Source organism: Pseudomonas sp. KCJK9058, from assembly GCF_046230975.1.
GTDB lineage: Bacteria > Pseudomonadota > Gammaproteobacteria > Pseudomonadales > Pseudomonadaceae > Aquipseudomonas > Aquipseudomonas alloputida.
In genome coordinates this window covers 1-54,589 of the sequence record NZ_JBJJLR010000029.1, presented here as the reverse complement: position 1 = coordinate 54,589, position 54,589 = coordinate 1, and the positions used below count along the sequence as shown (strand labels likewise).

Genomic DNA, 54,589 nt, shown 5'->3' with positions numbered 1-54,589 from the left:
CCGCTGGGTGAGCGTGTATTGGGTCGTGTCATCGCCCGTGACGTGTTCAAGCCAGGCACCGAGGACGTTATCGTTCCGGCCGGTACCTTGGTCGACGAGCAGTGGGTTGAGTTCATCGAGCTGAACAGCATCGACGAAGTGATCGTGCGTTCGCCGATCAACTGCGAAACCCGCTACGGCATCTGCGCCAAGTGCTACGGTCGTGACCTGGCTCGCGGTCACCAGGTGAACATCGGTGAAGCTGTCGGCGTTATCGCTGCCCAGTCGATCGGTGAGCCGGGTACCCAGCTGACCATGCGTACGTTCCACATCGGTGGTGCCGCAAGCCGTACTTCGGCTGCCGACAGCGTCCAGGTGAAGAATGGTGGTATGGTGCGTCTGCACAACCTGAAGCAGGTTGAGCGTGCCGACGGTAACCTGGTTGCCGTATCGCGTTCGGGTGAGTTGGCGATTGCCGACGAGTTCGGTCGTGAGCGTGAGCGCTACAAGCTGCCTTACGGTGCGGTGATTTCGGTCAAGGAAGGTGAAAAGGTCGAAGCTGGCGCCATCGTCGCCAAGTGGGACCCGCACACTCACCCGATCGTTACCGAGCTGAAAGGTACCGTGACCTTCGTGGGCATGGAAGAAAACATCACCATCAAGCGTCAGACCGATGAACTGACTGGCTTGACCAACATTGAAGTACTGGACGTCAAGGATCGCCCTGCTGCAGGCAAGGAAATCCGTCCAGCAATCAAGATGGTCGATGCCTCAGGCAAGGATCTGTACCTGCCAGGTACCGACGTACCTGCCCAGTACTTCCTGCCAGCCAACGCCCTTGTCGGTGTGGCTGACGGTGCGCAGATCGGTGTTGGTGACGTTATCGCGCGTATCCCGCAAGAAACGTCGAAGACCCGTGACATTACCGGTGGTCTGCCGCGTGTTGCCGACCTGTTCGAAGCGCGTCGTCCGAAAGAAGCCTCGATTCTGGCTGAAGTCAGCGGCACCATCGCATTCGGTAAAGAGACCAAGGGCAAGCGTCGCCTGGTGATCACTCCGACCGACGGTAGCGATCCGTACGAAGAGCTGATTCCGAAGTGGCGCCACCTGAACGTCTTCGAAGGTGAACAGGTAAACCGCGGCGAAGTTATCTCCGACGGCCCGAGCGATCCGCATGACATCCTGCGTCTGCTGGGTGTAAGCGCGCTGGCGAAGTACATCGTCAACGAGATCCAGGATGTTTACCGTCTGCAAGGCGTGAAGATCAACGACAAGCACATCGAGACCATCCTGCGTCAGATGCTGCGCAAGGTCGAGATCTCCGAGTCGGGCGATTCCAGCTTCATCAAGGGCGACCAGATGGAACTGACTCAGGTGCTGGTAGAGAACGAGCGTCTCGCTGGCGAGGACAAGTTCATCTCCAAGTTCACCCGTGTGCTGCTGGGTATCACCAAGGCCTCGCTGTCCACCGAGTCGTTCATTTCCGCGGCTTCCTTCCAGGAAACCACCCGCGTACTGACCGAAGCGGCTGTAACCGGCAAGCGCGACTACCTGCGCGGCCTGAAAGAGAACGTGGTCGTGGGTCGTCTGATCCCGGCTGGTACTGGTCTGGCCTACCACAGCGAGCGTAAGCGTCGCCGTGATGCCGACAAACCGCTGCGTGTAAGCGCCAGTGAAGTGGAAGCTGCACTGACCGAAGCGCTGAATTCCAGCGGTAACTAAGTACAGGGCAAGGCCCCGGCAAGCCTCGGGCGAGCATCGGCGACATGAAATGTTGCCGATGATCGGGCGGGGAGGGCCGGGGCCTCGTCTTGACTGGGTGCAAGATCCTCTTTAGACTTTTGTACCCTTAAATTTGGTGAGGCTCCGTCTCGCCAATTTTTGGCTTTCTTGCAAGACAATAGAGTCGCAAGACAATCAGTGGAGCTAGTAGATGGCAACTATCAACCAGCTGGTACGTCAGCCGCGTAAGCGTTCGGTCGAGAAGTCCGACGTTCCTGCGCTGCAGAACTGCCCGCAGCGTCGTGGCGTGTGCACCCGTGTGTACACCACCACGCCGAAAAAACCTAACTCGGCACTGCGTAAAGTATGCCGTGTGCGTCTGACCAACGGTTTCGAGGTTTCCTCGTACATCGGTGGTGAAGGCCACAACCTGCAAGAGCACAGCGTCGTCCTGATTCGTGGCGGCCGTGTAAAAGACTTGCCAGGTGTTCGTTACCACACCGTTCGCGGCTCTCTGGATACTTCGGGCGTTAAAGGCCGTAACCAGGGTCGTTCGAAGTACGGTACCAAGCGTCCGAAGTAATCGGTCGTTTGCAGACATCCATTTTTTTGAGTCGATAAGAGTAAGGTCGGGCGTGGGTCGAATGACCTGGTCCCGGGCTAACCTGAAGACCGTTTGAGGGCTTATCATGCCAAGACGTCGTGTAGCAGCAAAACGTGAGATCCTTGACGATCCGAAGTACGGATCCCAGATCCTCGCGAAGTTCATGAACCACGTGATGGAAAGCGGCAAGAAGGCCGTAGCCGAGCGCATCGTTTACGGTGCCCTGGATACCGTCAAAGCACGCAAGAACAGCGACCCCCTGGAAATCTTCGAGAAAGCTCTCGACGCCATCGCTCCGCTGGTCGAAGTAAAGTCCCGTCGTGTCGGCGGTGCCACTTACCAGGTTCCGGTTGAAGTTCGTCCATCCCGTCGTAACGCTCTGGCAATGCGCTGGCTCGTAGACTACGCCCGCAAGCGCGGCGAGAAGTCGATGGCTCTGCGTCTGGCCGGCGAGCTGCTGGATGCTGCCGAAGGCAAGGGTGCTGCAGTCAAGAAGCGTGAAGACGTTCACCGTATGGCTGAAGCCAACAAAGCGTTCTCGCACTACCGCTTCTAATTCAAGCATCAATCTTTTTGCGAGGGCTTTATGGCTCGTACTACAGCAATTAACCGCTACCGTAACATTGGTATCTGTGCCCACGTTGACGCGGGCAAGACCACCACTACCGAGCGGATCCTGTTCTACACAGGTCTGAGCCACAAAATGGGCGAGGTGCATGACGGCGCCGCGACCACCGACTGGATGGTGCAGGAGCAGGAGCGGGGTATCACCATTACCTCCGCTGCCGTTACCACCTTCTGGAAAGGTTCCCGTGGTCAGTATGACAACTACCGCGTAAACGTCATCGATACCCCTGGCCACGTTGACTTCACCATTGAAGTAGAGCGTTCGCTGCGTGTACTCGACGGCGCTGTCGTTGTGTTCTGTGGCACCTCCGGCGTTGAGCCGCAGTCCGAAACCGTATGGCGTCAGGCCAACAAGTACGGCGTTCCGCGTGTTGTTTACGTGAACAAGATGGACCGTGCTGGTGCAAACTTCCTGCGCGTCGTAGGTCAGATCAAGAACCGTCTGGGTCACACTCCGGTTCCTGTCCAGCTGGCCATCGGTTCGGAAGATAACTTCCAGGGTCAGGTTGACCTGATCAAGATGAAGGCTATCTACTGGAACGACGACGACAAGGGCACTACCTACCGCGAGGAAGAAATTCCTGCGGATATGGTCGAGCTGGCTAACGAATGGCGCAACAACATGGTTGAAGCCGCCGCCGAAGCCACCGAAGAGCTGATGAACAAGTACCTTGAAGAAGGTGAGCTGTCCGTCGAAGAGATCAAGGCAGGCCTGCGCGCGCGCACCCTGGCCAGCGAGATCGTTCCGGCTGTCTGCGGTTCGTCGTTCAAGAACAAGGGTGTTCCCCTGGTTCTCGACGCCGTTATCGACTTCCTGCCAGCTCCGACCGAGATCCCTGCGATCAAGGGTATCCACCCTGACCTGATCGATGTGCCTAAGGACGAAGTCAAGCCAGAGCAATTCGACGAGCGTCATGCTGACGACGACGAGCCGTTCTCGGCCCTGGCCTTCAAGATTGCCACCGACCCGTTCGTTGGTACTCTGACCTTCGTTCGCGTTTACTCGGGCTTCCTGACCTCCGGTGACTCCGTCATCAACTCGGTCAAGGGCAAGAAAGAGCGCGTTGGTCGTATGGTCCAGATGCACGCTAACCAGCGTGAAGAGATCAAAGAAGTACGTGCAGGCGACATCGCTGCTCTGATCGGCATGAAGGACGTCACCACTGGTGATACCCTGTGCAACGCCGACAAGCCGATCATCCTTGAGCGTATGGACTTCCCTGAGCCTGTGATTTCGCTCTCTGTAGAGCCGAAAACCAAGCAGGACCAGGAGAAGATGGGTATCGCACTGGGCAAGCTGGCTCAGGAAGACCCATCGTTCCGCGTCAAGACCGATGAAGAAACCGGTCAGACCATCATCTCCGGTATGGGTGAGCTGCACCTGGATATCCTCGTTGACCGCATGAAGCGCGAATTCAACGTCGAAGCCAACATCGGCAAGCCGCAGGTTTCGTACCGCGAGAAGATCACCAAATCCAACGTCGAGATCGAAGGCAAGTTCGTTCGTCAGTCGGGTGGTCGTGGTCAGTTCGGTCACTGCTGGGTTCGCTTCTCCGAGCCGGACGTGGACGACAAGGGCAACATCACTGAAGGTCTGGTGTTCTCCAACGAAGTCGTTGGTGGTGTTATTCCTAAGGAATACATCCCTGCGATCCAGAAGGGTATCGAAGAGCAGATGAAAAACGGCGTTGTTGCCGGTTATCCTCTGATCGGCCTGAAGGCCGCGGTATTCGACGGTTCGTACCACGACGTCGACTCCAACGAAATGGCGTTCAAAATCGCTGCTTCGATGGCGACCAAGCAACTGGCCCAGAAGGGCGGTGGCGTGGTTCTCGAGCCGATCATGAAAGTCGAAGTTGTAACCCCGGAAGACTACCTGGGTGACGTGATGGGTGACCTGAACCGTCGTCGTGGTCTGGTCCAGGGTATGGATGAGTCGGTCTCTGGCCGTGTCGTCCGTGCTGAAGTACCGCTCGGAGAGATGTTCGGTTACGCAACCGACGTTCGTTCCATGTCTCAGGGTCGCGCAAGCTACTCCATGGAATTCTCCAAATACGCCGAAGCTCCGTCGAACATCGTCGAAGCACTCGTTAAAAAACAAGGCTAATCCCCTTTAGGCAAGAGGTTCACTGTCGTGGCTAAAGAAAAATTTGATCGTTCCCTTCCCCACGTTAACGTCGGCACCATCGGCCACGTTGACCACGGTAAGACCACTCTGACCGCAGCTCTGACTCGCGTTTGCTCCGAAGTTTTCGGTTCGGCAATCGTTGAGTTCGACAAGATCGACTCGGCTCCGGAAGAAAAAGCGCGCGGTATCACCATCAACACCGCTCACGTTGAGTACAACTCGACCATTCGTCACTACGCTCACGTTGACTGCCCAGGTCACGCTGACTACGTGAAGAACATGATCACCGGTGCTGCCCAGATGGACGGCGCGATCCTGGTTTGCTCGGCCGCCGATGGTCCGATGCCACAAACCCGTGAGCACATCCTGCTGTCCCGTCAGGTAGGCGTTCCGTACATCGTGGTCTTCCTGAACAAGGCTGACCTGGTAGACGACGCTGAGCTGCTGGAGCTGGTCGAGATGGAAGTTCGCGACCTGCTGTCCACCTATGACTTCCCAGGCGACGACACCCCGATCATCATCGGTTCGGCTCGTATGGCGCTGGAAGGCAAAGACGACAACGAAATGGGCACTACCGCTGTTAAGAAGCTGGTAGAAACTCTGGACAGCTACATTCCTGAGCCAGTTCGTGCTATCGACCAGCCGTTCCTGATGCCGATCGAAGACGTGTTCTCGATTTCGGGTCGTGGTACCGTTGTTACCGGTCGTATCGAGCGTGGTATCGTCCGCGTTCAGGATCCGCTGGAAATCGTTGGTCTGCGTGACACCACCACCACCACCTGCACCGGTGTTGAGATGTTCCGCAAGCTGCTGGACGAAGGTCGTGCTGGCGAGAACTGCGGCGTTCTGCTGCGTGGCACCAAGCGTGACGACGTTGAGCGTGGTCAGGTTCTGGTCAAGCCAGGTTCGGTCAAGCCGCACACCAAGTTCACCGCAGAAGTCTACGTCCTGTCGAAGGAAGAAGGCGGCCGTCACACTCCGTTCTTCAAAGGCTACCGTCCACAGTTCTACTTCCGTACCACTGACGTGACCGGTAACTGCGAACTGCCGGAAGGCGTTGAAATGGTAATGCCAGGTGACAACATTCAGATGACTGTTACCCTGATCAAGACCATCGCAATGGAAGACGGTCTGCGCTTCGCTATCCGTGAAGGCGGTCGTACCGTCGGCGCCGGCGTTGTGGCCAAAATCATCGAGTAATCACTCGGCCGATTGAAAAAACCCCCGCTCAGCGGGGGTTTTTTTTATTGGGTTGACACTAATTGGGGGCGTCTATAGAATCACGCCTCCTTTTAGCGGGCGTAGTGCGTCCGTTGGGAACAGCCTGGAGTCTGAAATCCAATGCAAAATCAGCAAATCCGTATCAGGTTGAAGGCTTTCGACCATCGCCTGATCGACCAATCCACCCAGGAAATCGTGGAAACCGCGAAACGTACTGGTGCACAAGTGCGTGGTCCAATTCCACTGCCTACCCGCAAAGAGCGTTTCACCGTTCTGGTTTCCCCGCACGTCAACAAAGACGCGCGTGACCAGTACGAGATTCGCACTCATAAGCGTGTTCTGGACATCGTCCAGCCAACGGATAAAACCGTTGACGCGCTGATGAAGCTTGATCTGGCGGCAGGTGTGGAAGTACAGATCAGCCTCGGCTAAGACTTCGGTCTAGTCGTGTAACGCTCTGAAATGGGCGGCCATAGCGGGTGAAAGCCCCGTACACTCATGAGGTTTACAACATGACTATTGGTGTAATCGGTCGCAAGTGCGGTATGACCCGCATTTTCACCGAAGAAGGTGTCTCCATTCCGGTCACGGTCATTGAGATCGAGCCGAATCGCGTCACCCAGTTCAAAACTGAAGAAACCGATGGCTACCGTGCAGTGCAAGTCACTGTCGGCGAGCGTCGTGCTTCGCGTGTGACTGCCGCTCAGGCAGGCCACTTCGCCAAGGCCAACGTTGCCGCTGGTCGCGGTGTTTGGGAGTTCCGTCTTGAAGAAGGCGATTTCCAGGCTGGCGATCTGATCAAAGCTGAACTCTTCACTGCAGGCCAGCTGGTTGACGTTACTGGTCAGTCCAAAGGTAAAGGCTTCGCCGGTACCATCAAGCGCTGGAACTTCCGTGGTCAGGACAACACCCACGGTAACTCCGTGTCGCACCGTGTTCCTGGTTCCATCGGCCAGTGCCAGACTCCTGGTCGTGTGTTCAAGGGCAAGAAAATGTCCGGTCACATGGGCGCCGAGCGCGTGACTGTTCAGTCCCTGGAAGTAGTTCGCGTAGACGCTGAACGCAACCTGCTGCTGATCAAGGGTGCCGTACCTGGCGCTACTGGCGGCGACGTGGTTGTACGTCCAGCTGTCAAGGCTCGCGGTTAAGGGGAAACTGACATGCAACTTAATGTAAATGACGCTCAGGCGATCGAAGTTTCCGAACTGACTTTCGGTGGCGAATTCAACGAGACGCTGGTTCACCAAGCAGTCGTGGCCTACATGGCCGGCGGCCGTCAGGGTACCAAGCAGCAGAAGACCCGTTCCGACGTGGCTGGTGGCGGTAAGCGCCCATGGCGTCAGAAGGGTACTGGCCGTGCTCGTGCTGGTACCACTCGTGGTCCGATCTGGCGTGGCGGTGGTGTAACCTTCGCAGCTCGCCCTCAAGATCACTCGCAAAAGCTCAACAAGAAGATGTATCGCGCAGCTCTGCGCTCCATCCTCGCTGAGCTGGTGCGTAGCGACCGTCTGGTCGTGGTTCAGGACTTCGCTGTTGAAGCACCGAAAACCAAAGATCTGCTGAACAAGCTGAACGGCATGGGTCTGAGCGACGTATTGATCGTTTCCGACGCTGTTGATCAGAACCTGTACCTGGCTGCTCGTAACCTGCCGCACGTCGATGTACGTGACGTACAAGGTTCCGACCCGGTCAGTCTGATCGCATACGAGAAAGTGTTGATCACTGTCTCGGCCGTGAAGAAATTCGAGGAGCTGCTGGGATGAACCAGGAACGCGTATTCAAAGTCCTCCTTGGCCCGCACGTTTCCGAGAAGGCTACCGTTCTGGCTGAGAAAAAAGGCCAGTTCGTATTCAAGGTTGCTACTGATGCAACCAAGCTGGAAATCAAGAAAGCTGTCGAAGGCCTGTTCAACGTAAAAGTTGAAAACGTGTCGACTGTTAACGTTCTGGGTAAAACCAAGCGTACCGCACGTGGTCTGGGCAAGCGTAATGACTGGAAGAAGGCGATCGTCTCCCTTCAGCCAGGCCAAGATCTCGATTTCAGCAGCAGTGCTGAGTAAGGAAGGGGTGCATCATGGCAATCGTTAAATGCAAACCGACTTCCCCTGGCCGCCGTTTCGTGGTCAAGGTGGTCAACAAGGAGCTGCACAAAGGCGCTCCTCACGCACCGCTGATCGAGAAAAAATCGAAGTCTGGTGGTCGTAACAACAATGGCCGCATTACCACTCGTCACGTTGGTGGTGGTCACAAGCAGCATTACCGTCTGGTCGACTTCCGTCGCAACGACAAAGATGGCATTCCAGCCACTGTCGAGCGTATCGAATACGATCCAAACCGTACTGCTCACATCGCCCTGCTGTGCTACGCAGACGGTGAGCGTCGCTACATCATCGCGCCTAAAGGCGTGAGCGCTGGCGACCAGCTGATCGCAGGTGCCCTGGCCCCAATCAAGGCCGGTAACTCCCTGCAGCTGCGCAACATTCCAGTAGGTAGCACCATTCACGGCATCGAACTGAAGCCGGGTAAAGGTGCTCAGATCGCTCGTTCCGCTGGTGCTTCGGCTCAGCTGATCGCTCGCGAAGGTGTCTACGTGACCCTGCGTCTGCGCTCTGGTGAAATGCGTAAAGTCCTGGCTGAGTGCCGTGCGACCCTGGGCGAAGTCTCGAACTCCGAGCACAGCCTGCGTTCGCTGGGTAAAGCTGGTGCCAAACGCTGGCGCGGCGTTCGCCCAACCGTTCGTGGTGTTGCCATGAACCCGGTTGACCACCCACACGGTGGTGGTGAAGGTCGTACCTCCGGTGGTCGTCATCCGGTATCGCCATGGGGCTTCCCAACCAAGGGTGCTAAAACCCGTGGTAATAAGCGTACCGACAACATGATCGTCCGTCGTCGCAAGTAACTAGAGGGATACGACAGTGCCACGTTCTCTGAAAAAAGGTCCTTTTATCGATCTTCACCTGTTGAAGAAGGTCGAAGTGGCGGTGGAGAAGAATGATCGCAAGCCAGTTAAAACCTGGTCGCGCCGTTCGATGATCCTGCCACAAATGGTCGGTCTGACCATCGCGGTTCACAACGGTCGCCAGCATGTTCCAGTTCTCGTGAACGAAGACATGGTCGGCCACAAACTGGGCGAGTTCGCCGGTACCCGCACCTATCGCGGGCACGTGGCTGACAAGAAAGCCAAGCGTTAAGGGGTAAGGAAATGGAAGTAGCCGCTAAGTTGTCGGGCGCTCGCATCTCCGCCCAGAAAGCCCGCTTGGTCGCCGACCAGATCCGCGGGAAGAAGGTGGGCGAAGCGCTCAACCTGTTGGCCTTCAGCAGCAAAAAAGCCGCTGAAATCATGAAGAAAGTCCTCGAGTCGGCCGTAGCCAACGCCGAACACAACGAAGGCGCAGACGTTGATGACCTGAAGGTCTCCACCGTCTTCGTCAACGAAGGGCGTTCGCTGAAGCGCATCATGCCACGTGCCAAAGGCCGTGCTGATCGCATCGTCAAGCGGTCTTGCCATATCACTGTCAAGGTTGCGGACAAGTAACGGAGTCGATCAGATGGGTCAGAAAGTACATCCCACTGGCATTCGCCTGGGAATCGTCAAGGAGCACACCTCCGTCTGGTACGCAGACGGTGCTACTTACGCAGATTACCTGTTGAAGGATCTGAAAACGCGTGAGTACCTCCAAGACAAACTAAAAAGCGCGTCCGTAAGCCGTATCGATATTCATCGTCCGGCTCAAACTGCACGCATCACCATCCACACCGCTCGTCCCGGTATCGTTATCGGTAAGAAAGGTGAAGATGTCGAGAAGCTGCGTCAGGACCTGACCAAGCAGATGGGTGTGCCTGTGCACATCAACATCGAAGAGATCCGCAAGCCGGAACTCGACGCTATGCTGGTTGCGCAGAGCGTAGCTCAGCAGCTGGAACGCCGTGTAATGTTCCGTCGCGCCATGAAGCGCGCGGTACAGAACGCCATGCGTATTGGTGCCAAGGGCATCAAGATCCAGGTGAGCGGTCGTCTCGGCGGTGCTGAGATTGCTCGTACCGAGTGGTATCGCGAAGGTCGTGTGCCTCTGCACACCCTGCGTGCCGATATCGACTACAACACCTACGAAGCTCACACCACTTACGGTGTGATCGGTGTGAAGGTTTGGATCTTCAAAGGCGAAGTTATTGGTGGTCGCCAAGAAGAACTGAAACCACAAGCACCAGCGCCTCGTAAAAAAGCTGCTAAGTAAGGGGTACGCCAAATGTTGCAACCAAAGCGTACAAAATTCCGCAAGCAGATGACTGGCCACAACCGTGGTCTGGCACTGCGCGGTAGCAAAGTCAGCTTCGGCGAATTCGCCCTGAAAGCTGTTGCTCGCGGTCGCCTCACCGCTCGCCAGATCGAGTCCGCACGTCGTGCGCTGACCCGTCACGTTAAGCGTGGCGGTAAGATCTGGATCCGTGTGTTCCCGGACAAGCCGATCTCCAAAAAACCTCTTGAGGTTCGTATGGGTAAAGGTAAGGGCTCCGTGGAGTACTGGGTTGCCCAGATTCAGCCAGGCAAAGTCCTGTACGAGATCGAGGGTGTTTCTGAAGAGCTGGCGCGCGAAGCTTTCGCCCTGGCTGCTGCAAAGCTGCCTCTCGCCACCTCCTTTGTTAAGCGGACGGTGATGTGATGAAAGCGAATGAACTTCGTGAAAAATCGGCACAGCAACTGAACGAGCAACTGCTCGGCTTGCTGCGCGACCAGTTCAATCTGCGTATGCAGAAAGCAACTGGCCAGTTGGGGCAGTCGCACCTGCTCTCGCAAGTTAAGCGTGACATCGCTCGCGTGAAAACTGTGCTCAACCAGCAGGCAGGTAAGTGATCATGGCTGAAGCTGAAAAAACCGTCCGTACGCTGACTGGCCGTGTCGTCAGCGACAAAATGGACAAGACCATCACCGTTCTGATCGAGCGTCGCGTAAAGCACCCGATCTACGGTAAATACGTTAAGCGTTCGACTAAGCTGCACGCGCACGACGAAGCCAACCAGTGCAAGATCGGCGACAAGGTTTCCATCCGTGAAACCCGTCCGCTGGCCAAGACCAAGTCCTGGGCACTGGTTGAAGTCCTCGAACGCGCTGTTGAAGTCTAAGGGCTAGGGGTCGGAGAAATTTTATGATTCAGACTCAATCCATGCTCGATGTGGCCGATAACAGCGGCGCTCGTCGCGTCATGTGCATCAAGGTGCTCGGCGGTTCGCACCGCCGTTACGCCGGTATCGGTGACATCATCAAAGTAACCGTCAAGGAAGCAATTCCGCGCGGTAAGGTCAAAAAAGGCCAGGTGATGACCGCTGTCGTCGTACGTACCCGTCATGGTGTTCGTCGCGCTGACGGTTCCATCATTCGTTTCGACGGCAACGCTGCTGTTCTGCTGAACAACAAGCAAGAGCCGATCGGCACTCGCATCTTCGGGCCAGTGACCCGTGAACTTCGTACTGAGAAGTTCATGAAGATCGTCTCGCTCGCCCCTGAAGTGCTGTAAGGAGATCCGACATGCAAAAGATTCGTCGTGACGACGAGATCATCGTGATCGCCGGCAAAGACAAAGGTAAGCGCGGTAAGGTGCTGAAGGTTCTGGCTGATGACCGTCTGGTTATCGGTGGCGTGAACCTGGTCAAGCGTCATACCAAGCCTAACCCGATGGCGGGCGTACAGGGCGGTATCGTCGAGAAAGAAGCGCCTCTGCACGCTTCCAACGTTGCCATCTTCAACGGTGAAACCAACAAGGCTGACCGCGTTGGTTTCAAAGTAGAAGACGGTAAAAAAATTCGTGTCTTCAAGTCGACCCAAAAAGCGGTTGATGCTTGAACACTGCTAGGTAGAAGACCATGGCACGACTGAAAGAGATTTACCGGAACGAAATCGCTCCTAAGCTTAAGGAAGAACTTAAGCTGTCGAACGTGATGGAAGTTCCGCGCGTTACCAAGATCACCCTGAACATGGGTCTGGGCGAAGCGATCGGCGACAAGAAAGTCATCGAGCACGCTGTTGCCGACCTGGAAAAGATCACCGGTCAAAAGCCGGTCGTGACTTTCGCTCGCAAATCCATCGCTGGCTTCAAAGTCCGCGAAGGCTGGCCGATCGGCGTCAAGGTGACCCTGCGTAGCGACAAGATGTACGAATTCCTGGACCGCCTGCTGGCGATCTCCCTGCCTCGGGTTCGCGACTTCCGCGGCCTGAATGCCAAGTCCTTCGATGGTCGTGGCAACTACAGCATGGGCGTGAAAGAGCAGATCATCTTCCCGGAAATCGACTACGACAAGATCGATGCTCTGCGCGGTTTGGACATCACCCTGACCACCACTGCTCGTTCGGACGACGAAGGCCGCGCTCTGCTGCGTGCTTTCAAGTTCCCGTTCCGCAACTGATTGGAGTAGGAAAATGGCCAAGAAGAGCATGAAAAACCGCGAGCTGAAGCGTCAGCTCACGGTAGCAAAGTTCGCCAAGAAGCGTGCTGAGCTGAAAGCGACCATCGTCAACCTGAACGCCTCTCCAGAAGAGCGTTTCGCTGCCGTTGTCGCTCTGCAGAAGCAGCCACGCGACGCTAGCGCCTCGCGCCTGCGCAACCGTTGCCGCCTGACCGGTCGTCCTCACGGTGTATACCGTAAGTTCGGCCTGGGCCGTAACATGCTGCGTCAAGCTGCAATGCGCGGTGACGTACCAGGCCTGGTCAAGGCCTCCTGGTAATCGCTGCAGGCAAGGCACGGGTGGAAGGGGAGCAATCTTCCGACCGCCGGTGACCTTGCCAACAAACAAGCCCCTATATGGGGCTTGTTTCGTTTCTGCCTTGTGTCTAGAATGACCGGCTCACCTGAGCCTGGGTTTTTGCCCAAACCGTTCGGGTGGTTGTCATAGCCGCAAGGCTAATAATTCTTGTATCAGGAGCATCTAGCCCATGAGTATGCAGGACCCGTTAGCGGACATGCTAACTCGCATCCGTAATGCCCAGATGGCTGAAAAGTCCGTCGTAAGCATGCCTTCCTCTACCCTGAAGGTCGCGGTTGCCAAAGTTCTGAAGGACGAAGGTTACATCGCTGGCTACCAGGTAACTGGTGAGGCCAAGCCTTCCCTGTCGATCGAACTGAAGTACTTCGAAGGCCGTCCGGTCATCGAGGAACTGAAGCGCTCCAGCCGTCCAGGCCTGCGCCAGTACAAGGCCGTCACCGATCTGCCGAAAGTACGTGGCGGTCTGGGCGTGTCTATCGTCTCCACCAACAAAGGTGTGATGACTGATCGCGCTGCGCGCGCTGCCGGTGTCGGCGGCGAAGTTCTGTGCACAGTGTTCTAAGGGGGGATAGACATGTCTCGCGTCGCTAAGAACCCCGTTAAGCTGCCATCCGGTGTCGAAGTCAAATTCGCCGGTCAGCAGCTTTCGGTGAAGGGTGCCAAAGGTACTCTCGAACTGAACGTTCACTCGTCTGTTGAAGTTACCGAAGAGTCTGGTGAGCTGCGTTTCGTCGCTCGCAATGGTGACCAGCAAGCTCGTGCCATGGCCGGTACCACCCGCGCTCTGGTCAACAACATGGTCCAAGGCGTAAGCCAAGGCTTCGAGCGCAAGCTCCAGCTGGTCGGTGTTGGTTACAAGGCACAGGCTAAAGGCACCGTCCTGAACCTGGCCCTGGGCTTCTCTCACCCAGTGGACTACGAACTGCCAGCCGGTATCACCGCTGAAACACCTAGCCAGACCGACATCCTGATCAAGGGTATCGACAAGCAGCTGGTAGGTCAGGTGGCCGCTGAAATCCGCGACTTCCGTCCGCCAGAGCCTTACAAAGGTAAAGGTGTGCGTTACGCGGACGAAGTAGTCCGTCGTAAAGAAGCCAAGAAGAAGTAGGGCCTAGTAAATGACCGACAAAAAAGTTATTCGACTGCGTCGCGCTCGCAAAGCACGTCTCAAGATGCACGAACTCGAAGTCGTGCGCCTGTGCGTGTTCCGCTCCTCGCAGCACATCTACGCCCAGGTCATTTCGGCCGACGGCAGCAAGGTTCTGGCAAGCGCCTCGACCTTGGACAAAGACCTGCGTGATGGCGCCACTGGCAACATCGACGCGGCCACTAAGGTTGGCAAGCTGGTAGCTGAGCGTGCGAAAGCCGCCGGTGTATCTCAAGTTGCCTTTGACCGTTCCGGCTTCAAGTACCATGGCCGCGTCAAAGCGCTGGCTGATGCTGCTCGTGAAGGCGGGCTGGAGTTCTAAGTTATGGCAAATAACGATCAAAAGCGCGACGAAGGCTACATCGAGAAGCTGGTTCAAGTTAACCGCGTTGCCAAAACCGTAAAAGGCGGCCGTATCTTCACCTTCACCGCGCTGACCGTGGTTGGTGATGGTAAAGGTCGTGTTGGCTTCGGCCGTGGCAAGTCGCGCGAAGTACCAGCCGCGATCCAGAAAGCCATGGAAGCTGCTCGCCGCAACATGATCCAGGTTGACCTGAAGGGCACCACCCTGCAGTACGCCACCAAGGCTGCCCACGGCGCCTCGAAGGTTTACATGCAGCCTGCCTCGGAAGGTACCGGTATCATCGCCGGTGGCGCAATGCGTGCTGTCCTGGAAGTTGCTGGTGTTCAGAACGTTCTGGCCAAGTGCTACGGTTCGACCAACCCAGTGAACGTGGTTTACGCCACCTTCAAGGGTCTGAAAGCCATGCAATCTCCTGAATCCATTGCCGCCAAGCGTGGCAAGAGCGTCGAGGAGATCTTCTGATCATGGCAACCGTAAAAGTAACGCTGATCAAGAGCGTCTCGGGCCGTCTGCCTAACCACAAGCTGTGTGTTAAAGGCCTGGGTCTGCGTCGCATCGGTCACACTGTAGAAGTCCAGGATACTCCCGAGAACCGCGGGATGATCAACAAGGCTTACTACATGCTGAAGGTCGAGGGCTAATCGATGAAACTCAATGATCTGAGTCCAGCGCCGGGTTCCCGTCGCGAGAAGCATCGTCCAGGTCGTGGTATCGGTAGCGGTCTGGGTAAGACCGGCGGCCGTGGCCACAAAGGTCAGACTTCCCGTTCGGGTGGTTCGATCGCTCCTGGCTTCGAAGGCGGTCAACAGCCGCTGCACCGTCGCCTGCCGAAGTTCGGCTTCGTTTCCCTGAAAGCCATGGACCGCGCTGAAGTGCGTCTGTCCGAGCTGGCCAAAGTGGAAGGCGACGTGATCTCCGTGCAATCCCTGAAGGATGCCAACGTGATCAACCAGCACATTCAGCGTGTGAAAATCATGCTGTCTGGCGAAGTTACTCGCGCAGTCACCATCAAGGGTATCGCAGCCACCAAGGGTGCGCGTGCGGCTATCGAAGCAGCTGGCGGCAAATTCGAGGAATAAATGGCTAAGCAAGGTGCTCTCTCTTCGCTCGGTAAGGGCGGGATGTCGGAACTCTGGGCTCGTCTGCGCTTTCTGTTCATGGCGATCATCGTCTATCGGATAGGTGCGCATATCCCGGTTCCCGGCATCAATCCGGACCGTCTGGCGGATCTGTTTCGGCAGAATGAGGGGACCATTCTTAGCTTGTTCAACATGTTTTCCGGTGGCGCGCTCGAGCGCATGAGCATCTTTGCACTGGGGATCATGCCGTACATCTCGGCATCGATCATCATGCAGTTGATGACGGCGGTCAGCCCGCAACTGGAGCAGTTGAAGAAGGAAGGTGAAGCTGGCCGTCGCAAGATCAGCCAGTACACCCGCTACGGCACCGTTATCCTGGCACTGGTCCAAGCCATTGGCATGTCCATTGGCCTGGCCAACCAGGGCGTGGCGTTTTCTGCAGGCCTGGGCTTCCACGTCGTCGCTGTTTCCACTTTCGTGGCAGGCGCGATGTTCATGATGTGGCTGGGCGAGCAGATCACCGAGCGCGGTGTGGGCAACGGTATCTCGATGTTGATCTTCGCAGGTATCGTTGCCGGTCTTCCGAGAGCAATCGGGCAGTCTTTCGAGTCTGCACGCACAGGCGATATCAACATTTTCGCCTTGGTCGCCATCGGTTTGCTGGCAGTAGCGATTATCGGTTTTGTGGTGTTCATTGAGCGTGGTCAGCGTCGTATCGCCGTTCATTACGCCAAGCGTCAGCAGGGCCGCAAGGTCTTCGCTGCGCAGACTAGCCACTTGCCGCTGAAGGTGAACATGGCGGGGGTTATCCCGGCCATTTTCGCGAGCAGCATTTTGCTGTTCCCGGCTTCGCTGGGTGCCTGGTTTGGTCAGTCCGAAGGTATGGGCTGGCTGCAGGACATCTCGCAGTCGATCGCTCCTGGTCAGCCGTTGAACATTCTGCTGTTTAGTGCAGGGATCATTTTCTTCTGCTTCTTCTACACAGCGTTGATGTTCAACCCGAAAGACGTAGCGGAAAACCTGAAGAAGTCCGGTGCCTTTATTCCGGGTATCCGTCCTGGTGAGCAGTCGGCGCGCTACATTGATGGCGTTCTGACCCGTTTGACCATGTTCGGTGCTCTTTACATGATGGCCGTCTGCCTTCTGCCCCAGTTCCTGGTGGTGGCAGCAAATGTGCCGTTCTACCTTGGCGGGACCTCGTTGCTGATTGTGGTAGTGGTTGTGATGGACTTCATGTCCCAAGTACAATCGCACCTCGTTTCGCACCAGTACGAATCCCTGATGAAGAAAGCCAACCTGAAAGGCTACGGTGGCAGCGGTTTGCTGCGCTGATACGCCCCTAAGGTTCGAGGAGTCGGTAATGAAAGTTCGTGCATCGGTGAAAAAGCTGTGCCGTAACTGCAAGATCATCCGTCGCGAAGGCGTCGTACGAGTGATCTGCAGCGCGGAACCGCGTCACAAACAGCGCCAAGGCTGAGTGTGATCTGCGCTTCAAACCCAGCAGCTAGTGTGCTGCTGGGTTGATTATTCGTTTCTACAGCGATATTATCTCGCGCCCTATTTCTTGGCTTCCGGGGCGTAGGTAGCTGTCAATTGGAGTCCCACTGAATGGCCCGTATTGCAGGCGTCAACATTCCAGATAACAAGCATACTGTTATCTCGCTGACCTACATCTATGGTGTCGGTCGCACAACTGCACAGAAGATTTGTGCAGACGCTGGTGTAAACCCAGCCGCTAAGATCAAGGATCTGAGCGACGAGCAAATCGAAACCCTGCGTGGCGAAGTCGCGAAGTTCACCACCGAAGGTGACCTGCGTCGTGACATCAACATGAAGATCAAGCGCTTGATGGACCTGGGTTGCTACCGCGGCCTGCGTCATCGTAAAGGTCTGCCGGTTCGCGGTCAGCGCACCAAGACCAACGCACGCACCCGTAAGGGCCCGCGTAAGCCGATCCGCAAGTAATCGCCCAGGAATATAGACATGGCAAAACCTGCTGCTCGTCCTCGTAAGAAAGTCAAAAAGACAGTGGTTGATGGCATCGCCCACATCCATGCTTCTTTCAACAACACCATCGTGACCATCACCGACCGTCAGGGCAATGCTTTGTCCTGGGCGACCTCCGGTGGTTCGGGTTTCCGTGGTTCGCGCAAATCCACCCCGTTCGCAGCTCAGATCGCTGCTGAGCGTGCTGGTCAAGCTGCGCTGGAATACGGTCTGAAGAACCTCGACGTTAACGTCAAGGGTCCAGGTCCAGGTCGTGAGTCCGCCGTTCGTGCATTGAACAGCTGCGGCTACAAGATCGCCAGCATCACCGACGTGACGCCAATCCCGCACAACGGGTGCCGTCCGCCGAAGAAGCGTCGCGTGTAATCAGGAGACAGAAGAATGGCACGTTACATTGGTCCAAAATGCAAACTGTCTCGTCGTGAAGGCACCGATCTGTTCCTGAAGAGCGGCGTTCGCGCTCTGGAATCGAAGTGCAATATCGAAGCAGCCCCAGGTATCCACGGCCAGCGCCGTGGCCGTCAGTCCGACTACGGCACCCAGCTGCGTGAGAAACAAAAAGTCCGTCGTATCTACGGTGTTCTGGAGCGTCAGTTCCGCGGTTACTACCAAGCTGCTGCCTCGAAAAAAGGCGCAACCGGTGAGAACCTGCTGCAACTGCTCGAGTGCCGTCTGGATAACGTCGTTTACCGTATGGGCTTCGGCTCGACTCGTTCCGAGTCCCGTCAGCTGGTTTCGCACAAAGCGATCAGCGTCAACGGTAAGACTGTAAACATTCCATCCTACCAAGTTCGTCCGGGTGACGTGGTCGCAGTCCGCGAGAAATCGCTGGGCCAGTTGCGCATTGTTCAAGCCCTTGAACTGTGCGCCCAGCGTGGCCGCGTTGAGTGGGTTGACGTGGATGCTGCTAAAAAGTCGGGCGTTTTCAAGAACGTTCCTGCTCGCAGCGACCTGTCTGCCGACATCAACGAAAACCTGATTGTCGAGCTCTACTCCAAGTAAGGGCTAGAAAATAGGTGCATCCATGCAGATTTCGGTAAATGAGTTCCTGACTCCCCGCCACATTGATGTGCAGGTAGTCAGTCCGACCCGCGCCAAAATTACGCTCGAGCCTCTCGAGCGTGGTTTCGGCCATACCCTGGGCAACGCGCTGCGCCGCATCCTGTTGTCCTCCATGCCTGGCTGTGCAGTAGTCGAGGCCGAGATCGATGGCGTACTCCATGAGTACTCCGCGATCGAAGGTGTTCAGGAAGACGTAATTGAAATCCTGTTGAACCTGAAAGGTCTCGCTATCAAACTGCATGGTCGTGACGAAGTTACGCTGACCTTGTCGAAAAAGGGTTCGGGGGTGGTTACCGCTGCCGATATTCAGCTGGATCACGATGTCGAGATCGTCAACCCCGATCACGTAATCGCGAACCTGGCGTCGAACGGCGCTCTGAACATGAAGCTCACTGTAGCTCGTGGTCGTGGTTACGAGCCGGCCGACTCCCGTCAAACCGACGAAGACGAAAGCCGTAGCATTGGCCGTCTGCAGTTGGACGCCTCCTTCAGCCCGGTGCGTCGTATCGCCTATGTGGTCGAGAACGCCCGTGTTGAACAGCGTACCAACCTGGACAAACTGGTCATTGATCTGGAAACCAACGGCACCCTGGATCCTGAAGAGGCTATCCGCCGCGCTGCGACCATTCTGCAACAGCAGCTGGCCGCGTTCGTCGACCTCAAAGGTGACAGCGAGCCTGTCGTAGTCGAGCAGGAAGACGAGATCGATCCGATCCTGCTGCGTCCGGTTGACGACCTGGAACTGACTGTACGTTCGGCCAACTGCCTCAAGGCGGAGAACATCTACTACATCGGCGACCTGATTCAGCGTACCGAAGTAGAGCTGTTGAAGACTCCTAACCTGGGTAAGAAGTCCCTGACTGAAATCAAGGACGTTCTGGCCTCTCGTGGTCTGTCTCTCGGCATGCGCCTCGACAACTGGCCGCCTGCAAGTCTTAAGAAAGACGACAAGGCGACCGCCTGATCGTCGTAATCACCGAACGTAGTGTTTGGTAAGGAATGAATCATGCGTCATCGTAAAAGTGGACGTCACCTGAGCCGTACCAGCTCTCACCGCAAGGCTATGTTCCAGAACATGGCAGTGTCGCTGATCGAGCACGAGCTGATCAAAACCACCCTGCCGAAAGCCAAGGAACTGCGCCGCGTTGCCGAGCCGCTGATCACCCTGGCCAAGGAAGACAGCGTTGCTAACCGTCGTCTGGCCTTCGACCGTACCCGTTCGAAGTCCGCTGTTGGCAAACTGTTCAACGACCTGGGCAAGCGTTACGCCACCCGTCAGGGCGGCTACCTGCGCATCCTGAAGTGCGGTTTCCGCGCTGGCGACAACGCGCCTATGGCGTACGTCGAGCTGGTTGATCGTCCGGTCGGCGGTGCTGTAGAAGCTGCTGAGTAAGACGTTCTGTCTGCTACAAAAAACCGGGCCTAGTGCCCGGTTTTTTGTTTTTACATCTATTGTTTATTTCTATTGATGTAAGTCATGTAATGAATTTGTTCCTGTAATCTTGCTCGTCAATACTCTCTCTACAGCCGATTAGCCGGCCCTTGAAGACCGAAAAGGAGAGCCCATGAGCAAGATTCTCACCACCGCCAGCGGTGCACCTGTAGCCGACAACCAGAACTCCCGCTCCGCCGGCCCGCGCGGTCCGCTGTTGCTCGACGACTTCCACCTGATCGAGAAGCTCGCCCATTTCAATCGCGAGAACATTCCTGAGCGTCGCGTCCATGCCAAAGGCTCGGGCGCCTACGGTACCTTTACCGTTACTCACGATATCACCGGCTATACCAGCGCCAAGCTGTTCGAAGAGGTCGGTAAACAAACCGAGACTTTCTTACGCTTCTCCACCGTTGGTGGCGAGCGCGGCTCTGCAGATACCGAGCGTGACCCGCGTGGCTTCGCGGTGAAGTTCTACACCGAGGAAGGCAACTGGGACATCGTCGGTAACAACACGCCAGTGTTCTTCATTCGCGACCCATTGAAGTTCCCGGACTTTATCCACACCCAGAAGCGCCACCCGCAGTCCAACCTGAAGAACGCTCAGATGATGTGGGACTTCTGGTCGCATTCCCCAGAAGCGCTGCACCAGGTCACCATCCTCTTTTCCGATCGTGGCATTCCGGACGGCTATCGCCACATGCATGGCTTTGGCAGCCACACCTACAGCCTGATCAATGCAAAGGGTGAGCGCACTTGGGTCAAGTGGCACTTCAAGACCCAGCAAGGCATCAAGAACCTCACCCCGGCAGACGCTGCGCGCCTGGCAGGTACCGACCCGGATTACGCTCAGCGCGACCTCTTCGAGGCCATTGAGCGTGGCGACTACCCGCGCTGGACTGTCTGCATTCAGGTGATGAGCGAAGCCGAGGCTGCCAGCCGCGACGAGAATCCATTCGACGTGACCAAGACCTGGTCGCAGAAGGATTATCCGCTCATCGAGGTGGGTGTGCTGGAGCTCAACCGTAACCCGCTCAACTATTTTGCAGAGGTCGAGCAGGCCGCGTTCGGCCCGAGCAATATGGTGCCCGGCGTCGGTCTTTCACCGGACCGCATGCTGCAAGGCCGTGTATTCGCCTACGCCGACGCGCACCGCTATCGCGTGGGCACCAACCACCAGCAATTGCCAGTCAACGCGCCACGTTGCCCGGTCAACAGCTATCAGCGCGACGGCTCGATGGCCACCGGCAGTTACGGTAGTGCACCGAACTACGAGCCAAACAGCTACAGCGATGCCCCGAAACAGTCGCCACGTCATGCTGAGCCAGCATTGGCCATGAATGGTTCGGCTGATCGCTACGATCACCGTGAGGACACCGACTACTTCAGTCATGCCGGCGCGTTGTTCCGTTTGATGAGCGATGAGCAGAAAGCCCTGCTGATCAGCAACATCGCCGGTGCCATGGCGGGTGTCAGCGAAGACGTGATTCAGCGTCAGCTACAGTACTTCTTCAAGGCGGATCCGGCCTATGGCGAAGGGATTGCGAAGGCTTTGGGCATCAATCTCGCCTAAGTCGAAGTGATAAGAAGAACCGCCCTCATTTGGGCGGTTTTTCAATGAATATCACTACTGTTTAACCGATTTTTTGCGTCTGATTGCGCGTTTTTCAGTGACCATAGGCAAAAGCTGGTTCACACTATGTGGCATAGACGTTTTCACATGGAGAATCAGGGCGATGCAAGGCCACCCGGATGTAATCAACTATCTCGTCACGCTGCTGAAGGGCGAACTGGCGGCACGCGACCAGTACTTCATTCATTCGCGCATGTACGAAGACTGGGGCCTGTCCAAGCTCTACGAGCGCATCAACCACGAGATGGAGGAAGAGACGCAGCACGCCGATGCCCTGATGCGTCGTATCCTCATGCTCGAAGGGACCCCTGACATGCGTGCGGATGACCTGGAGGTCGGTAGCACCGTGCCGGAAATGATCGATGCAGACCTCAAGCTCGAATACAAGGTGCGCGGTGCGCTTTGTAAAGGCATCGAGCTATGCGAACTGCACAAGGACTACGTCAGTCGTGACATCCTGCGTGCGCAGCTGGCCGACACCGAAGAAGATCACACCTACTGGCTTGAGAAGCAGCAGGGCCTGATCAAGGCCATTGGGCTGGAAAACTACCTGCAGTCGCAGATGTAAGTTACCCACAGGCTCAAGTAAAAGCCCCTGGCACCCTTGGTACCAGGGGCTTTTTCATTGCGCTGGCAACACTTAGGCCCGATCCCGCTCCAGCAATGGTTTCAGGTAATGGCCGGTATATGACTGCTTCATCTCGCTCAGCTCTTCTGGCGTACCGCAGGCAATGATCTGCCCACCCTTGGAGCCGCCCTCAGGCCCCAGGTCAACCAGCCAGTCGGCAGTCTTGATCACATCCAGGTTATGCTCGATCACCACCACGGTATTGCCGTGGTCGCGCAGGCGATGCAACACGTCCAGCAGTTGCTGGATATCGGCAAAGTGCAGACCGGTAGTAGGTTCGTCGAGGATGTACAAGGTCTTGCCGGTATCGCGCTTGGACAGTTCGCGCGACAGCTTCACCCGCTGCGCCTCACCGCCGGACAACGTGGTCGCTGATTGCCCCAGTTTGATGTACGACAGGCCCACATCCATCAACGTTTGCAGCTTGCGCGCCAGCGCCGGCACCGCATCGAAGAACTCTCGGGCATCCTCGATGGTCATTTCCAGCACCTCGTGGATGTTCTTGCCCTTGTACTTGATCTCCAGGGTTTCGCGGTTGTAGCGCTTGCTCTTGCACACGTCACACGGCACGTAGATGTCCGGCAGGAAGTGCATTTCCACCTTGATCAGGCCATCGCCCTGGCAGGCCTCGCAACGGCCCCCCTTGACGTTGAATGAGAAACGCCCCGGACCATAACCACGCGAGCGTGACTCCGGTACACCGGAGAACAGCTCGCGGATCGGGGTGAAGATGCCGGTGTAGGTCGCCGGGTTGGAGCGTGGTGTGCGGCCGATCGGGCTCTGGTCGATATCCACCACCTTGTCCAGGTGCTGCAGGCCGTCCATGCTGCTGTGCGGTGCGGCTTCCAGACTGCTTGCGCCATTGAGTGCCGTGGCGGCCAAGGGGAAAAGGGTGTTGTTGATCAGCGTCGATTTGCCCGAGCCGGATACACCAGTCACGCAGGTCAGCAGGCCGATTGGTACTTCCAGGTCGACGTTCTGCAGGTTGTTGCCACGCGCGCCTTTGAGCTTGAGCTGCAGCTTCTTGTTGCGCGGCGTACGCTTGGCCGGCACGGCGATCTTCTTGCGCCCGGACAGGTACTTGCCAGTCAGCGAATCGGGATGGTTCATGACCTCCTGGGGCGAGCCCTCGGCAACGATCTGCCCACCGTGAACACCGGCGCCTGGGCCGATATCGACCACGTAGTCGGCCAGCCGAATGGCGTCCTCGTCGTGTTCCACCACGATCACCGTGTTGCCCAGGTCGCGCAAATGGTTCAGGGTGGCCAACAGGCGGTCGTTGTCGCGTTGATGAAGGCCGATGGACGGTTCATCGAGGATGTACATCACCCCCACCAGACCGGCGCCGATCTGGCTGGCGAGTCGGATACGTTGCGCTTCACCGCCGGACAAGGTGTCGGCGCTACGATCCAGGGTCAAGTAGTCGAGGCCGACATTGACCAGGAACTGAAGTCGTTCGCAGATTTCCTTGAGGATTTTTGCCGCGATTTCGCCACGGCGGCCGGTGAGGGTCAGTTGACCAAAGTAGTTGCTGGCTTCACCGATCGGCAAATTGGTTACCGCCGGCAGGGTTTTCTCGCCCACCCACACATGGCGCGCCTCGCGGCGCAGGCGCGTACCCCGGCAATCCGGGCACGGTTGCGTACCAAGGAACTTGGCCAGTTCTTCACGCACTGTGGCCGATTCGGTTTCGCGATAGCGGCGCTCAAGGTTCGGCACAATGCCTTCGAACGGGTGCGATCGCTTGACGATATCGCCTCGGTCGTTGAGGTATTTGAAGTCGACACTCTGCTTGCCGCTGCCCTGCAGGATCACCTTCTGGTGTTCGGCCAACAGCTCACCGAATGGCTCCTCCAGGCTGAAGCCGTAGTGCGCTGCCAACGAACCGAGCATCTGGAAGTAGTACACGTTACGCCGGTCCCAGCCGCGGATCGCGCCTTCGGCCAAGGTCAGTTCCGTGTTGACCAGGCGTTTGGTGTCGAAGAACTGCTTGACCCCCAGGCCGTCGCAAGTCGGACAGGCGCCCGCCGGGTTGTTGAAGGAAAACAGCTTCGGTTCCAGCTCGCTGATCGCGTGGCCGCACACCGGACAGGCGAAGCGCGCGGAGAAGATCGTCTCCTCGCCTTGTTCGTCGTCCATCGGTGCCACCAGGGCAATACCGTCGGCCAGCTTCAACGCGGTCTCGAACGATTCGGCCAGGCGCTGTTGCAGGTCGGCGCGGACTTTGAAGCGGTCCACCACCACATCGATGCTGTGCTTCTTCTGTTTGTCCAGCTTGGGCAACTCATCGAGTTCGTAGAGCTTGCCGTTGACCCTGGCCCGCACGAAGCCCTGGGCGCGAAGCTCGTCAAACACCGCCAGGTGTTCGCCCTTGCGCTCGCGCACCACCGGCGCGAGCAGCATCAGCTTGCTGCCTTCCGGGCGCTCCAGCACCAGGTCGACCATCTGGCTGATCGTTTGCGCCTCCAGCGGGATATCGTGGTCCGGGCAGCGTGGAGTACCGACGCGGGCGTACAACAGGCGCAGATAGTCGTAGATTTCGGTGATGGTGCCGACCGTGGAGCGCGGGTTGTGCGAGGTCGACTTCTGCTCGATGGAAATCGCCGGCGACAGGCCTTCGATGGTGTCGACGTCGGGCTTTTCCATCATCGACAGGAACTGCCGGGCGTAGGCCGACAGCGATTCCACGTAGCGGCGCTGTCCTTCGGCGTACAAGGTATCGAACGCCAGGGACGACTTGCCGGAACCGGACAGGCCGGTGATCACGATCAACTTGTCCCGGGGCAGGGTCAGGTCGATGTTCTTCAGGTTGTGGGTACGTGCCCCACGAATCAGGATCTTGTCCACTGCGGCCTCGCTTGGCGGGCATAAACAAGGAAGTATACGGCGCGCCAGTATGACGCGGCAAAGCGTCGCGTTGATGCCGTCAAGCTGTCGGACTGATAGAATCGCCGCCGGTTCACACGAGGTTAATCCATGCACGACACCCACAACGAGCGTATGAGTGGCGGCGAAACCCGCGCCGCTGGCGGCCTTGCCCTGGTCTTTGCCTTTCGTATGCTGGGCATGTTCATGGTCTTGCCGGTACTGGCCACCTACGGCATGGACCTGGCTGGTGCCACGCCTGCCCTGATCGGCCTGGCCATTGGTGCCTATGGCCTGACTCAGGCGGTATTGCAGATCCCGTTCGGGATGGTTTCCGACCGCATCGGTCGCCGACCGGTGATTTATCTGGGGCTGGTGATCTTTGCCCTGGGCAGTGTGCTGGCGGCCCAGGCTGACTCTATCTGGGGCGTGATTGCCGGGCGCATCCTGCAGGGCGCGGGGGCAATTTCTGCCGCGGTGATGGCACTGCTGTCGGACCTCACCCGCGAACAACACCGGACCAAGGCCATGGCCATGATCGGCATGAGCATCGGGCTGTCGTTTGCTGTCGCCATGGTCGTTGGTCCATTGCTGACAAGTGCCTTTGGTTTGTCAGGTTTGTTCCTGGTTACGGCCGGGCTTGCCTTGGTCGGCATCCTGTTGATCGCGTTTGTCGTACCCAACACCCACAGCATTTTGCAGCACCGCGAGTCGGGGGTGGCGCGCCAGGCCATCGGCCCGACACTGCGTCATCCGGACCTTCTGCGCCTGGACATAAGCATTTTCATCCTGCACGCCGTCCTCATGGCCAGCTTCGTTGCGCTGCCACTGGCGTTCGTCGAGCGTGGCGGCCTGCCCAAGGAGCAGCACTGGTGGGTGTACCTGACTGCGCTGTTCATCTCATTTTTTGCAATGGTCCCGTTCATCATCTACGGCGAAAAAAAGCGCAAGATGAAACGAGTGTTGGCCGGCGCAGTCAGTGTCCTGCTGCTCACAGAGATATACTTCTGGGAGTGGGCTGACGGTTTGCGCGGACTGGTGATTGGCACCGTGGTATTCTTTACCGCATTCAACCTGCTGGAGGCTTCGCTGCCTTCTCTGGTGAGCAAGGTATCGCCTGCCGGTGGCAAGGGGACGGCAATGGGGGTGTATTCCACCAGCCAGTTCCTCGGTGCAGCGTTAGGCGGGATCCTTGGCGGCTGGTTGTTCCAGCACGGTGGGCTGAACACGGTGTTCCTCGGTAGCGCGGTGCTGTGTGCTATCTGGCTGATCGTCGCCTTGCGCATGAACGAGCCGCCATATGTGACCAGCCTGCGCATGCCCCTGACGCCTGAGGCGGTCCGGGAAGCCGGCCTGACCGAGCGCCTGATGGCCGTGCCGGGTGTGACCGACGCTGTGGTGGTGGCAGAAGAAGCCGCCATCTATATCAAACTGGATACGAAAATTTTGGACCGTGCGACCCTCGAGCGACTGGTGAATCCAGCCTCTTCGGCGTGCGAAGCCTAGGAGAACGTTATGGCCCGTGGGGTTAACAAAGTCATTCTGGTCGGTACCTGTGGCCAGGATCCCGAAGTCCGCTACCTGCCCAACGGTAACGCCGTGACCAACCTGAGCCTGGCCACCAGCGAGCAGTGGACTGACAAGCAGTCGGGCCAGAAGGTCGAGCGTACCGAGTGGCACCGTGTGTCGCTGTTCGGCAAGGTTGCCGAAATCGCTGGCGAGTACCTGCGCAAGGGTTCGCAGTGCTACATCGAAGGCAAGCTGCAGACCCGCGAGTGGGAAAAAGACGGCATCAAGCGCTACACCACCGAGATCATCGTCGACATCAACGGCACCATGCAGCTGCTCGGCGGTCGTCCGCAAGGCCAGCAGCAGGGCGGCGACCCATACAACCAGGGTGGCGGCAATTACGGTGGCGGCCAGCAGCAACAGTACAACCAGGCACCGCCACGCCAGCAGGCCCAGCGCCCGCAACAGGCCCCTCAGCGCCCAGCGCCGCAACAGCCTGCGCCGCAGCCGGCGGCTGACTTCGACAGCTTCGATGACGATATTCCGTTCTGATCAGAGCGGTAAGGCGTTGAGCAAGACCAGAAACCCAGGGCAGTTGCCCTGGGTTTTTTTATGGGCAGCACCGCGTATCTGGCATCGCTTTCAGTAGAACAACCGCGGCTCCGCCGAATCCAGCAGGCTTGCCAGCTTGGTCAGGGCAAAGCCCAGTGCCTGGCGGCTGGGTGCCATCAGGGCGATGCGCACACCGCTGGTGGCGTGGCTGCGTTCTGGCAGGAACTGGCTGCCGCTGACCACCGTTACGCCGTTGTCACGCGCCAGGTTGGCAAACTCGTCGCTGGTCCACGGTTCTGGCAGCTCCAGCCAGATATGGAAGCTGTGGGGCTGACTGCGGATCTTGTATTGGCCAAGAATCTCCCGGGCCATGTGCTGGCGCGCGGCCGCCTCCTGCTGCTGCATACGCACCAACTGGTCGGCCTTGCCGCTGTTGATCAGGTTACTGGCCAATTGCGCCATCAGAGGCGATGGCATCCACACGCTGCTGCGTACCATCGATGATAACCGCGACAGGGTTTGCGGTGGGGCGTACAGGTAGCCGATGCGCAGCGCCGGCAGCACGCTTTTGGACAGGCTGGTGAGGTACACCGAGCGTTCAGGCGCATACGCTGCAAGCGGCTTGTAGCCCGGGCTGGGCTCGAGAAAACCGTAGATATCGTCATCCACGATGAACAGGTCGAACTCACGGGCGATCTCGGCGATAGCCTGGCGCCTTGCTGGGGGCATGATCGAGTTGGTCGGGTTCTGGTGCGTGGTGACGCACACCAGCAGGGAAGGGCGGTGTTCCAGGCAGGCCGCGCGCAATGCCTCCGGGATGAGCCCGTGTTCGTCCATGGCGACGCCGCGCAGGCGCCGGCCCAGGCTGTGGGCCAGGGATATGATGCCTGGGTAGCAGAGCGACTCGCACAGCACCACATCGTCACTCTTCGACAGGCTGCTGATGGCCACCAGCAGCCCATGCTGGGCGCCAGCAGTCAGTACCACCTGCTGCCAGCGAGCATCAGGCAGCCAGCGTTGTATCCAGGTCGCACCGGCTTGTTTGTGGGACGTGTGGCCACCTTCTGTCACATAGTCGAGTACCTGCCCCAAGTCCGAGGAGGCCGCCAGTTCGCGGATAGCCGTGCCTAGCCACTCGCTCATGTGAGCGTCGTTGGGCTTGATGATCGAGAGGTCGATCTGGCTACTCTCGCCGGCAACGGGTGTGGGCACCGACGGGGCGGGTAATGGCTGCCGCAGTTGCCTGACAAATGTGCCTCGGCCTACCTCGCCAGCCACCAAACCACGCTTGGCTGCTTCGTCGTAGGCCCTGCCAACCGTGCCGGGGGTTACATTCAGCGCCTCGGCGAGGTCCTTGAGCGTGGGTAAGCGATCGCCTTCTGCAAGCCGACCACGTTCGATGTCCTGTTCAAGGGCATCAGCGATCATCAGGTAAACCGGCTGTGTTTGATGGCTGTATTGGGGGACCCACATGGAGATGGCACCAGGCTTTGCAAGAGCGCGAAAGCCTAGCATGAAAGCTCGGATGCAGGTAATGATGGTAATTGGTTAAATTGAGTTGAATTTATTTTAGATTGAATCGATTCAATTTTTGAAATTACAATCATCGCACCGATCAGGCCAGCCGCTCTCAGGCTGCGCCTGGCATAACGCTCCACGGGATGGACTTTGCTATGGACATGTTGGGTTCTTACTGGGCGGAGCACGGGTTGCTGGCAATCCTCATGCTTGGCGCGATCGCTTTTGTTGCGGGCTTCGTTGACAGCATTGCCGGGGGTGGCGGTTTGTTCCTGGTGCCGGGTTTTCTGCTGGTTGGCATGCCGCCCCAGGTGGCACTGGGCCAGGAAAAACTGGTCAGTACCCTCGGCACGCTGGCGGCTATCCGCAACTTCCTGGCCAACAGCAAGATGGTCTGGCAGGTAGCGTTGGTGGGGGTGCCGTTTTCGCTATTAGGCGCCTACCTGGGGGCACACCTGATCGTATCGATCTCGCAGGAAACGGTGGGCAAGATTATCCTGGCACTGATCCCGCTCGGCATTCTCATTTTCCTTACCCCCAAGGATCGTCCGGTTGAGGAGCGCGAGCTGTCTTCGCGAATGCTGTACACCGTAGTGCCGTTGACATGCCTGGTCATTGGCTTCTATGACGGCTTCTTCGGCCCCGGTACCGGCAGCATGTTCATCATCGCTTTCCATTACCTGCTGCGCATGGACCTGGTCTCCAGTTCAGCCAACTCCAAAACCTTCAACTTCGCTTCCAACATCGGTGCTTTGGTGGCGTTCGTCAGCGCAGGCAAGGTCGTCTACCTGCTGGCATTGCCACTTGTGGCCTGCAACATCCTCGGTAACCACCTGGGCAGTTCCCTGGCCTTGCGTAAAGGCAACGACGTGGTGCGCAAGGCGTTGGTGTTCTCGATGCTCTGTCTGTTCATCAGCCTGGGCGTGAAGTACCTGACCTGACCCATTGATAGGAGATAACCAATGAAAACCGCATTTGTAACCGGTGCTTCCTCAGGCTTTGGCCGCGCCATCTGCTGCACCCTGATCGGCAAAGGCTACCGGGTGATCGGTGGAGCCAGGCGCATGGACAAACTGAAAGCACTGGAGGCCGAACTGGGCGTAAATTTCATTCCGCTGGCGCTGGATGTCACTGATTCAGTGTCGCTCGAGAAGGCGGTCGAGCAGATGCGTGAGGCGTCGCTGCAGATCGATCTGCTGGTCAACAACGCGGGGCTGGCGCTGGGCGTGGACCGTGCCCAAACCAGCAGTGCCGCAAACTGGCAGCAGATGATCGACACCAACATCACCGGCCTGGCCATGGTCACCCACAAGATCCTGCCGCAGATGGTGGAAGCCGATAGCGGCATGATCATCAACATCGGCTCGATCGCCGGCACTTACCCCTACCCGGGCGGTAACGTGTATGGCGCCAGCAAGGCGTTCGTCCGCCAGTTCAGCCTCAACCTGCGTGCCGACCTGGCTGGCACCCGGGTGCGGGTGAGCAACATCGAGCCGGGGCTGTGCTCAGGCACGGACTTCTCGGTGGTGCGCCTCAATGGTGATATGGACGCCGTGCAGGCCTTGTATCGGGATGTAGAGGCCCTTCTGCCGGAGGACATTGCAGCGACGGTAGCCTGGGTTGCCGAGCAGCCGGCGCATGTGAATATCAATACCATCGAGATCATGCCTGTGGCGCAGAGCAGTGCGGCGCTGAATGTGGTGCGCAACTTGCCACGTGCCTGATCGGGGCCGCACCACTGACCCAGGTCATCGCACCTTCTGGATTCTTGACTAGTCTTATCCTTTGGCGGCCATCAATTGGCCGCCACCGTGACTACCAAGAGGCGCCGGCAATGTTCCGCGCGTCCACCACCTGATCAGGAGTGCACGATGGACCTGAACCGTCGGCAGTTCTTCAAGGTCGCCGCCGTCGGCCTTGGAGGCTCGAGCCTTGCGGCGTTGGGCATGGCCCCAACGCCGGCATTCGCCGAGCAGGTGCGTCACTTCAAGCTGGCGCATACCAAAGAAACCCGTAACACCTGCCCCTACTGTTCGGTCGGCTGCGGCCTGATCCTGTACAGCCAGGGTGATGCAGGTAAGAACGTCAAACAGAACATCATCCATATCGAAGGGGATGCCGACCACCCGGTCAACCGCGGCACACTTTGCCCGAAAGGCGCCGGCTTGCTGGACTTTATCCACAGCCCGAGCCGCCTGCAGTACCCCGAGGTTCGCAAGCCGGGCAGCAAAGAGTGGGTGCGGGTCAGCTGGGACGAGGCACTGGACCGCGTCGCCGACCTGATGAAGCAGGACCGCGATGCCAACTTCATCGAGAAGAATGCCCAAGGCCAAACGGTCAATCGCTGGCTCACCACCGGTTTTCTTGCCGCCTCCGCTGCTTCCAGCGAGGCTGGCTACCTGACCCACAAGGTCATCCGCGCAACAGGCATGCTGGGGTTCGATAACCAGGCACGTGTCTGACATGGCCCGACGGTGGCAAGTCTTGCCCCGACGTACGGCCGTGGCGCCATGACCAACCACTGGTCCGATATCGCCAACGCGAATCTGGTCCTGGTGATGGGTGGCAACGCAGCAGAAGCGCATCCGTGCGGCTTCAAGTGGGTAACCGAGGCCAAAGCGCACAACAAGGCGCGGCTTATTGTGGTCGACCCGCGGTTTACCCGTACCGCTTCGGTGGCGGACTACTACGCGCCGATCCGTACCGGCACCGATATCGCCTTCATGGGCGGGCTGATCAACTACCTGCTCAGCAACGACAAGATCCAGCACGAGTACGTGCGCAACTACACTGACGTGTCGTTCATCGTCAAAGAGAACTATGGCTTCGAGGATGGCCTGTTCAGCGGTTACGACGAGGCCAAGCGTGTGTACGCCGACAAGTCCGGCTGGGGTTACGAGCTGGGTGAGGACGGCTATGCCAAGGTCGACCCGACGCTGCAGCACCCTCGCTGCGTGTTCCAGCTGATGAAGCAGCATTACAGCCGCTATACCCCGGAACTGGCGAGCATGACCTGTGGCATGCCACAGGACGCCATGATGAAGGTCTGGGAAGAGATCGCCTCCTGCTCGGTTCCGGGCAAGACCATGACGATCCTTTATGCGCTAGGTTGGACGCAGCATTCGATCGGTGCGCAGATTATCCGCAGTGCGGCCATGGTCCAGCTGCTGCTCGGCAACGTCGGCATGCCCGGTGGCGGGGTCAATGCCCTGCGCGGGCACTCCAACATCCAAGGCCTGACCGACCTCGGCCTGCTGTCCAACTCGCTGCCGGGCTACCTGACCCTGGCCGGTGACGCCGAGCAGGACTACGCCGCCTACATCGACAAGCGCGCTTCCAAGCCGCTGCGGCCTGGGCAGTTGTCGTACTGGCAGAACTACGGCAAGTTCCACGTCAGCCTGATGAAGGCCTGGTACGGCGCCAACGCCACGGCGGAAAACAACTGGGGTTATGACTGGCTGCCCAAACTCGATGTACCGGCCTACGACGTGCTGCGCATGTTCGAGATGATGGGCCAGGGCAAAGTCAATGGTTATATGTGCCAGGGCTTCAACCCGATCGCCGCGCTGCCGGACAAAAACCGCGTCACTGCGGCACTGGGCAAGCTCAAGTGGCTGGTGATCATGGACCCCTTGGCCACCGAGACCTCGGAATTCTGGCGTAACGTCGGGCCGTTCAACGATGTCGACACGGCCTCTATCCAGACCGAAGTAATCCGCTTGCCCACTACCTGCTTTGCCGAGGAAGACGGCTCGCTGGTCAACAGCAGCCGCTGGCTGCAATGGCACTGGAAGGGCGCAGACGGCCCGGGCGAGACGCGTACCGACGTGCAGATCATGAGCGAGCTGTTCCTGCGCCTGCGCCAACGTTACCAGGCCGAAGGGGGGGCCTACCCTGACGCGATAATGAATATCAGCTGGCCGTACAAGATCCCTGAAGAGCCCTCCCCGGAGGAGCTGGCCAAGGAGATGAACGGCTGGGCGGTGGCCGATGTCACCGACCCGACTGGCGCGGTGATCAAGGCGGGCCAGCAACTGGCGGGCTTTGGTCAGCTCAAGGACGACGGTAGCACCGCGTCTGGCTGTTGGATCTTTGCCGGGAGTTGGACCGAACAGGGCAACCAGATGGCTCGCCGCGACAACAGCGACCCGTATGGCATGCATCAGGTGCAGAACTGGGCCTGGGCCTGGCCGGCCAACCGCCGCATCCTTTACAACCGTGCCTCCAGCGACCCGCAAGGCAAGCCGTGGGACCCGGAGAAAAAGCGCCTGGTATGGTGGAACGGTAAGGCCTGGACCGGCACCGACGTGCCGGACTTCAAGGTCGACTCGCCGCCCGAGGCGGGGATGAACCCCTTCATCATGAACCCCGAAGGCGTGGCGCGTTTCTTCGCCATCGACAAAATGGCCGAAGGCCCGTTCCCCGAGCACTATGAGCCCTTCGAAACGCCGATCGGCATCAACCCGCTGCACCCGCAGAACAAGAAGGCCACCAGCAACCCGGCGGGGCGCATCTTCGATTCTGTGTGGGACACCCTCGGCACGCACGATGAGTTCCCTTATGCGGCGACCACCTACCGGCTGACCGAGCATTTCCACTTCTGGAGCAAGCATTGCCGGCTCAACGCCATTGCCCAGCCCGAGCAGTTCGTCGAGATAGGCGAGGTGCTGGCCAACGAGAAAGGCATCAAGGCCGGCGACCGGGTACGGGTGTCGAGCAAGCGTGGGCATATCGATGCGGTGGCGGTGGTGACCAAGCGGATTCGCCCGCTGCAGGTCAACAATCAGACCGTGCACCAAATCGGCATTCCGCTGCACTGGGGCTTCACCGGCGCTACCCGGCATGGCTACCTGACCAATACCTTGGTGCCGTTCCTCGGTGACGGCAATACGCAGACGCCAGAGTCCAAGTCGTTCCTCGTGAAAGTGGAGAAACTCTGATGGCCAGCCAAGACATCATCGCCCGCTCGGCCACCACTACCGTGCCGCCCTCGGTGCGTCAGCAGGAGGAGGTCGCCAAGCTGATCGACACTACCAAGTGCATCGGCTGCAAGGCCTGCCAGGTGGCGTGCTCGGAGTGGAATGAACTGCGTGACGAGGTTGGCCACAACCACGGCACCTACGACAACCCCCAGGACCTCACTGCCGAGACCTGGACACTGATGCGCTTTACCGAGCACGAGCGCGACGACGGCAACCTGGAGTGGCTGATTCGCAAGGACGGTTGCATGCACTGTGCCGACCCAGGTTGCCTGAAGGCCTGTCCGAGCCCGGGTGCGATCATCAAGCACGCCAACGGTATCGTCGATTTCAACCAGGACCACTGCATCGGCTGCGGCTACTGCATCACTGGCTGCCCGTTCAACATCCCGCGTATCTCGCAGAAAGACCACAAGGCGTACAAGTGCACCCTGTGTTCCGATCGCGTGAGCGTGGGGCTGGAGCCGGCGTGCGTGAAAACCTGCCCGACCGGGGCGATCGTGTTCGGCAGCAAGGACGAGATGAAAGTGCATGCGGCCGAGCGCATCGTCGATCTGAAGTCGCGGGGCTACGACAAGGCCGGGTTGTACGACCCGGATGGCGTCGGTGGTACCCACGTGATGTACGTGCTGCACCATGCCGACACGCCGAAGCTGTATGCCGGCCTGCCGGACCAGCCAGTGATCAGCCCGTTGGTGGGGTTGTGGAAGGGCTTCACCAAGCCGCTGGCGCTGTTGGCCATGGGCGCGGCGGTGCTGGCGGGGTTCTTCCACTATGTGCGGATCGGCCCACAGCGTGTCGAGGAGGATGAACACCCGACACCGCCGGACGAAAGCGTGCATCAAGTGGACCCGTCGGTCCATGTCTATGATCCGAAGCAGCCCGGTGGGCAAGGGGAGCAGCGGCCATGAACGACAACAAACCCATCCTGCGCTACAACGCCAACGAGCGTAGCAACCACTGGGTGGTGGCGATCCTGTTCATCCTGGCTGGGCTGTCGGGGCTTGCGCTGTTCCATCCGGCGCTATTCTGGCTCAGCAACCTGTTCGGCGGCGGGCCGTGGACGCGCATTCTGCATCCCTTCATCGGGGTGGCGATGTTCGTGTTTTTCCTCGGGCTGGTATTGCGCTTCTGGCGGGCCAACTTCATCACCGCCAATGACCGCCTGTGGCTGCGCCGGGTGGACCGGGTAATGCGCAACGAGGAGGAGGGCGTACCGCCGATCGGCAAGTACAATGCCGGGCAGAAGCTGCTGTTCTGGACCCTGCTGGTGTGCATGCTGGTGCTGCTGGTCAGTGGCGTGGTGATCTGGCGCGCATACTTCAGCCATTGGTTTGGCATCGATGTCATTCGCTTGTCTGCGCTGCTGCATGCGCTGGCGGCCTTCGTGCTGATTCTCAGCATCATCGTTCACATCTACGCCGGCATCTGGATCAAGGGCTCGATCGGCGCCATGCTGCATGGCTGGGTCAGCCGCGCCTGGGCCCGCAAGCATCATGAGTTGTGGTACCGCGAAGTGACCGGCGACAAGACGCCGGGTGATCACGGACGAAAAGAAGGATGAGCGCTTGAGCATCATACTTGAACCCGGGCAGATCGAAGCGTCGGCAGTCACGCCGCCATTTCTGCACCTGCCTGCCGCCAACCTGTTTGAACTGCGCGCCGCCCGCCTGGAGCAACTGGCTGAGGGCAACGCGCTTGGCGACTACCTGAGGTTGATTGCGCGGTTATGCCGCATCCAGCAGCAGCTTGTGGATAACCCGCCCGGCGGCATGCCGGTGGCCGAGGCGCGTCAGCGCCTGTGCATGGATCATGGTTTGCCGCCCCTGGCGGCTGACAGCCTGGTGCGTGAAGGGCCATGGCTGGTCTGGTTGCAGGCACTGCTAGAGCACCTCAGCGGCGAAACCCGTGGCCCGATGGGTGAGGCCCTGCAGGTGCTACGAGGCAGTGATGACAATCAGCGCAAGGGCTGGGGCATTGCTTTGCTGGCAGGCCAGTACGATGGTGTGCCTGCAGCACTGGTGCCGTTCCTCGGGGCCGCGCTGCAGGCGGCCTGGTCCAGCTGGTTGCTGGCGCTGCCCGCACACCAGCTCGAGCCTGCCGGCAGCCTGGCCCAATGCCCGGCTTGTGGTTCGCCGGCGATGGCCGGGGTGGTGCGCAACCGTGGAAAGCACAACGGCTTGCGTTACCTGGCCTGTTCGTTGTGTGCCTGTGAGTGGCATGTGGTGCGGGTCAAGTGCGTGTACTGCGAGTCGAGCAAGGACTTGCGTTACACCAGCCTTGAGGATGATCGCCATGCGCCAGGCAAAGCGCCGCTGCGCGCTGAATGCTGCCCAGGGTGCGACAGCTACCTGAAGCAGAACTACCTGGAGAACGATGCGGCGGCCGAGCCGCTGGCCGATGACCTGGCCAGCCTGGCCCTGGATATACGCCTGGACGGGGAGGGGTTCCATCGCCTGGCGCCCAACCTGATGCTCGCCCCGGGTAGTGGCTGAGGGTCTACACTGAAACACCGACTTGCCTTCGTACCTACAGGTAATTGCGCCAACCTTCCGGATCACGCTGTACTTGTAGGAGCGGGTTCACCCGCGAATGGGCCAGCACAGACAACGGATCAGTCCAAGGTAGTACCGCATGTCCAACAGCCTTGCCAGCGACACCCCACGCCTGCCGTCCATCGATACCCTCCTTCGCCACCCGGCTTGCCTCCCTCTGATCGATCGCCACGGCCGTGACGCCGTGCTGAATACCCTGCGCCAGTTGCTCGACGACCTGCGCGAGCCCGCCCGTCATGGCGAAATCGGCAGCGCCGAACTGGCTCCGGAAATCCTCCTTGGCCGCAGCGGCGAACGCCTCGCCCTCCAGCAACGCAGCCAGGTTCGCCGCGTGTTCAATCTCACCGGCACCGTGCTGCACACCAACCTCGGCCGCGCCTTGCTGCCGGATGAAGCCATCGAGGCCATGCAGACCGCCGCTCGTTACCCGCTCAACCTGGAATTTGACCTGGCCACCGGCAAACGTGGCGACCGTGATGACCTGATCGAAGGCCTGATCCGCGAGCTGACCGGCGCCGAAGCCGTCACCGTGGTCAACAACAATGCTGCCGCCGTGCTGCTAGCGCTCAACAGCCTGGGCGCGCGCAAGGAAGGCATCATCTCTCGCGGCGAGCTGATCGAGATCGGTGGTGCTTTCCGCATTCCCGACATCATGGCCCGTGCCGGTGTGAAGCTGCACGAGGTTGGCACCACCAACCGTACTCACGCCCGCGACTACGAGGCCGCCATCGGCCCGCGCACTGGCCTGCTGATGCGGGTGCATTGCAGCAATTACAGCATCCAGGGCTTCACCACCCAGGTGCCTACTGCCGAGCTGGCACGTATCGCCCACCAACATCAACTGCCACTGCTTGAAGACCTGGGCAGCGGCAGCCTGCTCGACCTTACCCGCTGGGGCCTGCCCGCCGAACCCACGGTACGCCAGGCCCTGGCCGATGGTGCCGATATCGTCACCTTCAGTGGCGACAAGCTGCTGGGGGGGCCGCAAGCCGGGATCATTGTCGGCCACAAGGACTTGATCACCAGGATCAAGAAAAATCCGCTCAAGCGTGCCTTGCGCGTCGACAAGATCACCCTCGCTGCACTCGAAGCGGTGCTGGCGCTGTACCGCAACCCCGATCGCCTGGCCGAGCGCCTGCCCAGCCTGCGCCTGCTGACCCGCAGCCAGGCCGAGATTCAGGCCCAGGCCGAGCGCCTGGCGCCTGAGCTCCAGGCGCGTCTCGGTGAGCAATGGGCCATCCGTGTAGAGCCTGCGTTGGGCATGATCGGCAGTGGCAGCCAGCCGGTTGCGCGCTTGCCCAGTGCCGCGCTGTGCCTGCGCCCGCAAGTGTCGAAGAAGTTGCGCGGGCGCAGCCTGCATGTGCTGGAGCGCGCCCTGCGCGACCTGCCGGTGCCGGTGCTGGGCCGCATTGACGACGATGCCCTGTGGCTGGACCTGCGCCAGCTGGATGACGAAGCCCAGTGGCTGGCCCAGTTGCCAGCCCTGCAGCTGGGGCCGGTGCAGTGATCGTTGGTACCGCTGGCCACATCGACCACGGCAAGACCGCACTGCTGCTGGCGCTGACCGGCCAGGCCGGCGACCAGCGGCAAGAAGAGCGCGCCCGCGGCATGACCATCGACCTTGGCTACCGCTATGCGCCGCTGAGCGAAGGCGCGCCGCTGACCGGCTTCATCGATGTGCCGGGCCACGAGCGTTTTATCCACAACATGCTGGCCGGCGCCCATGGCATCGACCTGGTGTTGTTGGTAGTGGCGGCCGACGACGGTGTCATGCCACAGACCCGTGAACACCTGGCGATCATCGAGCTGCTGGGCATTCCCCACGCTTTGGTGGCGATCAGCAAATGCGACCGGGTCGAGCCGTCGCGTCTGGCCGAGGTGCAGATGCAAGTCAGTGAATTGCTGGCGCCTGGGCCATATGCCGGTGCGCGGCAGTTTCCGCTGTCGAGCATCAGCGGGGAGGGCGTGGACGCGTTGCGTCAGGCCCTGCTGGAGGCCGAAGCAGGAACACGGCAGCGTAGTGTCTTCGGTGGTTTTCGCCTGGCCGTCGACCGTGCCTTTGCGGTTACCGGCGCCGGTGTGGTGGTCACCGGCACGGCACTGGCCGGTCGGGTCAGTGCGGGTGATACGTTGTTGCTGGGCAAGGCCGGCAAGGTGGTGCGCGTGCGTGGTCTGCATGCACAGAACCAGGCCGCGTTGGTGGCAGAAGCAGGCCAACGGGTGGCGCTGAACATCGCTGCCGAGCGCCTGGCCGTGGAGCAGGTGCACCGGGGCGACTGGCTGGTGCCCGAATGGTTGCATGCGCCCAGTGTTCGGGTGGATATCGAGCTTAACCTGTTACCTGGCGAGAAGCGTGCTTTCGAACATTTCAGTGCTGTGCATGTGCACCTCGGCACCCAGGATGTAGCGGCCCGGGTCGCCTTGCTCGAAGGCGAAAGCCTGGCTGCCGGCCAACGCATGTTTGCCCAGTTGTTGCTCAACGCGCCGTTGCAGGCCGTGCACGGCGACCGCCTGGTGCTGCGCGATCAGCGCGCCCAGCGCACACTCGGCGGCGGCAAGGTGCTCGACCCGTTCGCCCCAAGCCGCCAACGCCGCAGCGATGCCCGTCTGCAGCAGTTGCAGGTGCTGCGCGATGCAGCGGATCTGGAGCAGGCACTGCCAGCACTGCTCGCCAGTGCACCGGGCGGCATTAGCCCGCAGCGACTCGAGCGGCAGTTCAACCGCCTGCGGGAAACCTGGCAGTTACCGGACGATGTGCGGGTGGTGGCCACCCGGCAGGGCCAACTGCTGTTCGCCAACGCCCAATGGCAGGCGCTCAAGCAGCAGGTTCTGGAACAGCTGGCGCGCTTTCACGAGCAAGAGCCCGACCAGCTTGGCCCTGACCGTGATCGCTTGCGGCGCTTTGTAGCCTTGCCCCTGGAACGGCCGGCATTCGTCAGTTTGCTGGATGAACTGCTCGACGACAGCGCCATCGCCAGCAGCGGGCCATGGCTGCATCTGCCCGATCACAAGGTACAGTTGAGCGAAGCCGACAGTGCATTGTGGGCACGTCTGCAGCCGAAGTTGATCGCAGGGCAATACGACCCACCTTGGGTCAGGACGCTGGCGGGTGAGGAGAACCGTGCCGAAGCCGATGTGCGCCTGTTACTGCGCAAGTTGGCCCGGCTGGGCCTGGTGCATCAGGTGGTGCGCGACCTGTTCTATCCAGAGGCTACGCTGCAGCGCATGGCAGCGTTGATGCTGGGGCAGGCCAGCGAAACGCAGATAGTGCAGGTTGCCGCGTTTCGCGATATGTTGGGCATCGGTCGAAAGCGCAGTGTGCAGATTCTGGAATACTTCGACCGCATCGGTCTGACCCGGAGGGTGGCCGACCAGCGTCACATCCGCGCCGACAGCGCCCTGGCCCAACAGCAGGCCAGGCACTGAGTTCAAGGAAGGCAATCGCGCCCGGTGGCGCGGCCGGGCTTCAAACCCGGTTGGGGACGGCAGCCGTTCCCGGGCAGGTTCGACTCCCGCTGCCTTCCGCCATTTTTTCACCCTTTAGGGCCTCTTCGCGGGTGAACCCGCTCCTACACAGGAAACGCTATCGGCGTAGGCGCGGGTTTACCCGCGAAGAGGCCCTCAAGGGCGCTGATCAGGCCCGCTCGCCACACAAATCCAGGACAAACCAGCGGTCTGCTGCGTCAGCATCCAACCCTGCGCCCAGTAGCGCCACCATCTTGCCCAGCGCTGCTTCACGGGTCATGCCACCGCCACTGACCAGCCCGGCCCCGCGCAAGCGGTTGCCCGCTGCATAGGTGTCGAACACCACCGAGCCTTCCGGGCACTGGCTGATAGCCGCCAGCATCACGCCGCGCTGGCGCGCTGCGCTCAGCACATTCAGCAGCGCCTGGTCATCCGATGGCCCGGTCCCGCTGCCGTAGCACTCCAGCAGCAAACCCTGCACACCACTGTCTATCAAGGCCTGCAAATGCCCGGCCTGAAGCCCTGGGAATACTGGCACAACCGCCAGGTTGACCGGCTTGCGCGGCTGCTTGTAGCCCAGTTCGGCAGGGATCGTATCGGCCCGCTCAGCGTCACGGTGGCGTGGCAGCGCAGCAAAGGCATCGAACGCTTCGCTGCGTAGCTTCGACGCCCGACAGCCATGCAGCAGCTGACCGTGGAAGTACAGCTGCACGCCATCTTCCAGGCCGTGTTCGAACTGGCGCAATGCGCCGCACAGGTTGTCCCAGGCATCGCTGTCCGGGGCACCTGCCGGCAGCATCGAGCCGGTCAGCACTACCGGTGCTGGCAGGCCCAGCAACAGGAACGACAACGCAGCAGCGCTGTAGGCCATGCTATCGGTACCGTGCAGCACCAACACGCCATCGTGGCCCGCGACATCCACCGCCGCGACGATGGCATCGCGCATCGCCAGCCAGTTGTGCTGTTGCATATTGGCGCTGTCGAGCAGCGGGTTCAGCTCGTGCAGTGTCCATTGCACCTGGGGTGCATTGGCCATCTGGGCAAAGTGTTCACGCATCCGCGCGTCAAAACCACCGGCCGGTGCCAGGCCTTCGGGGGTTTCGAGCATGCCGATGGTGCCACCGGTATAGAGAACGAGTAGATTCTTTACTGCGCGCATGGAAAGCATCCGTAGCGGTGAGCGGACAAAGAAAAGCCGCCCGCGGAAGGGGCGGCTGGGCAGGGGAGGATATCAGCGCTGCGTCTGAACTTGGCCGACTGCGTTGTCAGTGGCTGTTTCCGCCTGCGGATTGGCAGGCCAGGCATTGCGGTCCAGGTCCAGGTCGGCAAACTTGGACGAGTCGAACACAGGCTGCTTTACACCGGCCTTGCGCTGGTCGTCGTAGTCGCGCATGACCCGCAGGCCGACCTTGAACAGCAGGGCCAGGGCCACCAGGTTGACGAAGGCCAGGCAGGTCATGGTGATGTCGGCGAAGGCGAACACGGTCGACAGGTCTTGCATCGAACCCCACACGACCAGTGCCAGCACCAGGCCACGGAACACCATCAACACTGCGCGGTTACGGCTGAGAAATTGCAGGCTGTTCTCGCCGAGGTAGTAGTTGTAGAGGATGCAGGTGAAGACGAACAGCGACAGCGCCACGCTGACGAACACGCGCCCCCAGTCACCGACTACGGCGGCCAGCGAGTTCTGGGTCAGGACGATGCCGTCACCTTCGAAGCCCGGGGTGTAGAAGCCCGACAGCAGGATCAGCAAGGCGGTGCAGGTGCAGATCACGAAGGTGTCGAGGAACACGCTGAAAGCCTGGACCACGCCCTGCGCGCCCGGGTGTTTCACGGCAGCCACGGCAGCGACGTTCGGTGCACTGCCCAGGCCTGCTTCGTTGGCGAACACGCCACGTTTCACGCCCATGACGATGGCGCTGCCGAGCAGGCCGCCAAACGCCGGGTCGAGGCCGAAGGCGCTCTTGAAGATGGTTTCCAGCATGGCTGGCACGTGTTCGATCTGGGTGCCGATCACGTACAGGGTCACGCCGATGTAGGCCAGGGTCTTGACGGGTACCAGCAGGTCCGACACTGCCGCGATGCGCTTGATGCCGCCGATGAAGGTGATCGCCAGCAGTACGGCCAGCACAATACCGGTGTGGCTTGGGTCGAAGGCAAAGGCATTCTGCAGCGAGTGGGTGACGGTGTACGACTGCAGGCCGATGAAGGCGAAGCCGTAGGTGACCAGCAGCAAGATCGAGAACACGATGGCCATGCTCTTGCGCTTCAGCCCGTGCTGGATGTAGTAGGCCGGGCCGCCACGGTACAGGCCGTCGCCATCAGCGCGCTTGTACACCTGGGCCAGGGTGCACTCGAAGAAGCTGCTGGACATGCCCACCAGTGCGGTAACCCACATCCAGAACACGGCACCAGGGCCACCCAGGGTCACTGCGATACCGACACCGGCGATGTTGCCGGCGCCCACGCGGCCGGCCAGGCTCAGCATCAGGGCCTGGAAGGAGCTCAGCTGGCCTGCCTGGCCACGCAGCGATTCCTTGAACACGCTGAACATATGGGTGAAGTGGCGGAACTGGACGAACCGGGAGCGGATGGTGAAGTAGCTACCCAGCCCGACGATCAGCACGATGAGGAGTTTCCCCGAAAGGAAATCGTTGATTACTTCGAGCATTGGAAAATGACCTCGATTCTTATTCTTCGTGTGGAAAGACCAGCGGACGGCAGGCGCACCGCTATTCGTTGGGGCGCATGGTTGGCTATGACAAGAGTGGTTACAATTTCGCGGATTGCTCTGACTTGATGCGACTTGATGCTACAATGGCGTCATTCGCGTCACCTGGATTCCGCATATGAGCGATCACTTCGCTACAAACCTCAAACTTGCCTGCAGTCACTACCGCTCTATTTCCGAAGTTTGCCGCCAGCTGTCGATCAACCGCGCGCAGTTCAACAAGTACCTGAGCGGGCAAAGCCGTCCGACGGCTTTCAACCTGAAGCGTATCGGCGACTTCTTCGGTGTCGAGGATTACGAACTGAACCTGCCCGCCGAGCAGTTCGCCCGTCTGATCGGTGCGCGGGTATCGCCCCAGGCCCAGCAACCTAGTGACCCGATCAGCGAGTTGTTCCGCCCGTTGCACGAACATGGCGGCAACCTTTCGCGCTATTGCGGTTACTACTTCGAGTACTCCAACTGCATGTCGGTGCCGGGCACGACCCTCGTGTCGCTGGTGCACCTGTGGGAAGAGCGCGGCCGTTTTCTGTTCGAGCGTCAGGAACGGCAGGAGCGCTCCAGCGCCACCGATCAGCATGCCGAGGTACGCTGCCGCTACCTAGGGGCGGCGTTCCAGCTGCAGGACCGGATGTTCCTCATCGACTACGAGTCGCTGACATTCAACGAAATGAGCCAGACCATCCTCATCCCCAGCTTCAAAAGCCGCATTACCCGGCTGAATGGCCTGAAGGCCGGCGTATCCAGCGGCGACCGGCGCAACCCGGCCTGTACCCGGGTGGTGTGGGAATACCTGGGCGAGGAGATCAATCGCATCAATGCGTATCGGCAGGTGAAACTGTACCGGCCGGATGATCCGCGTATAGATGACGATGTGCGTGAGCGGTTGAGTGTGGCGCCGTTGCGCAACGGTCTGTTCGAGATCGAGTAATGCTCAACGCCTCAAGCATTGTCGAGGATGAACGTTGCTACTGCGTCCGCAACCTGGTCCGCTATTGTTGGAGTACTGCGCAAATGAGCCGCGATGCCATGGTCGCAGTCGGTAAGAAACAGGCATTGCAAACGTGACGCTGAAACTGCTCGCATCAAGGCGAGGGTAACTTCTTCAGGAATCGGGCTATAGCGCTCAGTGCCAGCAAGCCACAGGTTGCCAGCGCTGGTGCCGGGGCCTTTGCCGAATCGCTGGGAGTTGAGCCCGTCGTACTCGCCGATCACCATCAATACTCTTCCTCGAAACTGGTTGAGGAAGGTGTAGCTATCGCTCTCCAGAAAGCCGAAAGGCTTGTTGATGGCGGCAGTGAATGCCGGGCCGAACGGCGCCTGGTGGGCATCGTCTGGATAAACAGCAGGGCAGATCAATACGATGCTGTCCACTTGTGGCAACTGTGCTGCAAGCTTAAGCGTAATGGCCGCGCCAAGGCTGTGCCCAATGAGCGTTCGGCATCGAGGCGCGATATGCGCGTGGAAACGCTTTGCTTCATCAAGGTTCGTCGCCAGTGACGGCGACATTGCGCCTGGCTCGCTGGCGAGGCTATGACCTGACAGATTGCCAGTGAGTGAACCAATGCCTGCGGTTTGCAGGCGATAAAGCAGAGGGTTGAGCCGGGTAAAGTCGGAACGCGCGCCCCCCAAAACGAATGCGGGGGCTGCGCGCTCGATATCAGGTACCAGCAATCGCGCCTGTTGCTGGTAGTTTTCAAAGACTTCATTGATGAACAGCTCTTTGCCCGGGGCGGGCTCGTCAAACTGCCACTTCACGCGCTGCGGGGAAGCCTTTTGAATGTGCATGGTGCTCTCTAGAAGAACTGGTTGAGCCAATCGCCGAGCGGGTTGCCGGTATCGAGCAGCAGTTTGAGTGCCATGATGCAGCAGACACTGACCAGCAGCGGTTTTATGAGGCGCGAGCCGAAGCGCACTGCGCAGCGAGCCCCCAATTGTGCGCCCAGAAAGGCGGCGAGCGCCATTGCCAGCGCCAGCGGCCAGATGATCGCCCCGCTGAGAGAAAAAACTGACAATGCGCCCAGGTTACAGGCCGCGTTCAAAAGCTTGCTGGTGCATACGGCTTGAATGAGGTGCTGGCCCAAGAGGATCACGCAGGCCAGCATGAAGAACGAGCCGACTCCAGGGCCGAAGATGCCGTCATAAAAGCCAATGATGGGTGCAGCCGTCACGCAGAATAGGCTAGTCGATACCTTTGCCTTGCGCGCTTGTTCATTCGGCTTTGGACTGAAGGCAAAGTAGGCGGCGATCAGGATCAGCAGTGGTGGGACGCACGCCTGCAAAACGCTTTTGGGGACGTAAGTTATCGACAAGGCCCCCAACGCCCCACCGATGAACGCCATGACAGCCATGGGACTGCCTCGTCTCCAGTCGATCATGCCTTTGCGGGCGAAGGCGCACGTAGCCGAAACCGTAGCCGAAGCTGCCTGGAACTTGTTAGTGGCAATAGCTGCCAAGGGTTCTACACCGGCAATAAACAGCACCGGGAGCGTGATAAGGCCACCGCCGCCGGCGATAGCATCAAAAAAGCCGGCCATCAGTGCGACCAGTGCGAGTAGCAGAACAAACGTCAAGTCGATTTCGATCATGGGGTATTTTCCTGTGCTCAACCACGGACCAGCAGCGGGTCTTCAGCGAGCACCAACGGGACGGCGAAGGGGGAGTATCCGAACTGACGGATAAGCAGGCGCCGGTTGTCCTGGACCTTGTCGCGGCCGTGCAAGGCTCGGCTGTTGTTGATCAACAATGCGCTGTCAGGTTGCAGGGTAAACGTCAGCGGTTGTGCAGTGCTCAGTGCTTTTTGAAAGGCGTTGAAAGCGCGCGCCGCAGCGCTGCAGGCACGTTCATTCAGACTGAAGCGATAGCTGTTGTATCGAACAGAGAAACCACCATTGGGCTCGAACTGCAGCATTGAAACTGCTTTGCCAGCACTGCCCTGTCCCTGAGCGAAGCAGTCACTGCGTGTGAAGTCGAAAGACTTTGAAGTCAGCGCAAGTGTGTCCAGGCTACTCAAGCGTTCGATGATTTCCCGGAGTGGGAAGACATTCGTAGGTTCATTGGCGGGGTTCCAGCGCGCAGTGAGAATCAGTGCTGAGGGCGCAGGGGAGTGAGCGTTGCTGGCGTTTGTTGAGCAGTTGTAAGGTGCTTCAGTGTGTGCCCCTAAGCGCAAGCCCGCATGCGAGCTGGTTTCAACCTCCAGGCAGGGATCTTCGTCGGGTCGCGGGACGCGGCCACCGCCCTTGAAGTTGCCGACCAGGCGGACCTGTTTGCCATCGTTGTCGATATCGAAGGCGAAACTGCGGTGGCGTACGAGCTCCAGCAGGAGTTGATTGCGCGAGGCAAGGTATTGGCAGCGAGGGCTTTGCGCCAGGGCGGTAATGTCGGGTAGGTATTCTGGTATTGACTCGTTGGCACAGTGCATCTGCCTGTACATCAAGGCAGATAGATGGCCTTCACTGAAGCGCTGTAGGAGCGCACGCTGTTCTTCACTCAAGGCTTTTTCGAGTTGATCGGCGAATATACGAGCCTGAAGTGCTACTCCTTTAGCCTCCGGTCCACCCAAATCAGCAAGGGTTTGGCTTGCAAAGGCTATGGCCTGGCTTTGCTCTGGGTAGAAATCCAGATAGGCAGCTTCCGAATGAGGCATCGAACGTTCCTTGTCGTTTTTGTGTGAAACTCCCTGGCTGGCAAGTGGGGAGTCGACTATTCAATGCAGTTATGCCGTGACGTGGTAGTCAGCCCATTCCTCGTGTGTCGTAGGAAATTTCTGTCTGTAGCGGTATTGAGCGGTGAAACTGTGGAATCACCCCCTGTGGCATCGAACGGGTCCGGTGTTGGACTTCCCGGGCAGGAAACCGCAAAATGACTCTTTTTTCTCATCAACCTCTCCGGATCTGCTGACTCTATGCGTATGCGCCTAATGCTGTTGGGTGGTGGCAATGCCCTCGGGCAAGCGCTGATTCGTCTTGGGGCCGAGGAGGACATCGCATTCCTGGCACCGCGCCCGCCCGAGAACGGCTGGGCGCCCTCAAGCCTCACTCAGCTGCTCGATGACCATCGCCCCGACGCGCTGGTCAACCTGGCCTATTACTTCGACTGGTTCCAGGCCGAGTCGGTCAGCGAGCAGCGCCTGGCTCAACAGGAGCGGGCGGTGGAGCGGTTGGCAGAGCTGTGCCAGCACCATCAGATCACCTTGGTGCAGCCCTCCAGCTACCGTGTGTTCGATGGTTCGCGGGCCACGGCCTATAGCGAAAAGGACGAGCCAGTGCCGCTGGGCTTGCGTGGCCAGGCCCTATGGCGCATCGAGCAGAGCGTGCGTGCGGCCTGCCCGCAGCATGTGTTGCTGCGCTTTGGCTGGTTGCTGGACGAGAGCATCGATGGTGCGTTGGGCCGCTTCCTGACCCGTGCCGAGCAACCACAGGAACTGCTGCTGGCCGATGATCGACGTGGCAACCCGACGCCGGTTGATGATGCCGCCCGAGTGATCCTGTCGGTGCTCAAGCAACTGGATTGCAATGCGCCGCTGTGGGGCACCTACCATTACGCCGGCAATGAGGCGACCACGCCGCTGGCGCTGGGCCAGGCGATCCTCGCCGAGGCCGGTCAATACCGCCAGCTGGCCGTTCAGGCCCCCACGCCGCAGGCCCATGCCGCGCGCCCGGATGCCAGCGAAGAGCCACAGCACGCGGTACTGGCCTGCAAGAAAATCCTTCATACCTTCGGTATCAAGCCGCGTGCCTGGCGCGCTGGTTTGCCACCTCTACTGGACCGGTTCTACCGCCATGGCTGACGCCCCCATCCTGATCACCGGCGGTGCCGGCTTCATTGGCTCCCACCTGTGCGATGCGTTGTTGGACAAAGGCTACGCCGTACGCATTCTCGACGACTTCTCCACCGGCCGGCGAAGCAATCTGCAGGTCGACCACCCACGGCTGGAACTGATCGAAGGTGATGTTGCCGATGCAGGGCTGGTCACTCAGGCTGCTGCTGGCTGCCGTGCTGTGGTGCATCTGGCGGCGGTAGCGTCGGTTCAGGCCTCGGTCGAAGACCCGGTGCGTACCCACCAGAGTAACTTCATCGGTACCCTCAACGTTTGCGAAGCCATGCGCGTGCATGGCGTGCGCCGGGTGCTCTTCGCCTCCAGCGCAGCGGTGTACGGCAACAATGGTGAAGGGGAGTCGATTTCCGAAGACACGCCCAAGGCGCCGTTGACCCCTTATGCCGTGGACAAGCTGGCCAGTGAGCAGTACCTGGACTTCTACCGTCGCCAGCATGGTCTGGAGCCGGTGGTGTTTCGCTTCTTCAATATCTTCGGGCCACGGCAGGACCCTTCCTCACCGTATTCCGGGGTGATCAGCATCTTCTGCGAGCGCGCTGTGCAGGGCTTGCCGATTACAGTGTTCGGTGACGGCGAGCAGACCCGTGACTTCCTTTACGTGGGCGACCTGGTGCAGGTGATGGTGCAGGCACTGGAGCAGCCGCAGGTTGAGGAGGGGGCGGTGAACATCGGGCTGAACCAGGCGACCTCACTGAACCAGTTGCTGGCTGCGCTGGAGAAGGTTGTAGGGAGCTTGCCAGCGATCAGCTATGCGGCGGCGCGATCGGGTGATATCCGCCATTCGCGAGCGGATAACCAGCGGTTGTTGGCGCGGTTCAAATTTGCGCAGGTAACGCCGATGGTTGAAGGCCTGACAAAGCTTCTCGGTAAAGGCTGAGCCCCGCGGGGCTGCTCAGCAGCCCTGACATCACCCATGCCGCACCCTTCTGCGCTGGCAATCTTCGGGATGTAAGACCCGCCCATCCTGGCCACGGACCTGCAATATTTCAAGCGCCTGCCCCGTCACGCCGTCCACCAGCTCCGAACGCGTTTCACCCGCCTCGAACAGAAACCGCTCCCCCCACTGCCTCAAACCAACCACCACTGGAAACACCGACCGCCCTTTGTCGGTCAGCACATACTCTTTGTAGGCACTGCCATCCGACGCCGGCTGTGTCATCAGCAACCCACTTTCCACCAACAGCTTTAGCCGCGAGGTGAGGATGTTCTTCGCCAACCCCAGGTTCTTCTGAAATTCACTGAAACGCCGTAGGCCGTCAAAGGCATCGCGCAGGATCATCAGCGCCCAACGGTCACCCAGCACCTCCAGAGCCCGGGCCACGGGGCACTGCGCATTGTTTTCATCGAGCATGGGGCAAGCCTGTCTTGATTATCTGGTTGCAGATTAAAACCACATTTGCTAAATAGCCAGCATGTGGTTTCAAATTGAAACCAGATTCCAGAGGCTTTGCCCGATGATACCTTCGCTGACACGCTGGATAACCCTGTTGCTTGCCACCACCAGTGCGATGGCTGTGGCGACGGTGTACTTCGCTCAACCGCTGCTTGAGTCGATGGCTGCTGAGTTGGGGGTGGCGCAGCAGCAGATTGGCTGGGTCGTTGGCGCGACCCAGGGGGGTTACGCCCTGGGGCTGCTACTGATTGTGCCCCTCGGGGACTTGGTCGACCGTAAACGTCTGTTGCTTGGCCAGTTGCTGTTCTCGGCGCTTGCGCTGGTCGGCGTTGGCTTGGCGCCGAACTGGGCAATATTGCTGCTGGCTCTGGCTATTGCCGGGTTGATGGCCGTCATGGTGCAGGTGATGGTGGCTCATGCCGCGAGCCTGGCCTCACCTAGCCAGCAAGGGCAGGCGGTAGGCACCGTCACCAGTGGTGTGGTGCTGGGTATTCTGCTGGCACGGCTGGCTTCGGGCGGGCTCGCTGACCTGGCCGGTTGGCGAAGTGTGTACCTGGTCGCCGCAGGGCTCTTGATGCTGTTGGCGCTGGTGCTGTGGCGCAGTCTGCCCGGCGGGCAGCCGATGAGGAGTCGGCCGGGTTACCGGGCGCTGATCATGGCTCAGTTCAGCCTATATCGGCACGACCGGTTGCTGCGCCAGCGCGGCGTGTTCGGTGTGTTGATCTTCGCCGCATTCAGCGTGCTGTGGAGTGCCATGGTCATGCCGCTCAGTGCTGCGCCGCTGGCGCTGAGCCATACCGAGATCGGCCTGTTTGGCCTGGCAGGTGTCGCGGGTACGCTGGCGGCTTCGCATGCCGGTCGTCTGGCCGACCTTGGAAGGGGGGAGCGTACGACCGGGGTGTCGTTGGCCCTGCTGACGCTGTCGTGGCTGCCAACAGCGTTCGTCGAGCATTCATTGCTGGCCTTCGTGCTGGGTGTGCTGATGCTGGACTTTACCGTGCAGGCAGTGCATGTCACCAACCAGAGCCTGTTGCTGGCCGGACGTGGTGCGATGGCTAGCCGATTGATCGGCGCCTACATGTGTTGCTATTCGCTGGGCAGCGGTTTGGGGGCGGTGTTGGCGAGCTGGGTGTTTGCACACTGGGGCTGGGTTGCCGTGTGTGGGCTTGGCGTGGGCATCAGTGCCGTCGCACTGTGCTACTGGCTATGGCTGCAACGCGCGAGGGCGGCCGAGGCCGCCCTGCAATGTTCAGGTCAGAACTTGTAGCCAAGGCCGACCATGTATACCCATGGGTCGACGTCGACGTTGACCTTGGTCTTGCTGTAGCCAAGGGCGGTCGGGCCGTTGACGCTGGCCTTGGTGTCGATGTCGACGTACCAGACCGAGGCGTTTACCAGCAGGTTGTCGGTCAGCAAGTAGTCCATGCCCAGTTGGCCGGCGATACCTACCGAATCCTGCAGCTTGAGGTTGCTGAAGCCTTGTTGCTTGCGTGCGCTGCTCAAGTCTTCGTCAAAGAACAGGGTGTAGTTGATACCGACGCCAGCGTACGGCTGGAAGCGCGAATTCGGTTCCATTGGGTAGTACTGCAGCGACAGCGTCGGTGGCAGTTGCTTGATGTCTGCCAGCTTGCCGTCCAGCCCGCCGCCCAGGCCTTTTACGGCGACGGTGTGCTTGAACGGGGTCGCTGCCAGCAGCTCCAGGCCGATGTGGTCGGTGAGCATGTAGGCAAAGGTCAGGCCCAACTGGGTATCGCTGTCCAGGGTCGCCTTGGTGCCCGACACCTTGTTGCCGTCAAACTTGAGGTCGCCGCTGCTCTCGTTCGGGGCGGTGGTGATGGCGCCTGCGCGCAGGATCATGTCCCCCGCCTGATAGGCGTGGGCGGCAGGGGCGGCGAGCGCAAGGGCCACAAGCGAGGCACCCAGCAAGGACTTGTTCATGGAAGCTCCCAAAGGACGTTATTAATCGAGTGGTCCAATGGTACGGAGCTGGTTAAACGGAAAGTTTGACCCAGCTCAAAGAAGCGTCTTCACGAATTCGAAACAGTTCTCATCTCAGCTCATAAGCGTAGATTTTCTCGGCTTCCATCTGGTAGCCGGCGTCGGCCAACTCGCTGCTGGAAGCTCTAACCTGCATCTTTCCCTCGATCCAGTAGGGCTGGTAGAGGTCTTCGACGCGCACGCCCATCTCGCTGAAAATGTGCACGATCTGGTTCGGCGGTGGCGGCGGCACGTGGATGCACGCGCCATAGTAAGGGACCAGCAGGAATTCGGTGGTGCGGCCTTCTTCGCTGACCTCCAGTGGCACGATGTAGCCGGGTAGTTTGACCTGTTGGCCGTCGAGGCTTTTTACCACTGGCGCGTCGGGCGCCTGTTGGCGCGCAGGTGGGGCGGATTCGGCAGACAGGGCGTTGCTGAGCTGTGACATGTCGTGCAGCGGGGTGAGTTGCGGCGGGATGACCGGGGCGCCTTCGGGGATCAGGGCGGGCCAGTCCAGCTCCTTGGGTTCGGCGGCCCATATAGGCATCGCTACCAGCAACAACAAGGCCAGCAGCATGTGCATTGCCGGCCTCTTCGCGGGCATGCCCGCTCCCACAGGTACTGCACACGCTCCGAAGCCTGCGGGGCTCCCTGTGGGAGCGGGCGTGCCCGCGAAGCAGGCGGTGAGGTGTTTGATCATTACGCGCACTCAGAGGTGTATGGACAGGCCGTCGGCCAGCGATTGCCGGTAAGCCCGCCACGCCGGCACGCTGCCCATCAGCAACGCGGCCCCCAAGATGATAGCCAGCAAGGTCCATTCATGGGTACTCGGCATAGCCAGTGGCAAGTCCAAACCATAGTTGGCCTGCACATAACCCTGCGCCAGGGCGATACCCGCATATAGCAAGCCAAGCCCGGCCACGATCCCGACCGAGGCCAGTGACAGGGCTTCCAGTACCAGCAACCCCGCAATATGCCAAGGCCGGGCCCCGACCGAACGCAGTATCGCCATCTCTCGGCGGCGTTCGTTGAGGCTGGTGAGAATCGCCGTGAGCATGCCGATCAAACCGGTCAGCACCACGAACAGTGACACCACGAACAATGCCTGTTCTGCAGTGCCCATCAGGCTCCACAGCTCCTGCAGGGCGACCCCTGGCAGTATCGCCAGCAACGGCTCGCTGCGGTACTCGTTGATCTCTCGCTGCAAACTGAAGGTTGCGATCTTGCTGTTAAGGCCAAGCATGAACGCAGTGATGGCGGCAGGTTGCAGGTCCATGGTACGGGCCTGCTCGGCGCTGATGCGGCCGGCGCCACGGGCGGGTACGCCGTTGTGCCAGTCGATATGGATCGCTTCCATGCCGCCCAGGCTGATATGCAGGGTGCGGTCGACGGGTGTGCCGGTGCGCTTGAGTACGCCGACCACGGTAAACGGCTTGTCGTCGTGCTTGACCAGGCTGATTGCGGCCACACCGTGGGCCAGCACCAGCTTGTCACCCAGCTTGTAGTGCAATGCCTCGGCCACTTCGGCGCCGAGCACCACTTCGAACGGGTCGTTGGCGAACGTACGCCCCTGGCTCAGTTCCAGGTGCTGGCGGCGGCCGTACTGGTAATGGCTGAAGTAATCCGTGGTGGTACCCATCACTCTGTAACCGCGGTGCGAGTCGCCCAGCGAGATCGGGATTGCCCACTTCACCCGTGGGTCCTGTGCATAGTGCTGGAAGCTGTCCCAGCGGATGTTGTTGGTCGCGTTGCCAATGCGGAACACCGAGTACAGCAGCAGGTTCACCGAGCCGGAGCGTGCACCGACAATCAGGTCGGTGCCGCTGATGGTGCTGGCGAAGCTGGCACGGGCTTCGGTACGGACCCGCTCGACAGCCAGCAGCAGGCACACCGACAGGGCAATGGCAAAGGCGGTCAGAAACGCCGTGAAGCGGCGGTTGGCCAGGCTGGCCAAGGCAAGGCGGAGCAGGTACATCAGGCCTCCTGGGGCTTGGCGGCGCGGTTCAGTTCGGCAAGCGACAGGTGGCGGTCGAACAGCGGTGCCAGGCTCTGGTCGTGGCTGACGAACAACAAGCTGGCACCGGCGGCACGGCACTCATCGAACAGCAGGCGGATGAACGCTTCGCGGGTGTCTGCATCCAGTGCCGAGGTCGGTTCGTCGGCAATCACCAGCTCAGGCTGGCCGATCAGTGCGCGGGCGGCGGCGACCCGTTGCTGTTGGCCGATCGACAGGCTGTCGGCGCGGCGGGCGAGCATGGCAGGGTCGCCCAGGCCCAGGTGGGTCAGCAGCGTGCTGGCCGCCTGGTCAACACTGCCATGGCGCTGCTCGGCGCGGGCCTTGCGGCTGCGCGAGAAGCGGCAGGGCAGCTCGACGTTTTCACGTACCGAGAGGAACGGCAGCAGGTTGAACTGCTGGAAGATATACCCGGTGTGATCGACCCGAAAGCGGTCACGGGCGCCCTGGCTCAGGCTGCCAAGGTCCTGACCGAGCAACTGGATGCGGCCCTGGACCGGCACGTTCACCCCGCCCAGCAGGCCCAGCAAGGTCGTCTTGCCACTGCCGCTGGGGCCCTTGAGAAACAGCGCTTCACCAGCGTCCAGGCGTAATGCCGGAATATCCAGCAGCGGCGGGTGACCTGGCCAGGCGAACATCAGGTCATGCAGATCGATCAACGGCTGGTTCATTCAGAAGGCGACCGTTGCCTTGGCCGGCGTGGTTTCCACGCCTTTCTGGCCATTGGGGCCGATCAGTTGCACGTTGATTTTCTGGGTGGCGGGGAAGGCCTTGAACAGCGGCGCCAGGTCCAGCTCTGTCAGTTTTTCGGGGGTGGCGCAAGTCAGCTGATAATGGGCGCCGATGTCGCTGTGCTGATGGCCGTGCTCGTGCTCGTCACCCTCGTCGTCGGCCTTGGAGGCGTCACCGAAGAGAGGGCTTTCCAGTGCCTGCTGGTCTTCCTTGCAGCCTGCGGCGGCGGAAAGGCCGAACAGCTTCAGTGGTTGTTCAAGTTGCTGGCGCACGGCGGCGACTTTGGCCTTGTCGGCATCGCTGCTGGCGGCATGCTCGAAGCCGACCAGGTTCATTGCCGGGCTGTCCAGTTCCAGTTCCAAGGTATTGCCATCGAGCACTGCGTTGAGCTTGGCCACGCCATGCTCGTGGGCGCCGAGGGAGCCATGGGCATGGTCATGATCATGGTCATCGTGAGCATGGGCCACGGCCAGTGGCAGCAAAGCGAAGGGCAGGGCGAGCAGCAGGCGACGCATGGACGACTCCGGAGCGGGCTGAAAGATAGGGTTATGTTATAACGGCTTCTAGGCGTGCCGCCAGCCTGTGTGGCGCATGTTTCATGTTGCGGTAGCATGGCTGCATTGATTTGGGCTCAAGGAATGCATCATGAGAATTCGTGGACAGATTGGTGATTGGCCGGTGGACCTGACCATCGAGCTGACGCCTGAAGAGTGGGCACAACTGGGGCGGCAGACCGAGGTGCCGATGGTAGCCCAGGCGGCCGCGACAGCTGCGGTGGTCGCGCCGCGCCAAGATGACGGTCAGTGGGCTGCGGCGCGTGATGTGTTGCGTCTGGCAGGACAGATGAGCGGGCCGGAGTTGCTGGACCGGCTGGAAGGGTTGGCGGGGAGTACGGCGGCGGGTAAACGGTTGCTGGTGCGCTTGCGGCACAGCAGTGAGGTAAAGGTAGAAAGTGGCGTGGATGCGCCGATGTATCACTGGGTGGGGTGAGTGCTGTTTTCGCTGTTGGGGCCAAGCCTGCGCGCTCGCCTGTAGGAGCGGGTTTACCCGCGAACACCGGCAGAGCCGGTGCC

General features: G+C 59.8%; 63 protein-coding genes and 1 tRNA gene (1 of these 64 cut by a window edge). 51 read left to right on the top strand and 13 right to left on the bottom strand.

Annotated elements, in window-relative coordinates:
* The 35 genes from rpoC to bfr form a co-directional block, all read left to right on the top strand.
* Positions 1-1,701 carry the end of a DNA-directed RNA polymerase subunit beta' gene (gene rpoC, locus ACK59Z_RS16435; protein ID WP_003255493.1) on the top strand. The gene continues 2,499 nt to the left of window position 1, outside the view, so only the last 1,701 of its 4,200 coding nucleotides appear in the window; the start codon falls outside the window, past its left edge; its stop codon occupies positions 1,699-1,701.
* A 211-nt stretch (positions 1,702-1,912) separates the two neighbouring features.
* Positions 1,913-2,284, top strand: coding sequence for a 30S ribosomal protein S12 (gene rpsL, locus ACK59Z_RS16430; protein ID WP_003255492.1), 372 nt, complete (start codon positions 1,913-1,915; stop codon positions 2,282-2,284).
* Positions 2,285-2,390: 106 nt separating this feature from the next.
* Positions 2,391-2,861, top strand: coding sequence for a 30S ribosomal protein S7 (gene rpsG, locus ACK59Z_RS16425; protein WP_003246741.1), 471 nt, complete (start codon positions 2,391-2,393; stop codon positions 2,859-2,861).
* A 30-nt stretch (positions 2,862-2,891) separates the two neighbouring features.
* A complete protein-coding gene (gene fusA, locus ACK59Z_RS16420; protein WP_003255490.1) occupies positions 2,892-5,039 on the top strand; it encodes an elongation factor G in 2,148 nt (715 codons plus the stop codon).
* A 27-nt stretch (positions 5,040-5,066) separates the two neighbouring features.
* Complete coding sequence (tuf, locus tag ACK59Z_RS16415) at positions 5,067-6,260, top strand: elongation factor Tu (protein ID WP_003255489.1); 1,194 nt, start codon at positions 5,067-5,069, stop codon at positions 6,258-6,260.
* A 141-nt stretch (positions 6,261-6,401) separates the two neighbouring features.
* Positions 6,402-6,713 carry a 30S ribosomal protein S10 gene (gene rpsJ / locus ACK59Z_RS16410; protein WP_003186070.1) on the top strand — a complete coding sequence of 104 codons (312 nt, stop codon included), beginning with the start codon at positions 6,402-6,404 and terminating at the stop codon, positions 6,711-6,713.
* Positions 6,714-6,793: 80 nt separating this feature from the next.
* On the top strand, positions 6,794-7,429 hold the full coding sequence (gene rplC / locus ACK59Z_RS16405) for a 50S ribosomal protein L3 (protein ID WP_003255486.1): 636 nt from the start codon (positions 6,794-6,796) through the stop codon (positions 7,427-7,429).
* 12 nt (positions 7,430-7,441) lie between these two features.
* On the top strand, positions 7,442-8,044 hold the full coding sequence (gene rplD, locus ACK59Z_RS16400; RefSeq protein ID WP_003255485.1) for a 50S ribosomal protein L4: 603 nt from the start codon (positions 7,442-7,444) through the stop codon (positions 8,042-8,044).
* On the top strand, positions 8,041-8,340 hold the full coding sequence (gene rplW / locus ACK59Z_RS16395) for a 50S ribosomal protein L23 (protein ID WP_003255484.1): 300 nt from the start codon (positions 8,041-8,043) through the stop codon (positions 8,338-8,340). Before rplD ends, rplW begins: the two co-directional genes overlap by 4 nt.
* A 14-nt stretch (positions 8,341-8,354) precedes the next feature.
* Positions 8,355-9,179 (top strand): 50S ribosomal protein L2, encoded by an 825-nt coding sequence (rplB, locus tag ACK59Z_RS16390; RefSeq protein WP_003255483.1) that lies wholly within the window; start codon positions 8,355-8,357, stop codon positions 9,177-9,179.
* A 16-nt stretch (positions 9,180-9,195) separates the two neighbouring features.
* On the top strand, positions 9,196-9,471 hold the full coding sequence (gene rpsS, locus ACK59Z_RS16385) for a 30S ribosomal protein S19 (RefSeq protein WP_003255482.1): 276 nt from the start codon (positions 9,196-9,198) through the stop codon (positions 9,469-9,471).
* Positions 9,472-9,482: 11 nt separating this feature from the next.
* The gene (gene rplV / locus ACK59Z_RS16380; protein WP_003103908.1) at positions 9,483-9,815 is read left to right on the top strand and encodes a 50S ribosomal protein L22; all 333 of its coding nucleotides are present in this window, start codon (positions 9,483-9,485) and stop codon (positions 9,813-9,815) included.
* Positions 9,816-9,828: 13 nt separating this feature from the next.
* On the top strand, positions 9,829-10,515 hold the full coding sequence (rpsC, locus tag ACK59Z_RS16375; protein ID WP_003255481.1) for a 30S ribosomal protein S3: 687 nt from the start codon (positions 9,829-9,831) through the stop codon (positions 10,513-10,515).
* 12 nt (positions 10,516-10,527) lie between these two features.
* Positions 10,528-10,941, top strand: a complete 414-nt coding sequence (gene rplP / locus ACK59Z_RS16370) for a 50S ribosomal protein L16 (RefSeq protein WP_003255479.1) — start codon at positions 10,528-10,530, stop codon at positions 10,939-10,941.
* Positions 10,941-11,132: a 50S ribosomal protein L29 gene (gene rpmC, locus ACK59Z_RS16365; protein ID WP_002555481.1), complete on the top strand. Its 192-nt coding sequence runs from the start codon at positions 10,941-10,943 to the stop codon at positions 11,130-11,132. The genes rplP and rpmC overlap by 1 nt, the downstream gene beginning before the upstream one ends.
* Positions 11,133-11,134: 2 nt before the next feature.
* On the top strand, positions 11,135-11,401 hold the full coding sequence (rpsQ, locus tag ACK59Z_RS16360) for a 30S ribosomal protein S17 (RefSeq protein ID WP_003255478.1): 267 nt from the start codon (positions 11,135-11,137) through the stop codon (positions 11,399-11,401).
* Between the two features lie 23 nt (positions 11,402-11,424).
* Positions 11,425-11,793, top strand: a complete 369-nt coding sequence (gene rplN, locus ACK59Z_RS16355; protein WP_002555479.1) for a 50S ribosomal protein L14 — start codon at positions 11,425-11,427, stop codon at positions 11,791-11,793.
* 11 nt (positions 11,794-11,804) lie between these two features.
* A complete protein-coding gene (gene rplX, locus ACK59Z_RS16350; RefSeq protein WP_003255476.1) occupies positions 11,805-12,119 on the top strand; it encodes a 50S ribosomal protein L24 in 315 nt (104 codons plus the stop codon).
* 20 nt (positions 12,120-12,139) lie between these two features.
* Positions 12,140-12,679, top strand: coding sequence for a 50S ribosomal protein L5 (gene rplE, locus ACK59Z_RS16345; protein ID WP_003255474.1), 540 nt, complete (start codon positions 12,140-12,142; stop codon positions 12,677-12,679).
* 13 nt (positions 12,680-12,692) lie between these two features.
* Positions 12,693-12,998, top strand: coding sequence for a 30S ribosomal protein S14 (gene rpsN, locus ACK59Z_RS16340; RefSeq protein WP_003255472.1), 306 nt, complete (start codon positions 12,693-12,695; stop codon positions 12,996-12,998).
* A gap of 208 nt (positions 12,999-13,206) precedes the next feature.
* Positions 13,207-13,599 carry a 30S ribosomal protein S8 gene (gene rpsH, locus ACK59Z_RS16335; protein WP_003255471.1) on the top strand — a complete coding sequence of 131 codons (393 nt, stop codon included), beginning with the start codon at positions 13,207-13,209 and terminating at the stop codon, positions 13,597-13,599.
* A gap of 12 nt (positions 13,600-13,611) precedes the next feature.
* Positions 13,612-14,145, top strand: coding sequence for a 50S ribosomal protein L6 (rplF, locus tag ACK59Z_RS16330; protein ID WP_003255469.1), 534 nt, complete (start codon positions 13,612-13,614; stop codon positions 14,143-14,145).
* 10 nt (positions 14,146-14,155) lie between these two features.
* A complete protein-coding gene (gene rplR / locus ACK59Z_RS16325; protein WP_003255467.1) occupies positions 14,156-14,506 on the top strand; it encodes a 50S ribosomal protein L18 in 351 nt (116 codons plus the stop codon).
* 3 nt (positions 14,507-14,509) lie between these two features.
* A complete protein-coding gene (gene rpsE / locus ACK59Z_RS16320) occupies positions 14,510-15,010 on the top strand; it encodes a 30S ribosomal protein S5 (RefSeq protein WP_003255465.1) in 501 nt (166 codons plus the stop codon).
* Positions 15,011-15,012: 2 nt separating this feature from the next.
* On the top strand, positions 15,013-15,189 hold the full coding sequence (rpmD, locus tag ACK59Z_RS16315) for a 50S ribosomal protein L30 (RefSeq protein WP_003255463.1): 177 nt from the start codon (positions 15,013-15,015) through the stop codon (positions 15,187-15,189).
* Between the two features lie 3 nt (positions 15,190-15,192).
* A complete protein-coding gene (gene rplO, locus ACK59Z_RS16310; protein WP_003255461.1) occupies positions 15,193-15,627 on the top strand; it encodes a 50S ribosomal protein L15 in 435 nt (144 codons plus the stop codon).
* On the top strand, positions 15,628-16,959 hold the full coding sequence (gene secY, locus ACK59Z_RS16305) for a preprotein translocase subunit SecY (protein ID WP_003255459.1): 1,332 nt from the start codon (positions 15,628-15,630) through the stop codon (positions 16,957-16,959).
* A 28-nt stretch (positions 16,960-16,987) separates the two neighbouring features.
* Entirely contained in the window at positions 16,988-17,104 is a 117-nt protein-coding gene (gene rpmJ, locus ACK59Z_RS16300; RefSeq protein ID WP_002555468.1) for a 50S ribosomal protein L36, read from the top strand.
* Between the two features lie 131 nt (positions 17,105-17,235).
* Positions 17,236-17,592, top strand: coding sequence for a 30S ribosomal protein S13 (rpsM, locus tag ACK59Z_RS16295; protein ID WP_003255457.1), 357 nt, complete (start codon positions 17,236-17,238; stop codon positions 17,590-17,592).
* An 18-nt stretch (positions 17,593-17,610) separates the two neighbouring features.
* Positions 17,611-18,000: a 30S ribosomal protein S11 gene (gene rpsK, locus ACK59Z_RS16290; RefSeq protein ID WP_003255454.1), complete on the top strand. Its 390-nt coding sequence runs from the start codon at positions 17,611-17,613 to the stop codon at positions 17,998-18,000.
* A 15-nt stretch (positions 18,001-18,015) separates the two neighbouring features.
* On the top strand, positions 18,016-18,636 hold the full coding sequence (gene rpsD, locus ACK59Z_RS16285; protein ID WP_003255453.1) for a 30S ribosomal protein S4: 621 nt from the start codon (positions 18,016-18,018) through the stop codon (positions 18,634-18,636).
* A 22-nt stretch (positions 18,637-18,658) separates the two neighbouring features.
* Entirely contained in the window at positions 18,659-19,660 is a 1,002-nt protein-coding gene (locus tag ACK59Z_RS16280) for a DNA-directed RNA polymerase subunit alpha (protein ID WP_003255452.1), read from the top strand.
* Positions 19,661-19,702: 42 nt separating this feature from the next.
* Complete coding sequence (gene rplQ, locus ACK59Z_RS16275) at positions 19,703-20,089, top strand: 50S ribosomal protein L17 (RefSeq protein ID WP_003255451.1); 387 nt, start codon at positions 19,703-19,705, stop codon at positions 20,087-20,089.
* 172 nt (positions 20,090-20,261) lie between these two features.
* Entirely contained in the window at positions 20,262-21,701 is a 1,440-nt protein-coding gene (locus ACK59Z_RS16270; protein ID WP_108191670.1) for a catalase, read from the top strand.
* 163 nt (positions 21,702-21,864) lie between these two features.
* Complete coding sequence (gene bfr / locus ACK59Z_RS16265; protein ID WP_108191671.1) at positions 21,865-22,329, top strand: bacterioferritin; 465 nt, start codon at positions 21,865-21,867, stop codon at positions 22,327-22,329.
* 72 nt (positions 22,330-22,401) lie between these two features.
* Here bfr and uvrA read toward each other — a convergent pair whose 3' ends face one another.
* Entirely contained in the window at positions 22,402-25,236 is a 2,835-nt protein-coding gene (gene uvrA / locus ACK59Z_RS16260; protein WP_181318788.1) for an excinuclease ABC subunit UvrA, read from the bottom strand.
* Between the two features lie 129 nt (positions 25,237-25,365).
* Here uvrA and ACK59Z_RS16255 point away from each other — a divergent pair, with 129 nt between their 5' ends.
* Both ACK59Z_RS16255 and ACK59Z_RS16250 read left to right on the top strand, forming a co-directional pair.
* The gene (locus ACK59Z_RS16255; protein ID WP_003255447.1) at positions 25,366-26,760 is read left to right on the top strand and encodes an MFS transporter; all 1,395 of its coding nucleotides are present in this window, start codon (positions 25,366-25,368) and stop codon (positions 26,758-26,760) included.
* Between the two features lie 9 nt (positions 26,761-26,769).
* Entirely contained in the window at positions 26,770-27,315 is a 546-nt protein-coding gene (locus ACK59Z_RS16250) for a single-stranded DNA-binding protein (protein ID WP_003255446.1), read from the top strand.
* Positions 27,316-27,405: 90 nt separating this feature from the next.
* Here the strand turns inward: ACK59Z_RS16250 and ACK59Z_RS16245 are convergent, their stop codons facing one another.
* Positions 27,406-28,788, bottom strand: a complete 1,383-nt coding sequence (locus tag ACK59Z_RS16245; RefSeq protein WP_108191672.1) for a PLP-dependent aminotransferase family protein — start codon at positions 28,786-28,788, stop codon at positions 27,406-27,408.
* Positions 28,789-28,988: 200 nt separating this feature from the next.
* On the opposite strand from ACK59Z_RS16245, the gene ACK59Z_RS16240 reads away from it, so the two are divergent.
* The 9 genes from ACK59Z_RS16240 to ACK59Z_RS16200 all read left to right on the top strand — a co-directional run bounded on the left by ACK59Z_RS16240 (position 28,989) and on the right by ACK59Z_RS16200 (position 39,895).
* Positions 28,989-29,774: a TSUP family transporter gene (locus tag ACK59Z_RS16240; RefSeq protein WP_003255443.1), complete on the top strand. Its 786-nt coding sequence runs from the start codon at positions 28,989-28,991 to the stop codon at positions 29,772-29,774.
* A 21-nt stretch (positions 29,775-29,795) separates the two neighbouring features.
* Positions 29,796-30,557, top strand: a complete 762-nt coding sequence (locus ACK59Z_RS16235; RefSeq protein ID WP_020192248.1) for an SDR family NAD(P)-dependent oxidoreductase — start codon at positions 29,796-29,798, stop codon at positions 30,555-30,557.
* 147 nt (positions 30,558-30,704) lie between these two features.
* Positions 30,705-33,773 (top strand): formate dehydrogenase-N subunit alpha, encoded by a 3,069-nt coding sequence (fdnG, locus tag ACK59Z_RS16230; RefSeq protein WP_143494999.1) that lies wholly within the window; start codon positions 30,705-30,707, stop codon positions 33,771-33,773.
* On the top strand, positions 33,773-34,723 hold the full coding sequence (gene fdxH / locus ACK59Z_RS16225) for a formate dehydrogenase subunit beta (RefSeq protein ID WP_003255436.1): 951 nt from the start codon (positions 33,773-33,775) through the stop codon (positions 34,721-34,723). Before fdnG ends, fdxH begins: the two co-directional genes overlap by 1 nt.
* Positions 34,720-35,376, top strand: coding sequence for a formate dehydrogenase subunit gamma (locus tag ACK59Z_RS16220; protein WP_003255435.1), 657 nt, complete (start codon positions 34,720-34,722; stop codon positions 35,374-35,376). The genes fdxH and ACK59Z_RS16220 overlap by 4 nt, the downstream gene beginning before the upstream one ends.
* 4 nt (positions 35,377-35,380) lie before the next feature.
* Entirely contained in the window at positions 35,381-36,307 is a 927-nt protein-coding gene (gene fdhE, locus ACK59Z_RS16215; RefSeq protein WP_108191673.1) for a formate dehydrogenase accessory protein FdhE, read from the top strand.
* Between the two features lie 139 nt (positions 36,308-36,446).
* Positions 36,447-37,874, top strand: coding sequence for an L-seryl-tRNA(Sec) selenium transferase (gene selA, locus ACK59Z_RS16210; RefSeq protein ID WP_100774412.1), 1,428 nt, complete (start codon positions 36,447-36,449; stop codon positions 37,872-37,874).
* Positions 37,871-39,793, top strand: coding sequence for a selenocysteine-specific translation elongation factor (gene selB, locus ACK59Z_RS16205; RefSeq protein ID WP_409293463.1), 1,923 nt, complete (start codon positions 37,871-37,873; stop codon positions 39,791-39,793). Before selA ends, selB begins: the two co-directional genes overlap by 4 nt.
* A 6-nt stretch (positions 39,794-39,799) precedes the next feature.
* Positions 39,800-39,895 (top strand) — tRNA-Sec (locus tag ACK59Z_RS16200).
* Positions 39,896-40,001: 106 nt separating this feature from the next.
* On the opposite strand, the gene ACK59Z_RS16195 is transcribed toward ACK59Z_RS16200, so the two are convergent.
* The gene (locus ACK59Z_RS16195; RefSeq protein ID WP_011953333.1) at positions 40,002-41,000 is read right to left on the bottom strand and encodes an asparaginase; all 999 of its coding nucleotides are present in this window, start codon (positions 40,998-41,000) and stop codon (positions 40,002-40,004) included.
* 63 nt (positions 41,001-41,063) lie between these two features.
* Complete coding sequence (locus tag ACK59Z_RS16190) at positions 41,064-42,506, bottom strand: sodium:alanine symporter family protein (protein ID WP_054889432.1); 1,443 nt, start codon at positions 42,504-42,506, stop codon at positions 41,064-41,066.
* Between the two features lie 178 nt (positions 42,507-42,684).
* Here ACK59Z_RS16190 and ACK59Z_RS16185 point away from each other — a divergent pair, with 178 nt between their 5' ends.
* A complete protein-coding gene (locus ACK59Z_RS16185) occupies positions 42,685-43,494 on the top strand; it encodes a helix-turn-helix transcriptional regulator (protein WP_003255426.1) in 810 nt (269 codons plus the stop codon).
* Between the two features lie 11 nt (positions 43,495-43,505).
* On the opposite strand, the gene ACK59Z_RS16180 is transcribed toward ACK59Z_RS16185, so the two are convergent.
* The 3 genes from ACK59Z_RS16180 to ACK59Z_RS16170 are packed head-to-tail and all read right to left on the bottom strand — an operon-like array spanning position 43,506 to position 46,209.
* On the bottom strand, positions 43,506-44,351 hold the full coding sequence (locus ACK59Z_RS16180; RefSeq protein ID WP_409293460.1) for an alpha/beta hydrolase: 846 nt from the start codon (positions 44,349-44,351) through the stop codon (positions 43,506-43,508).
* Between the two features lie 8 nt (positions 44,352-44,359).
* Positions 44,360-45,151 (bottom strand): TSUP family transporter, encoded by a 792-nt coding sequence (locus ACK59Z_RS16175; protein WP_409293458.1) that lies wholly within the window; start codon positions 45,149-45,151, stop codon positions 44,360-44,362.
* 17 nt (positions 45,152-45,168) lie between these two features.
* On the bottom strand, positions 45,169-46,209 hold the full coding sequence (locus ACK59Z_RS16170) for a TauD/TfdA family dioxygenase (protein ID WP_108191676.1): 1,041 nt from the start codon (positions 46,207-46,209) through the stop codon (positions 45,169-45,171).
* A 258-nt stretch (positions 46,210-46,467) separates the two neighbouring features.
* On the opposite strand from ACK59Z_RS16170, the gene ACK59Z_RS16165 reads away from it, so the two are divergent.
* Both ACK59Z_RS16165 and ACK59Z_RS16160 read left to right on the top strand, forming a co-directional pair.
* The gene (locus ACK59Z_RS16165; RefSeq protein WP_003255419.1) at positions 46,468-47,352 is read left to right on the top strand and encodes a sugar nucleotide-binding protein; all 885 of its coding nucleotides are present in this window, start codon (positions 46,468-46,470) and stop codon (positions 47,350-47,352) included.
* Positions 47,345-48,277, top strand: a complete 933-nt coding sequence (locus ACK59Z_RS16160; RefSeq protein ID WP_003255418.1) for an NAD-dependent epimerase/dehydratase family protein — start codon at positions 47,345-47,347, stop codon at positions 48,275-48,277. The genes ACK59Z_RS16165 and ACK59Z_RS16160 overlap by 8 nt, the downstream gene beginning before the upstream one ends.
* Before the next feature lie 30 nt (positions 48,278-48,307).
* Here ACK59Z_RS16160 and ACK59Z_RS16155 read toward each other — a convergent pair whose 3' ends face one another.
* Positions 48,308-48,751 carry a helix-turn-helix domain-containing protein gene (locus ACK59Z_RS16155; RefSeq protein ID WP_011953338.1) on the bottom strand — a complete coding sequence of 148 codons (444 nt, stop codon included), beginning with the start codon at positions 48,749-48,751 and terminating at the stop codon, positions 48,308-48,310.
* A 103-nt stretch (positions 48,752-48,854) separates the two neighbouring features.
* On the opposite strand from ACK59Z_RS16155, the gene ACK59Z_RS16150 reads away from it, so the two are divergent.
* On the top strand, positions 48,855-50,060 hold the full coding sequence (locus tag ACK59Z_RS16150) for an MFS transporter (RefSeq protein ID WP_409293455.1): 1,206 nt from the start codon (positions 48,855-48,857) through the stop codon (positions 50,058-50,060).
* On the opposite strand, the gene ACK59Z_RS16145 is transcribed toward ACK59Z_RS16150, so the two are convergent.
* The 5 genes from ACK59Z_RS16145 to ACK59Z_RS16125 all read right to left on the bottom strand — a co-directional run bounded on the left by ACK59Z_RS16145 (position 50,048) and on the right by ACK59Z_RS16125 (position 54,031).
* Positions 50,048-50,731 (bottom strand): OmpW family protein, encoded by a 684-nt coding sequence (locus tag ACK59Z_RS16145; RefSeq protein ID WP_003255412.1) that lies wholly within the window; start codon positions 50,729-50,731, stop codon positions 50,048-50,050. The two genes, ACK59Z_RS16150 and ACK59Z_RS16145, sit on opposite strands and share 13 nt — an antisense overlap.
* Positions 50,732-50,840: 109 nt before the next feature.
* The gene (locus ACK59Z_RS16140) at positions 50,841-51,353 is read right to left on the bottom strand and encodes a DUF3299 domain-containing protein (protein WP_014860915.1); all 513 of its coding nucleotides are present in this window, start codon (positions 51,351-51,353) and stop codon (positions 50,841-50,843) included.
* A 126-nt stretch (positions 51,354-51,479) separates the two neighbouring features.
* On the bottom strand, positions 51,480-52,745 hold the full coding sequence (locus ACK59Z_RS16135; protein ID WP_108191678.1) for an ABC transporter permease: 1,266 nt from the start codon (positions 52,743-52,745) through the stop codon (positions 51,480-51,482).
* Positions 52,745-53,455, bottom strand: coding sequence for an ABC transporter ATP-binding protein (locus ACK59Z_RS16130; protein ID WP_014860917.1), 711 nt, complete (start codon positions 53,453-53,455; stop codon positions 52,745-52,747). The genes ACK59Z_RS16135 and ACK59Z_RS16130 overlap by 1 nt, the downstream gene beginning before the upstream one ends.
* The gene (locus ACK59Z_RS16125) at positions 53,456-54,031 is read right to left on the bottom strand and encodes a DUF2796 domain-containing protein (protein ID WP_409293453.1); all 576 of its coding nucleotides are present in this window, start codon (positions 54,029-54,031) and stop codon (positions 53,456-53,458) included.
* Between the two features lie 130 nt (positions 54,032-54,161).
* Between ACK59Z_RS16125 and ACK59Z_RS16120 the strand changes: the two genes are divergently transcribed.
* Positions 54,162-54,506 (top strand): hypothetical protein, encoded by a 345-nt coding sequence (locus tag ACK59Z_RS16120; protein WP_003255407.1) that lies wholly within the window; start codon positions 54,162-54,164, stop codon positions 54,504-54,506.
* Positions 54,507-54,589: the final 83 nt, after the last annotated feature.

Bases quoted from the DNA above. Each gene is read 5' to 3' on its own strand.
- rpsL (WP_003255492.1), top strand. From the start codon at position 1,913: ATGGCAACTATCAACCAGCTGGTACGTCAGCCGCGTAAGCGTTCGGTC.
- rpsG (WP_003246741.1), top strand. From the start codon at position 2,391: ATGCCAAGACGTCGTGTAGCAGCAAAACGTGAGATCCTTGACGATCCG.
- fusA (WP_003255490.1), top strand. From the start codon at position 2,892: ATGGCTCGTACTACAGCAATTAACCGCTACCGTAACATTGGTATCTGT.
- rpsJ (WP_003186070.1), top strand. From the start codon at position 6,402: ATGCAAAATCAGCAAATCCGTATCAGGTTGAAGGCTTTCGACCATCGC.
- rplC (WP_003255486.1), top strand. From the start codon at position 6,794: ATGACTATTGGTGTAATCGGTCGCAAGTGCGGTATGACCCGCATTTTC.
- rplD (WP_003255485.1), top strand. From the start codon at position 7,442: ATGCAACTTAATGTAAATGACGCTCAGGCGATCGAAGTTTCCGAACTG.
- rplW (WP_003255484.1), top strand. From the start codon at position 8,041: ATGAACCAGGAACGCGTATTCAAAGTCCTCCTTGGCCCGCACGTTTCC.
- rplB (WP_003255483.1), top strand. From the start codon at position 8,355: ATGGCAATCGTTAAATGCAAACCGACTTCCCCTGGCCGCCGTTTCGTG.
- rplV (WP_003103908.1), top strand. From the start codon at position 9,483: ATGGAAGTAGCCGCTAAGTTGTCGGGCGCTCGCATCTCCGCCCAGAAA.
- rpsC (WP_003255481.1), top strand. From the start codon at position 9,829: ATGGGTCAGAAAGTACATCCCACTGGCATTCGCCTGGGAATCGTCAAG.
- rplP (WP_003255479.1), top strand. From the start codon at position 10,528: ATGTTGCAACCAAAGCGTACAAAATTCCGCAAGCAGATGACTGGCCAC.
- rpmC (WP_002555481.1), top strand. From the start codon at position 10,941: ATGAAAGCGAATGAACTTCGTGAAAAATCGGCACAGCAACTGAACGAG.
- rpsQ (WP_003255478.1), top strand. From the start codon at position 11,135: ATGGCTGAAGCTGAAAAAACCGTCCGTACGCTGACTGGCCGTGTCGTC.
- rplN (WP_002555479.1), top strand. From the start codon at position 11,425: ATGATTCAGACTCAATCCATGCTCGATGTGGCCGATAACAGCGGCGCT.
- rplX (WP_003255476.1), top strand. From the start codon at position 11,805: ATGCAAAAGATTCGTCGTGACGACGAGATCATCGTGATCGCCGGCAAA.
- rplE (WP_003255474.1), top strand. From the start codon at position 12,140: ATGGCACGACTGAAAGAGATTTACCGGAACGAAATCGCTCCTAAGCTT.
- rpsN (WP_003255472.1), top strand. From the start codon at position 12,693: ATGGCCAAGAAGAGCATGAAAAACCGCGAGCTGAAGCGTCAGCTCACG.
- rpsH (WP_003255471.1), top strand. From the start codon at position 13,207: ATGAGTATGCAGGACCCGTTAGCGGACATGCTAACTCGCATCCGTAAT.
- rplF (WP_003255469.1), top strand. From the start codon at position 13,612: ATGTCTCGCGTCGCTAAGAACCCCGTTAAGCTGCCATCCGGTGTCGAA.
- rplR (WP_003255467.1), top strand. From the start codon at position 14,156: ATGACCGACAAAAAAGTTATTCGACTGCGTCGCGCTCGCAAAGCACGT.
- rpsE (WP_003255465.1), top strand. From the start codon at position 14,510: ATGGCAAATAACGATCAAAAGCGCGACGAAGGCTACATCGAGAAGCTG.
- rpmD (WP_003255463.1), top strand. From the start codon at position 15,013: ATGGCAACCGTAAAAGTAACGCTGATCAAGAGCGTCTCGGGCCGTCTG.
- rplO (WP_003255461.1), top strand. From the start codon at position 15,193: ATGAAACTCAATGATCTGAGTCCAGCGCCGGGTTCCCGTCGCGAGAAG.
- secY (WP_003255459.1), top strand. From the start codon at position 15,628: ATGGCTAAGCAAGGTGCTCTCTCTTCGCTCGGTAAGGGCGGGATGTCG.
- rpmJ (WP_002555468.1), top strand. From the start codon at position 16,988: ATGAAAGTTCGTGCATCGGTGAAAAAGCTGTGCCGTAACTGCAAGATC.
- rpsM (WP_003255457.1), top strand. From the start codon at position 17,236: ATGGCCCGTATTGCAGGCGTCAACATTCCAGATAACAAGCATACTGTT.
- rpsK (WP_003255454.1), top strand. From the start codon at position 17,611: ATGGCAAAACCTGCTGCTCGTCCTCGTAAGAAAGTCAAAAAGACAGTG.
- rpsD (WP_003255453.1), top strand. From the start codon at position 18,016: ATGGCACGTTACATTGGTCCAAAATGCAAACTGTCTCGTCGTGAAGGC.
- ACK59Z_RS16280 (WP_003255452.1), top strand. From the start codon at position 18,659: ATGCAGATTTCGGTAAATGAGTTCCTGACTCCCCGCCACATTGATGTG.
- rplQ (WP_003255451.1), top strand. From the start codon at position 19,703: ATGCGTCATCGTAAAAGTGGACGTCACCTGAGCCGTACCAGCTCTCAC.
- ACK59Z_RS16270 (WP_108191670.1), top strand. From the start codon at position 20,262: ATGAGCAAGATTCTCACCACCGCCAGCGGTGCACCTGTAGCCGACAAC.
- bfr (WP_108191671.1), top strand. From the start codon at position 21,865: ATGCAAGGCCACCCGGATGTAATCAACTATCTCGTCACGCTGCTGAAG.
- ACK59Z_RS16255 (WP_003255447.1), top strand. From the start codon at position 25,366: ATGCACGACACCCACAACGAGCGTATGAGTGGCGGCGAAACCCGCGCC.
- ACK59Z_RS16250 (WP_003255446.1), top strand. From the start codon at position 26,770: ATGGCCCGTGGGGTTAACAAAGTCATTCTGGTCGGTACCTGTGGCCAG.
- ACK59Z_RS16245 (WP_108191672.1), bottom strand. From the start codon at position 28,788: ATGTGGGTCCCCCAATACAGCCATCAAACACAGCCGGTTTACCTGATG.
- ACK59Z_RS16240 (WP_003255443.1), top strand. From the start codon at position 28,989: ATGGACATGTTGGGTTCTTACTGGGCGGAGCACGGGTTGCTGGCAATC.
- ACK59Z_RS16235 (WP_020192248.1), top strand. From the start codon at position 29,796: ATGAAAACCGCATTTGTAACCGGTGCTTCCTCAGGCTTTGGCCGCGCC.
- fdxH (WP_003255436.1), top strand. From the start codon at position 33,773: ATGGCCAGCCAAGACATCATCGCCCGCTCGGCCACCACTACCGTGCCG.
- ACK59Z_RS16220 (WP_003255435.1), top strand. From the start codon at position 34,720: ATGAACGACAACAAACCCATCCTGCGCTACAACGCCAACGAGCGTAGC.
- selA (WP_100774412.1), top strand. From the start codon at position 36,447: ATGTCCAACAGCCTTGCCAGCGACACCCCACGCCTGCCGTCCATCGAT.
- ACK59Z_RS16195 (WP_011953333.1), bottom strand. From the start codon at position 41,000: ATGCTTTCCATGCGCGCAGTAAAGAATCTACTCGTTCTCTATACCGGT.
- ACK59Z_RS16190 (WP_054889432.1), bottom strand. From the start codon at position 42,506: ATGCTCGAAGTAATCAACGATTTCCTTTCGGGGAAACTCCTCATCGTG.
- ACK59Z_RS16185 (WP_003255426.1), top strand. From the start codon at position 42,685: ATGAGCGATCACTTCGCTACAAACCTCAAACTTGCCTGCAGTCACTAC.
- ACK59Z_RS16180 (WP_409293460.1), bottom strand. From the start codon at position 44,351: ATGCACATTCAAAAGGCTTCCCCGCAGCGCGTGAAGTGGCAGTTTGAC.
- ACK59Z_RS16175 (WP_409293458.1), bottom strand. From the start codon at position 45,151: ATGATCGAAATCGACTTGACGTTTGTTCTGCTACTCGCACTGGTCGCA.
- ACK59Z_RS16170 (WP_108191676.1), bottom strand. From the start codon at position 46,209: ATGCCTCATTCGGAAGCTGCCTATCTGGATTTCTACCCAGAGCAAAGC.
- ACK59Z_RS16165 (WP_003255419.1), top strand. From the start codon at position 46,468: ATGCGTATGCGCCTAATGCTGTTGGGTGGTGGCAATGCCCTCGGGCAA.
- ACK59Z_RS16160 (WP_003255418.1), top strand. From the start codon at position 47,345: ATGGCTGACGCCCCCATCCTGATCACCGGCGGTGCCGGCTTCATTGGC.
- ACK59Z_RS16155 (WP_011953338.1), bottom strand. From the start codon at position 48,751: ATGCTCGATGAAAACAATGCGCAGTGCCCCGTGGCCCGGGCTCTGGAG.
- ACK59Z_RS16150 (WP_409293455.1), top strand. From the start codon at position 48,855: ATGATACCTTCGCTGACACGCTGGATAACCCTGTTGCTTGCCACCACC.
- ACK59Z_RS16145 (WP_003255412.1), bottom strand. From the start codon at position 50,731: ATGAACAAGTCCTTGCTGGGTGCCTCGCTTGTGGCCCTTGCGCTCGCC.
- ACK59Z_RS16140 (WP_014860915.1), bottom strand. From the start codon at position 51,353: ATGCACATGCTGCTGGCCTTGTTGTTGCTGGTAGCGATGCCTATATGG.
- ACK59Z_RS16135 (WP_108191678.1), bottom strand. From the start codon at position 52,745: ATGTACCTGCTCCGCCTTGCCTTGGCCAGCCTGGCCAACCGCCGCTTC.
- ACK59Z_RS16130 (WP_014860917.1), bottom strand. From the start codon at position 53,455: ATGAACCAGCCGTTGATCGATCTGCATGACCTGATGTTCGCCTGGCCA.
- ACK59Z_RS16125 (WP_409293453.1), bottom strand. From the start codon at position 54,031: ATGCGTCGCCTGCTGCTCGCCCTGCCCTTCGCTTTGCTGCCACTGGCC.
- ACK59Z_RS16120 (WP_003255407.1), top strand. From the start codon at position 54,162: ATGAGAATTCGTGGACAGATTGGTGATTGGCCGGTGGACCTGACCATC.